We start from the raw sequence: 57,671 nt of genomic DNA, 5'->3' as shown, positions 1-57,671 counted from the left end.
CGTGTCTGCGCCGGAGCTCAGCCGCCTCCTCCGCCGTCACCAGGTCCAGCGCGCCCAGCCGGCTGTCCGGCCGGGTGGCGAAGGCCTCCAGGGTCCGCAGGTAGACGGAGAGCAGGAGGTGGGCGGTCCCGGCATCGAACAAGTCCTCGGCGTAGGTGAGATGGACTGCCAGGCCGTCGGCGGTGGGGGCGCAGTGGAAGGAGAGGTCGAACTTGGCGGCGGCCAGATCGGTGGAGGAGGCGGTGGCGGAGAGCGGCCCGAGGCGGACGGGGCCCGGGTCCGATGCGCCGCCCACGGTCAGCATGGTCTGGAAGAAGGGGTGCTCGCCGAGGCTTCTGGTGTCGTCCGGGCCGCCCAGCTGCTCCACCAGGGTGGCGAAGGGCAGGTCCTGGTGGTCGAAGGCGGCAAGGTCGGCGTCCCGCACCCGTTCCACCAGCTCGGCGGCGGTCGGGTCGCCGGAGAGGTCGGTGCGCAGGGCGAGGGAGTTGACGAAGCAGCCGACCAGTTCGTGCAGGGCCTGGTCGGGGCGGCCGGCGACCGGGGTGCCGAGGGCGAGGTCGGTTCCGGCACCGGTGGCGGAGAGGGCCGCGGCGAGTGCGGCGTGGGCCACTATGAAGAGGGTGGCGCGGTGTTCGCGGGCCAGCGCGGTGAGCGCTCGCCGGGTGGTGGCGCCGGTGGTGGCGGTGACGGTGGCTCCCCGACCGCTGGGTTCGGCCGGGCGGGGCCGGTCGTGGGGCAGCGCGGTCCGCGCGGGAAGTCCGTCGAGGGCGGTCCGCCAGTGGTCGAGCAGGGCGGTCGGGTCGGCGAGCAGTTTCCGCTGCCAGAGGGCGTAGTCGGCGTAGGAGACCGGGAGGGGTGCGACGTCGGGCGCGCGGCCGGCGAGCCGGGCGGTGTAGGCGACGCCCAGGTCCCGGAGCAGCGGGGTCAGCGACCAGCCGTCCACCGCGATGTGGTGGATCAGCAGCAGCAGGGTGGCGGTGCCGTCGCCGGTGGTGAACAGGGCAGTGCGCAGGGGTGGTTCACCGGCCAGGGGCAGCGGGCGGCGGGTATGGGCGGTCAGTTCGGCGTCCAGCCGGGCGGGGGTGGTGTGGACGGTCTCCAGGATGGGCGTGAAGGCGGGGGCGATCCGCTGGTACGGCTCGCCGTCCACCGACGCGTAGCAGGTGCGCAGCACCGGGTGGCGGGCCGTGGTGTCGGCGAGCGCGGCGGCCAGCGCGTCCCGGTCGGGTATGCCGTCCAGCCGGAGCACGATCGGCGCGTGGTAGGTGGCGGAGGGGCCGTCGATCCGGTCCTGGAGCCACAGGGCGCGCTGGGCCGCCGACAGCGGCAGCCGTTCGGGGCGCTCCGCCGGCGGTACGGGGGTCAACGGCGGCCGCCCGGGTGTGCCGGCGGCCGGCTCCCGGGTGGTGAGCCGGTGGTGCAGGGCGGCGGGGGTGGGGGCGAGGAACAGGTCGCGGATGGCCGCGTCCAGTCCGAGGGCGCCCCGAATGCGGTTGACCAGCCGCCCGGCGAGCAGCGAGTGCCCGCCGCTCTTGAAGAAGTTGCCGTCCGGGGCGAACTCCTCACGGCCCAGCACCTCGGCGAAGAGTCCGCACAGGATCTCCCGGCGCGGGTCGGCCATATCCGCGCGACCCCCGGCCCCGTCGTCCGGGGCGGGGGCGGCATGGGCTGCGGTACGTCTCGGCCGGGCGGCGGCCTCGGCCGGGGTGAGCAGTTCCAGCGAGCCGATCGGCCGCTCGGGCGCGGTGGCGAAGGCGCCCAGCGCCCGCACATACGCCGTCAGCAGCAGCTCGGCCGTCCGGGCGTCGAAGAGGTCCAGGGCGTAGCCGAGGGTGAGGTCGAGCCTGCCGGGTGCGCCGTCCTCGGTGTGGCGCTGGGCGCAGTACCAGGTCAGATCGAACTTGGCGGCCGCCAGGTCGGCGTCGGCGAGCCGGGCGGTGAGGCCCCCGCCGAGGGCGATCGGGTACGCCGGGGTCCCGGCGTCCACGGTCAGCATGGTCTGGAAGAAGGGGTGGTGGCCGAGGGCGCGGTCCGGGGCCAGTCGCTCCACCAGCAGGTCGAAGGGGAGGTCCTGGTGCTCCAGGGCGGTGAGGTCGGCGTCGCGGACCCGTTCCAGCAGGGTGGCGGCGGTCGGGTCGCCGGAGGTGTCGGTGCGCAGGGGCAGGGAGTTGACGAAGAAGCCGACCAGGTCGTGCAGTTCGTCCTCGGGGCGGCCGGCGACCGGGGTGCCGATCACCAGGTCGGTGCCCGCGCCGAGGGCGGTCAGCGTGGCGGCGAGCGCGGCGCGGGCGGCCATCGGCAGGGTGGCACGGTGGGCGCGGGCCAGGGCGAGCAGTCCCCGGTGCTCCTCGGCGCCGAGGCGGGCGGTGACGGTGCCGCCCCGGCCGGTGGGTTCGGTGGGGCGGGGCCGGTCGGTGGGCAGCGGCAGCAGCTCCGGGGCACCGGCCAGCAGCCCGCGCCAGTAGCCGAGTTGTTCGGCGGCCAGGCTCTCCGGGTCGTCGGGGTCGCCGAGCAGTTCCCGTTGCCAGAGCGCGTAGTCGGCGTAGGAGACCGGCAGTGGCGCGAACGCGGGCGCCCGGCCGCCCAGCCGGGCCCGGTAGGCCTGGCCGAGGTCGGCGAGCAGCGGCCGGAGCGACCCGCCGTCGGTGGCCGCGTGGTGGATCAGCAGCACCAGGGTGGCGGTGGCCCCGCCTTCGGTGAACAGGGCGGCGCGAAAGGGCGGTTCGATGGTGAGGTCGATCGGCCGGCGGGCCAGCTCGGTGACCCGCCGGTCGCGTTCGGCAGCGTCGGCGCACTCGACCACGTCCAGAGCGGGCAGGGCGCCGGCCGGCAGCACCCGGCGCAGTGGTTCGGCGTCCGGGCCGGCCGGCAGCACGGTGCGCAGCACCTCGTGCCGTTCGGCCAGGTCGGTGAGGGCCGCCGCGAGCGCCGCGCGGTCCGGCACCCCGTCGAGGTGCAGCACCAGGGGCACGTTGTAGGTGGCGGAGGGCCCGTGCAGGCGGCCCAGGAACCACAGGCGCCGCTGGGCGTACGACAACGGGGTGGTGGATGCCATGGGGTTCTCGTCCTCAGCGGTCCTGGGCCGCGATGAGCCCGTCGATGTGGATGGCGAGGTCGCGCAGCCGGGGGTGGGCGTAGACGGCCTTGACCGGCAGGGCGACGCCCAGTTCGGCGCGGACCCGGGAGACCAGCTTGATCGCCAGCAGTGAGTGGCCGCCCAGCTTGAAGAAGTTGTCCTCCGGTCCGATGCGGGGGGCGTTCAGCACGGCCGCCCAGACCCCGGCGATCAGCTGCTCGGAGCGGGTCAGCCCGCCCGCCGGGCCGTCGGCCGTCCCCGGCTCGGCCGGTGCGGGCCCGGGGGCGGGCAGCGCGGCCCGGTCCAGCTTGCCGCCGACGGTGACCGGGAAGCGGTCCAGGGCGACCAGGGCGGCCGGGACCATATACGCGGGGAGAGCGGCGGCCAGCTGGGCCCGCAGGGCCTCGGGGGTGGTGTCACCGGCGGCCCCGGCGGCGGGCCGGTAGTAGGCGACGATCCCGGGCGCGCCATGGACGTCCTCCCGGAGCACGGCGACGGCCTCGGCGACCTCGGGGCGGGCGGCCAATGCGGCTTCGATCTCCGGCAGTTCGATCCGGTGGCCGCGCAGCTTGACCTGCCCGTCGGCCCGGCCGAGGTAGGCCAGCCGGCCGTCCGGCAGGGCCCGTACCAGGTCGCCGGTGCGGTACATCCGGTCGCCGGGGGCGGCATCGGCGGCACTGTCCGCGGTGAACCGCTCGGCGGTGAGGGCGGGGCGGTTGCGGTAGCCGCGGCCCACCCGGGGGCCCGCGAGGTACAGCTCGCCGCTCTCACCGGGCGGCACCGGGTTCAGCTTCTCGTCCAGGACCCGGGTCCGCAGTCCGGGCAGCGGGGTGCCGATGTGCGGGGTGCCGGTGCCGTCGATCCAGCCTGCGGTGGCGTCGACCGTGCACTCGGTGGGCCCGTACAGATTGACCGCGCGGACCGTGCCGTCGGCGGTGCGCTCCCCGATCCGCCGCCAGAGGGCGGGGCTGATCGCCTCGCCGCCGACCAGCAGGGTCAGCGGGCGCGGCCCGGCCCCGAGCGCCCCGGGGGCGCCGAGCAGGTCCAGCAGCGGATCGGCGTGCGAGGGGGTCAGATCGAGGTCGGTGAGCCCCTGCTCGTCCACGAACCGGGCGAGCAGCGCGGGGTCGGCCCGGGTCTCCTCGTCGATCATCACCAGGGTGTCGCCACGGCAGACCCGTACCCACTGCTGTACGGAGGCGTCGAAGGAGGGCGAGGCGTTCCAGCCCACCCTGCCGCCGTCCCCTCCCCCGTCCCCCGTCACGATCCCGGTCCGCTCCAGCTCGGCCAGCAGGGCGGCGGCGGCCCCGCGGCCGATCTCCACCCCCTTGGGGCGGCCGGTGGATCCGGAGGTGTAGATGACATAGGCGAGGGTGCCGGGAGCCACCGGGGCCGGGGCGTACGTGGCCGTTTCCGCCTCGCCGGCGGTCAGTTCGGCGACGGTGACCTGGTCAGCCCCGGCGACCGGTCCGGCGGTGACCACCAGGTCGGCTCCGGCGTCCTCGACCAGATAGCGGCGGCGCTCGGCGGGCAGCCCGGGGTCGACCGGGAGGTAGGCGGCACCGGCGGTGACGGTGCCGATCAGCGCGGCCACCAGCTCGGCGCCGCGCGGCAGGCAGAGGGCCACCACACTCTCCGGCCCGATGCCGCGGGCGGTGAGCCGGGCCGCGATCCGCATGGCCTCGGCCCGTAGGGCGCCGAAGCTCAGCGTACGGTCCCGGGCGACCACGGCCCGGCGGTCGCCCGGGACGGCGGCCAGCCGCTCCAGCAGATCGGCGGCGGGGGCGGAGGGGATGACGTCGGCGGCGGCGGGGCGCTCGGGGAGGACGGCGGTCATCGGGCTCACGCTCCGAACGGGGTGGTGGACGGCCGGGTGGCGGGCGAGCAGTCGGCGAGCGCGACCGGCTCGCCCATGGCGACGAGGATCTTGCGGTCACCGCGGAAGGCCTCGCGGCCGTGTGCGCAGAGGATGTTGTCGACCAGCATCAGATCGCCCACCTGCCAGGTCTCCCGGACGGTGACCCGGTCGTAGACGGCGTTGATGGTGTCCACCTCGGCGTCGGTGAGGCGGCTGCCGTCGCCCAGATACGTGTTGAACGGCAGTCCGTCCTCGCCATAGGTGTCCACCAGCACCTCGCGGACATCCGGGTCCAGGGTGCGGCCGTTCCAGAAGGCGAAGTGGTTGAACCAGGTCCGCTCCCCGGTCACCGGGTGGGTGACGACGGCCGAGCGGCGCTGCCGGGTGACCAGGGAGTCGTCGTCCGTCCACTCGTGACCCACGGTGTTCTCGTCGCAGTACGCCTCGGCGACCGCCCGGTCCTCGGTGGCGAAGGTCTTCTGCCAGGGCAGCCCGGCCAGTTCGGAGTAGTTGCGCACCAGCAGCCAGCCGGCCCGCTCGAACCGGGCGACCAGCTCCGGCGGCAGCAGCCGCAGCGCCTCGCGCATATCGCCGGTGGTGGTGGCGCCGCCCTCCTCGGGCGCGGTCACGCAGCCGAAGAGCAGCACCCCGGGGAAGTCCAGGGTGTAGCTGTTCTCGTTGTGGAGTCTGATCGGCTGGACGGCCGGCAGGTCGGTGGAGGAGAACACCCCCTCGCCGAAGTCGGTACGCGGGGTGGCCTTCTCCTTGTAGCCGGCCCGCCGCTGGATCAGGGCGTCCCGGGCCCGGGCGAAGGCGGCGGCGTCGTGGACCGGCAGACCGCGCAGCAGCACGGCGCCGGAGCGGTGCAACTCGGCCTGGACGGCGGCCCGGTGCTCCTCCAGCCAGGCCACGGCGGTGTCCAGGTCGGCACCGGCCGGGGTGTGCACGATGACGGGCTTTCCGGGCTCGCGCACCGGGACGACACCGGTGGTGGCGGGAGAGGCGGCGAAGGTGGTCATGGTGGGTCCTCGCTTCGAGGGAAAGGGAAGAACGGGGGGTGTACGGGGAAGGTCAGGCGGAGGCGGCGGGCTGGCGGGCTGCGCCCAGGACGGGCCGCAGCAGGGCGAAGAACTCGGCCAGCCGCTGCTGGAAGTAGAAGTGGCCCCCGGGCAGTACATGGCGGGCGAAGCCGTGCTCGGTGATCTCGGCCCAGCGGGCGAGGGCGTCCACCGGCACCACCGGGTCGGCGGCGCCACCGATCACGGTGACCGGGCAGTCCACCCGGGCGGCCGCGACCGGGCAGCGGTAGACGTCGTCGATGGCGAAGTCGGCCCGGATGGACGGGATGATGATCTCCCGCAGCTCGGGCTCGTCCAGGATGCCGTCATCGGTCCCGCCGCGCTCCTTGATGGCCGCGACCAGCTGGTCGTCGTCCAGCCGCTCCGGGTACACGGCGCTGGGGTTGGGCAGGAACGGCGCCCGGCAGGCGGAGGCGACCAGGGCGCGCGGGGTACGGCCGGCCGCCTGGAGCAGGCGTACCACCTCGAAGGCGACCAGCGAGCCCATGCTGTGGCCGAGCACCACCAGGTCGTCCAGCACCCCGGCGGGCAGGGCGGCGGCGACCGGGCCGGCCAGATCGGCGATGTCCCGGGGCAGGTCCTCGGCGAACCGGGCGCCCCGGCCGGGGTACTGGCCCACCAGCAGCCGTACGTCGTCCGGCAGTTGCCCGCGCCACTCGGCGTAGGCATGGGCGTTGCCGCCCGCGTGCGGCAGCACCAGCAGCGAGGTGCGCTGCGGGCCCTGGCCGGGGAGGTCCCAGACGATGTCCTCGGGGTCGGCGGAAGGGGGTGTGGCGGTAAGGGAATTCATGAGGGGATCCGTTCGTGTTCGGGCTGCGCGGGCGGGGAGGACGGCGGAGCGGCCTCGGGAGCGGCGCGGCGGCGCAGGGCGGGCCTGACCCGTCGCGGCTTCGCGGTGGCCGAGCGGAGCCGGCCGTCGAGGAGTTGGGCGAGCGCGGCGGGTGTGGGGTGCCGGAAGACATCCCGCAGCGTGAGCGCGGCGCCCACGGCCGGGGCCAGCCGGTTCGCCAGCCGGGCGGCGAGCAGCGAGTGCCCGCCGTGCTCGAAGAAGTCGTCATCCAGGGTGAGCGGCGCGGGCGTGCCGAGGACGGTGGTGAAGTGCGCGCACACGGTCTCTTCCAGCGGGGTACGCGGCCGGCGGGCAGCGGGAGACGCAGTCGGTACGGGGGCGGGCAGGGCGCGCCGGTCGATCTTGCCGTTGGCGGTGAGCGGCAGCCGGTCCAGCACCATCAAGTAGGCCGGGACCAGATGCTCGGGCAGCCGCTCGGCCAGCCAGCCGCGTATCTCCGCCGGGAGGGTCGTGGCGGCGGCCGGGGCGAGGACGATATGGGCGGCCAGCCGGTCGCCGTGGAGGCCGACGGTGGCCTGGATGACGGCCGGATGGGTGGTGAGGGCGGTCTCGATCTCGGTGGGTTCGACCCGGAAGCCGCGCACCTTGACCTGGCCGTCGGAGCGCCCGGTGTAGTGCAGCCGGCCTTGGTGGTCCCAGTGGGCGAGATCACCGGTGCGATAGAGCCGGGCGCCGGAAGGGTCGTAGGGGTGCGGGACGAAGCGGGTGGCGGTGGTGCCGGGCTGCCCCAGATAGCCGTACGCCAGGCCGTCGCCGCTCAGATACAGCTCGCCCGTCACCCCCGGTGGCACCGGCCGCAGCCGGTCGTCCAGCAGATAGGCGTGCTTGTTGGTCAGCGGGGAGCCGATGGGGAGGGTGGTGGGCACCTGGGTGGAGCGCGGGACGGTGTAGGTGGTGGTGAAGCCCATGGACTCGGCGGGGCCGTAGCCGTTGGCCACGGTGAGGTGGGGGTGGAGCCGTTGGAGGGTGTGCACATGGGTCGGAGAGGCGGGCTCACCACCGGTGAAGACGGTCCGGACGGAGGCGAACGCTTCCGGGTGCTCGTCGGTCAGATAGTTGAAGAGGCTGGAGGAGACCTGGAGCATGGTCACCTCATGCGCCCGCGCCAACTCGGCCACCAGGGCTGGTTCCGGGCGTTGCCTCGGCTGGAGGACGGTCGCCCCGCCGTGCAGCAGCGCGCCCCAGAACTCCAGGCTGAACGCGTCCCAGGACACTGGCGAGCACTGCAGGAACACCTCGGTCGGGCCGAAGGGGGCGTAGGTCTGAGCAGTGACGGTGGAGACCAGATTGCGGTGGGAGGACAGGATCCCCTTGGGCCGCCCGGTCGAACCGGACGTGAACATCACACAGGCGGGGTCGTCAAGGCGGGGACGGACGGGGAGAGCGGTGCTCGGGTACGCGGCGATGGTGGCGGCCTCGTCGTCCACGCGCACGGTCGCCGCCCCGGGGCCACCGGGCAGTCGGTCCCCGTGGCGGGCATCGGTGACCACCAGCCGTACCGCCGCGTCCCGGACCGTCGCCGACAACCGCTCGTCGGGGAAGTCCGGGTCCAGCAGGGCATAACCCGCACCGGACTTGATGACCGCCAGCAAAGCGACGGCGAACTCCACCCCACGGTCCAGCAGCACCCCCGCGAGATCGCCCGGACCCGGCCCCCGGGCCACCAGATGGCGGGCCAGCCGGTTCGACCGCGCGTCCAACTCCTCGTACGAGACGGTCTCCTGCCCGCTGATCAGCGCGGGCGCGTCGGGTGCGAACCGCGCCTGCCGCTCGAACCGCTCCACCAGCGAACCGGTCCCGATCTCCGCCCGGCGCCCGGCCCACTCCCCCAGTACCCGGCGCCGCTCCCCCGCGTCCAGCAACTCCAGTGCGGAGATCCGGGTTTCGGGCGCGGCGGCGGCCTGTTCCAGGGTGCGGCGCAGGGCGGTGGCCAGCCGTTCGGCGGTGTGCCGCTCGTAGAGGTCCGCGCTGTAGAGCAGATGGCCGGTGAGGCCACGGTCCTGGTCGGCGCTGAGCAGGAACTCCAGGTCGAACTTGACCGCCCCGGTGGCCACCGGTTCGACGGCGCCGACCCGTACCCCGGACAGTTCAGGCCGGTCGGCCGGTCCGCTCTCCAAGGCCAGGCACACCTGGAACAGCGGGTGTCTGGCGAGTGAGCGGACCGGGTTGACGGCCTCCAGCACCCGGTCGAAGGGGATGTCCTGGTGAGCGAAGGCATCGAGGTCGGCGGTGCGTACACGCTTCAGCAGGGTGCGGAAGGCGGGGTCGGCCGAGGTGTCGGTGCGGAGTACCAGGGTGTTGACGAAGAACCCGACCAGCCCGTCCAGGGTCTCGTCCGGCCGGCCGGCCACCGGGGAGCCGAGGGGGATGTCCGTGCCCGCGCCGAGCCGGGTGAGGGTGGCCGCCAGCGCCGCTTGGAGCACCATGAACGGGGTGCAGCGCTCGGCCCGTGCCAGCGCGGTGACCCGCTGGTACAGCTCGGGCCCGAAGTCCAACTCCACGGCCCCGCCCCGGTGTCCCGCCACCGGTGGGCGCGGCCGGTCCGGGACGAGACCCAGTTCCTCGGGCAGGTCGGCGAGTGCGGTACGCCAATAGGCAAGTTGGTCGGGGCCTGCGGGGGTGGTGTGCTGCCAGCGGGCGTAGTCGGCATAGGTGATCGGGAGGGCGGCCCAGTCGGGTGCGCGGCCGGAGCGGCGGGCGGTGTAGGCGCAGGACAGATCGGCGAGCAGCGGTGTCAGCGAGCGGCCGTCGGTGGCGATGTGGTGGAGCAGGATCAGCAGGGTGGAGGACTGGGGGGCGGTCTGGAACAGGGTGATCCGCAGGGGGTGTTCGGCGGTCAGGTCGAAGGGGTGGCTTGCGGCGGTGCGCAGCGCCTCATCCAGCTCGTCGGTGGACGTATGCCGGTGCTCGAAGCGGAGGGCGGGCGGGTCGATCAGCTGGTAGGGCTCGCCGTCCGGTCCGGTGCCGATCCTGGTCCGCAGCGGGGCGTGCCGGTCGGTGAGGTCAGTGAAGGCGGCGCGTAGCGCATCGATGTCCAGCTCGCCGTCGAGAGTGACGGCCAGCGGCACGTTGTACGCGGTGCCGCCGGTGCCCTCCAGCCCGGCCACCAGCCACAGCCGGGCCTGGGCGGCGGAGAGCGGGGGCGGCGGCCCGGTCCGGCCGCCGGTGGGGACGAGCGGGGGCAGTGCGGGGCGTCGGTCGTCCACGGTGGCGAGGTGTGCGGCGAGGGCGGCGGGCGTGGGGTGGGCGAAGACGTCCCGGAGGGTGAGCGAGGTGCCGAGGGTGGCGGCGATGCGGTTGGTCAGCCGGGCGGCGCGCAGGGAGTGTCCGCCGTGCTGGAAGAAGTCGTCATCGATGCTGAGCGGGGTGGGCGCCTCCAGTACCTCGCTCACCAGGGTGCGGACGATCTCCTCCAGCTCGGTGCGCGGGGCCCGGCCGGCGGCGGCCCGTGGGGCTTCGATCGGCGGCAGGGCGCGCCGGTCGATCTTGCCGTTGGGGGTGAGCGGCAGCCGGTCCAGCACCATCAGGTGGGCCGGGACCAGGTGCTCGGGCAGCCGCTCGGCCAGCCAGGCGCGTATCTCCGGTGGCGCGGTCATGGCGGCGGCCGGGGCGAGGACGATATGGGCGGCCAGCCGGTCGCCGTACACCCCTACCGTGGCTTGGATGACGGCCGGATGGGTGGTGAGGACGGTCTCGATCTCGGTGGGCTCGACCCGGAAGCCGCGCACCTTGACCTGGTTGTCAGAGCGCCCGGTGTAGTGCAGCCGGCCCTCACGGTCCCAGTGGGCCAGGTCGCCGGTGCGGTACAGCCGAGCGCCAGGCGGGCCGAAGGGGTGCGGGACGAAGCGGGTCGCGGTGGTGGCGGGCTGCCCCAGATAGCCGTACGCCAGGCCGTCGCCGCTCAGATACAGCTCGCCCGTCACCCCTGGCGGCACCGGTCGCAGTCCGGCGTCGAGGACATAGGTCTGCTTGTTGGTCAGCGGGGAGCCAATGGGGAGGGTGGTGGGCACCTGGGTGGAGCGCGGGACGGTGTAGGTGGTGGTGAAGCCCATGGACTCGGCCGGGCCGTAGCCGTTGGCCACAGTGAGGTGGGGATGGAGCCGCTGAAGGGTGTGCACATGGGTCGGGGAGGCGGGCTCGCCACCGGTGAAGACGGTCCGGACGGAGGCGAACGCCTCCGGGTGCTCATCGGTCAGATAGTTGAAGAGGCTGGAGGAGACCTGGAGCATGGTCACCCCATGCGTCCGCGCCAACTCCGCCACCAGCGCTGGATCCGGGCGCTGACCCGGCTGGAGGACGGTCGCCCCGCCGTGCAGCAGCGCACCCCAGAACTCCAGGCTGAACGCGTCCCAGGACACCGGCGAGCATTGAAGGAACACCTCACCGGGGCCGAAGGAAGCGTAGGACTGGGCGGTGAGGGTGGACACCAGGTTGCGGTGGGAGGACAGGATCCCCTTGGGCCGCCCGGTCGAACCGGACGTGAACATCACACAGGCGGGGTGCTCCGGGGTGAGCGGTACGCCGAGGGGGTTGTCGGGGTACGCGGCGATGGCGGCGGCCTCGTCGTCCACACGTACGGTCATCGAGGGGCCAACGGCCAGTCGGTCACCGTGGCAGGTGTCGGTGACCAGCAGCCGTACGGCCGCGTCCCGGGCCGTCGCCGCCAACCGCTCGTCGGGGAAGTCCGGGTCCAGCAGGGCGTATCCCGCGCCGCACTTGATGACCGCCAGCACCGCGACGGCGAACTCCACCCCACGGTCCAGCAGCACCCCCGCCAGATCGCCCGGGCCCAGGCCCCGGGCCACCAGGTGACGGGCCAGCCGGTTCGACTTCGCGTCCAACTCCGCGTAGAAGGTGACGCTTTCGCCCGCGATCAGCGCGGGTGCATCCGGTGCCCGTCGCGCCTGCCGCTCGAACCGCTCCACCAGCGAACCGAGTTCGCATTCTGTGCGCCGCCCGGTCCACTCCCCCAGCACCCAGTTCCGCTCCTCCGCCTCCAGCAACTCGACAGAGCGCAGAGCGGCTTGGGTGTCGTCCAGGGCGCTGGTCACAAAGCGGCGGAAGCGGTCCTGGTGGTCGGCGACCGCGGCGAGGTCGCAGACGTCCGGCGCGGCGTCGAAGTCGATGCGGAGGCCACCGGCCGGTCCGAGGTCGTAGACGCCCACGGCGAGGTCGTCCACCGGGCCGTTGGACAGATTGTGCTGGACGGTGGGCTGGCCGCAGAAGCTCATCCCGGGGGTGAAGGCCATGATGTTGACCAGAGGTGAGGCGATACGGTTCTCGCCCCCTGCGGGCCCCAGCTCGCGCCGGAGGTCCTCGTAGCGGGTGCGCTGGTGGCGCAGGGCCCGCTTGGTCTCGCGCACCACGCCCGCCAGCAGTTCGGCGAGGCTTTCGCCGCCGCGTACCGCGATCCGCAGGGGCACGATGTTGGACGCCATGCCGGGTGTGGAGCGTGCCAGCTCCGTGGTGCGGCCCGTCACCGGAAGTCCGAGGACCAGTTCGCGGCTTCCGCTGATCCGGTGCAGATAGGCGGCTACCAGGGTGATCACCAGCATCGACCAGGTGGAGCGATGGGCACGGGCGGTGTCGCGGAGCCGGTCCGCCTCGGCGGGCGGCAGCAGCACGGTGCGCCGGACGAAGGGCGGAGCGCTGTCCTGGCCGAGGGCGCTACGGCGCTCGGCCAGGCGCGGGGTGTCGGGCAGCCCGGCGAGGTGGGTGAGCCAGTGGGCGCGCTCCTCGTCGGCCGCCGGGGAGTGGCGGTACGCGGCGTCCTCGGCCAGCAGATCGGGCAGGGTGCCGAAGGGGCTGGGTCCCCAGGGCCCGCCGGCGGCCGCCTGGTCGTACAGCTCGACCAGCCGGCGGTCCAGCAGGGCGACGCCCATGCCGTCGACGGCGAGGTGGTGGAAGGTGTGCAGATAGAACCAGTGGTCCGGGGCGGCCTTGAGCAGCACATGCCGGGTGAGCCAGTCCTGGGCCAGGTCGAAGGGGCGCGCCATCTCCTCGGCCATCCAGCTCCGCGCGGCCGCCGCCGGGTCGGGCTCGTCGCTCAGGTCCACCAGCCGTACGGCTCGGTCACCGGGTGCGGGGTGCAGCAGCTGCCAGGGCCCGTGTTCGTCGGTCCCGATGCCTCGGATGCGCAGGACGTCCGCCTCGCGGGCGAGTTGGTACCAGCAGCGGGCGAAGAGCTCCGGGTCCAGGGGGCCCTGGATCTCCCGGTACTCGCCGATGCCGTAGCGGCGGCCGGAGGGGTCGAGGCCGTGGGCCAGCCAGATGTCGCGCTGGGCCGCGGACAGGGGCAGCCGCCGGGCCACGGACGCGGAGCCGGGATCGGTGCCGGTCACCGTGGAGGGCACGGGGCCGGACGACGCGAGACCGGGCGCGGAGGCGTTCGGGGGCATGCGGGGGCTCCTCCTGCTGGTGGGCGGCTGTCGGGTGGCCGGGGGGCGGTGGCCGGGGGGGGCGGACCCCTGCCGGACCCCTGCCGGGGCGCTGTCCGGGGGGGTGGTGCGGCCGGGTGCGGACCGTGCCGGCGTCGCCATCCAAGCCCGGGGGCGGGGGCGCGGGCGGCAGTTGCCTGCGGCACTCGGGCAGCAGTTCAGCGGGCAGTGGCGGCCCGCCGCGCCCGGCGGTGCGCGCGGACGATGCCCAGGACCCGGAAGCGGGAGCCGTCGTCCTCGTGGGCGGCCCGGACGACCCCGCTGAGCAGCAGTTCGCGCAGCAGCCGGCCGCTGTCCGGCAGGCCGCGTCCGGTCAGCGGCAGCAGGTCGGCCAGGGCGAAGGACTCCGCGGGCTGGTCGCAGAGCAGGTCCAGCAGCTCGCGCGGCCCGGCGGGCAGCCGGTCGAGCCGGGCGTTCAGGGCGTCCCGGATCCGGCCCGAGCCCCGGCCGCCGAGGTGGTCCAGAAAGGCCGAGGGGTCGGCGCCGAGGGTGCCGCACAGCGCGGCCAGGTCGCAGACCACCAGCCAGGACGCGGCGGCGGCCAGCGCGGCCGGGTGGCCGTCCAGGCCGCGGCAGACGGCGGCGGCCCGGGTCAGGTCGGCGGGGTCCGGGGTGAACTCGGGGCGCACTCGGCGGACCTGGTGCAGGAACATCCGTACCGCGGCCTGCTGGGGGTCCCCGGTCTCCGTCGCTGCGGGCACCTCCAGCGGGCCGAGCAGGAAGACGCGCTCGCCGGGCACCTCCCAGGGGTCCTCACCGGTGGCCAGGACACGCAGTCCGGGGCAGTCGCGCAGCAGCCGGGCCAGCCGGTCGAGGCGGCCGGGGGCGGCGGGCACCCCGTCGAGGACCAGCAGGGCGGGGCCGTCGCCGATGAGCGCCGCGAGGTCCTCCGCCGGGGCGCATCCGTCGGCGGGTGCGGCGACCTCCGGGTGGCCGGGGTGGTCGGGGTGGTCGGGGTGGTCGGGGTAGAGCCCGGCGGCGAGTGCGGAGAGCCGTCGGAGTATCGGCTCCGGTGCCGTCGCCAGATGCTCGCGCGGCGCTCCCGGGTAGTCCCACCACAGCACCGGCATCCCCGCCGTGTGCAGCCGCGCCGCGACCTCCAGGGCGAGTCGGGTCTTGCCGACTCCGGTCAGTCCCACCACCGTGACCAGGCGTTCCGCTCTCGGGGATGACAACTCCTCTACCAGGAGGTCCACTTCGGCGTCCCGGCCGAGGGCCGGGTGGAGCGCGGTGGGCGGGGCCGGCAGCTCGGCCGGGGCCGGTCCGAGTCCGGTGCCGCGGCTGCGGCGGCCGGCCTCCTCCAGTACGGCTCGGGCCCGTGGCCCGAGCCGCAGCGCCTCGGCCATCAGCCGCACGGTGTCCGTGCGGGGCCGTCTCGCCCGGCCCTGCTCCAGGTCGCGGATGGCCCGGACGCTGATCGTGGAGAGGTCCGCCAACTGCCGCTGGGTCATGCCGATCCGTAGCCGGTGGGCACGTATGAGGGCTCCCACCTCGGGGGTCTCGGACGACGAGCTGACAGCGACGGCCGTGTTCATACGGGCTCCCGACGACGTTGGGGGGACGCGGTGTGCGGTACGTCTCCCATCGTCGGCAGCGGGCTATCGCCGGAGCATCCCCCGACCGCCCCGCCCACCGGGCCCCTCCGGCCCGCGCTATCACGCCTCTCAGGCTCTGCTATCCCCCTTCCCGACGCGCGCTATCCCCCTCCGGCCCGGGGGCGTCCGGGCCGTGATAGCGCGGGGATAGAGGCGGGAACGGCGCGGCGATTCCGGCGGCCAGCACTGTGGTGACCACGAAGAACGCGGCGCTCCGGACCTCCGGGGCGCGGCCCGCCGAACTCCTCGGAAGGAAGCCCGACATGGCCGTCACCCCCGCCCTGCGCGCCGCCGTCGTCACCGTCGCCCTCGCCGGAGTCACCCTGTTCGGCGCCCCGGCCGCCCTCGCCGACGACGCCGCCCCGGGAACCGGCACCGGGACCGGCAGCAGCCAGACGGGCACCCCCACCCCGGGGACCACCACCCCCGCCCCGGGCACGACCGACGGCAACAACCCCTGGGACTGACCCCCGCGCGGCCGCGCAGCCCGCCGCCTACCGGCCGGCGAGTCCCGGCACCGCCGCGTCCGCGCCGCCCTCCCCCTCCGCGCCCACCACCACAGGCTCCGCGCTCACGGCCTCCGTCCCGGCTCCGGCCTGGGCGAGCAGGCGCTCCGCCTCCGCGAGTTCCGGCTCCATCCGCCGGTCCCGGAAGGCCCGGACCGCGCCCCGCAGCAGCTTCCGGGCCCGTGATCGCTCCGCCGCCCCGCCGTCGCGGGTCAGCAGCCGCGCCAGGTCCAGGCGCACCAGCGCGGCCCCGCCGTGGTCCATGATCTGCTCGCGGACCGTCAGCGCCTGGTCGTAGCAGCCGCGGGCCTGCTCCCCCGCTCCCATCACGGCGTGGGCGTTGCCCAGGTCGCGCAGCAGATGGCCCTCGCCGATCACATCGCCGCCGTCCCGGCACAGCTCCAGCACCTCCGTGAAGGTGCGCACCGCCCGCTCGTGCTCGCCCTGCTGCTGGAGCAGTTGGCCGGCCCGGCGCAGGGTGCGGGCCTGGCCGCCGACGTAGCCGACCGAGCGGTAGATGCCCAGGGCCTCGTCCAGTCGGCTCTGCGCCGCCGCGCTCTGTCCGCGGGCCATCCAGATCTGGGCGCTCTGGGTGAGCACGATGGCCCGGCCCACCACATCGCCCGCCAGGTCGAAGTCGCGCAGCGCCCGCTCGTACAGTGCCAGCGCGCGGTCCTCCTGTCCGCGGAAACGTTTCAGCAGGGCGAGATCGCGGTGGCAGAGGGCCAGGCCCTGCCGGTCGTCCAGCTCCTCGAACTGCCCGAGCGCCGTGGTCAGCGCCGCCCTGGACTCCTCGTGCTGGCCGCGGGTGAGATAGAGCGAGCCCAGTGAGCTGAGCACGGCGGCGCTGCCCCGCCGGTTGCCCGCCGAGCGGGCGGCGTCCAGGGCGAGCCGGTGGGTGCGCTCCCAGTCGTCCAGATAGCCGCGCACCTCGAACAGGGTGACCAGGGTGGTGGCCAGGTCCCAGCAGAGCTCGTCCAGCTGCTCGGCGGCGGCGTGCTCGACCGCCTGGACCAGGTTGGCGTGCTCGCTGTCCAGCCATTCCAGCGGCTGGACCAGCAGCTCGTCCCGGTAGGCGGCGGGTGGCGTCCAGCGCGGGGCGGAGCCGTGCAGCACGGTGAAGTCGCCCCCGTAGACCCGCCGGTGGGCCTCCTCGGCGAGCGCCATCCAGCCGCCCATCATCCGGCGCAGCGCCGCCGACTGGACGGCCGGCTCGTCATGGGCGGCGAGCTGCTCACGGGCGAAGACCCGGATGATCTCGTGGAAGCGGTAGCGGAAGCCCCCGGTGGACTCCACCCCCACCACATCCAGCATCTGCACATCGACCAGCGGTTCCAGCAGGTCGGAGGGGAAGGGCCGGTCGTCGTCCAGCAGCGCCCCGGCCAGCCAGCCGGGCAGCGAGGGCCCCTGCGCCAGGCTGAGCAGGCGCAGCAGCCGCCGGTCGTCCGGACGCAGCCCGTCGTGGGTGAGCGAGAGGCTGGCCCGCATGGTCATCTCGCCGTGGGTCAGCTCGTCCAGTCGATGCCGCTCGTTGGCGAGCCGGTGCACCATCGACGCGAGCGTCCAGTGCGGGCGGGCGGCCAGCCGGGCGGCCACGATCCGCAGCGCCAGCGGCAGCCCGCCGACGGTGCCGACCAGGGCCTCGGCGGCGACCGCCTCACGCTCCACCCGGTCGGCGCCGATGACCCGGCCCAGCAGTTCCAGGGCGTGCCCGGTGCCCAGGACGTCGAGCTCCACGCGGTGCGCGCCGGGCAGTCCGGTGAGCCGGACCCGGCTGGTGACCAGCACCGCGCAGCGGCTGCCGCCGGGCAGCAGCGGCCGGACCTGGCTCTCCGAGGCGGCGTCGTCCAGGACCACCAGGACCCGGCGGGCGGCGAGCAGGGTGCGGTACATCTCGGCCCGCTCGTCCAGCGATTCAGGGATCACCGGGCCGGGGATGCCGAGGGCCCGCAGAAAGCGCCCGAGCACCTCGGAGGCGGTGGCGGGGGTGCCGGTGCCGCGCAGATCGCAGTAGAGCTGGCCGTCGGGGAAGCGGGCGTCGGCCAGGCGGTGGGCGATATGGGTGGCGAGGGTGGACTTGCCGGTGCCGGGCTTTCCGACGATCACGGCGAGCCCGACGGCGCGGCGCTCCCCGGCGCCGAGCAGGATCTGCTCGATGGATTCGATGCGCTGCTCGTCTCCGACGAAGTCCGCGGTATCGGCAGGGAGTTGCCGGGGCACCTCGGGCGTGGTGGCCGGAGGCGGCGCTTCGGCGCCCGTGCGGGCGGTGGGTCCCTCGATGGGCCGACCGGCGACGTCCTGCTCACCGAGGGGCCGGGAGGCTTCCCCTCGACTGGTGGCCCCGGTCGATCGGTCCTCGCGGCTCGCCGTGGTCCCCGGGCCCGGCTCGTCGGCGCGGACGGGTGGGTCCGGGACGTCGTCGGCCGCGGGGGCCGGTGGCTCGTGGGTGGCGCCGCGCCGGTCCGGCGGCGCGGGGATGACGACGGGGTCCGGGGCACCCACCGGGGGCCCGGGGGCGGCGGGAGCGCCGGCGTCATCCATGGAAGCGTCGGAACCAGTGGCGCCCGGCCCGCTCCCGGCCGGGGGCGGCACCTCGCCGGCCAGGATCGCGGACTCCAGCCGCCGCAGCTCGGTGCCGGGCTCCAGTCCCAGCTCCTCCACCAGCAGTTCGCGGCCCACCCGGTAGGCCTCCAGCGCCTCGGCCTGGCGGCCCGAGCGGTACAGGGCCAGCATCAACTGGCCGCGCAGCCGCTCCCGTAGCGGATGCTGGTGCACCAGGAGCTGGATGGCGCCGACCAGATGGTGGTGGCGTCCCAGGTCGAGTTCCAGCCCGATCCGGGTCTCGGTCGCGGTCAGCCGCTCCTCGTCCAGCTGGCGCGCCTTGCTGCGCAGGGTGTGGCCGGATATCCCGCCCAGGCAGTCACCGAGCCACAACTGCTCGGCCGAGCGCAGCAGTTCGACGGCTTCGGCGACCGCTCCCCGGCGCTCCGACGCCCGGGCGCCGGCGACCCGGCGGCCGAACACGGCGGCGTCCACCGCGTCCTCGTCGGTCTTCAGCACATAGCCGGGCGGCCGGGTGGTGATGGCGGCGTCGATCCGTACGGCGGTGAGGAGCTTGCGCAGCCGGGAGACGCAGATCTGCACCTGGGTGCGGGCGGTGTCCGGGGGGTCGTCGTCCCAGATCAGGTCCACCAGGTGGTCGGTGCTGACGACCCGGTTCGCCTCCAGCAGCAGGGCCGCGAGGATGGCCTCCTGGCGCCCGGGCGGCACGCGCACGGGGCCGCCGGGCCCGATGACCTGTAACGGTCCGAGAACACGGAAGACGACGGTGTCCTCGGTCTCGGATGCCCCGCCGGGCGAACCAGTCAATGAGTCTCCCAGCCGGGGGCGCACGGGAACAGGGGTGAGAAGCGGTGCGGCCGAGCAGCGGAGCGGTGAGCGTGCGCTGGCTCATTTTCACGGAGGATTCCGCACTTGTCCATGGTGTGTGGATTCGGTGATGGTGAACGGTTTCGGCCTGCTCGCACGAGCGCGGCCGCCGGGGATAGGGCGGGGATAGCGGGGGGTTGCGGCTCCGGCGCACCGTGGAGGTGCCTCCGCCTGGCCGGGCGGGGGGGCGTACGGAAAGGACTGCCCCATGCAGAGCCGGCAAGCCGGGCCCCTGCCGCCCAGCCGTGTCGTCACGGACTCCGGTGTCGACCATGTGCGACTGGCGTACCACTACCTGGACAGCGGCGATCTGGACGGCCTCGGCTCGCTGCTGCACGAGGGGGCGCCGGGCGCCGTCCCGGACCCCGCCCCGTACGGCGGGCGGCACCATATCCAGCGGATCGTCGCCGAGGGTGACTGCGTGGTGGTGATGGGCCGACTGGTGCCGGGGCTGGGCGAGTTCGTGGATGTGTTCACCCTGTCGGCGGAGGGCATGCTGCGAGGCTGCCGCCGCTATCACGCAGGACGGCGATAGGAGCAGGCCGGGCGGGATTCCCCCTGGTCAGCCGGTTCACCCACCCGGTGGAGTGGTCCAGCTCACTTTCCGAATCGTGGACGCGGTCGGACGGACGGTCGACCGGACCCGTAGGGTGGCCGGTGCAGCTGGTTCGCCCCGTCCGCCAGACGGGAGGCGTCGTAAGAGGGAACCCGGTGGGAATCCGGGACTGCCCCGCAGCGGTGAGCGGGAACGACCGCCGTCATACGCACTGGGCCCGCCGGGCCTGGGAAGCGACGGCCAGTAGGTGTCCTCCTTCGGGGAGGGCGGGCCCGCGAGTCCGAAGACCTGCCCGTTGCCCGTGCGCGAAACGACCGCGTACGGCTGTCCCGGTGACCCCGAGGGAGGGTCGGCCCCCATACCAGGCGGAAGACCGCGCTTGCCGCGCGTACCGGTCCCCGCCCGGTCGGTCGAACCTTCGCCGTCCTCGTCCCCGTCTCCGGGACCTCAGGGATCCATCTCGCGAAGGAGATCTCCGTGACCACGAAGTCCGCAGCCGCGGCAGCACGGGCCACCGTGTACGGCTACCCCCGCCAGGGGCGGAACCGTGAACTCAAGAAGGCGATCGAGGGGTACTGGAAGGGCCGGGTCACCGCCGACGCCCTCCGGGCCACCGCCGCCGAGCTGCGCGCCGGGAACTGGCGGCAGCTCGCCGAGGCCGGCGTGCACGAGGTGCCCACCGGCGACTTCTCGTACTACGACCAGGTGCTCGACACCACGGTGATGGTCGGCGCCGTGCCCGCCCGCCACCGGGAGGCCGTCGCCGCCGACGCCCTGGACGGCTACTTCGCCATGGCCCGGGGCACCCAGGAGGTCGCGCCCCTGGAGATGACCAAGTGGTTCGACACCAACTACCACTATCTGGTGCCCGAACTGGGCCCGGACACCGTCTTCACCGCCGACTCCACCAAGCAGGTCGCGGAGCTGACGGAGGCGCTGACGCTGGGGCTGACCGCCCGTCCGGTGCTGGTCGGCCCGGTCACCTATCTGCTGCTGGCCAAGCCCGCCCCCGGGGTGGCCGCCGACTTCGACCCGCTCACCCTGCTGGACCGGCTGCTGCCGGTGTACGCGGAGGTGCTGGCCGATCTGCGGGCCGCGGGCGCCGAGTGGGTGCAGCTGGACGAGCCCGCCCTGGTGCAGGACCGCAGCCCGGCCGAGCTGAACGCGGCCGAGCGCGCCTACCGCGACCTCGGCGCCCTCACCGACCGCCCGCAGCTGCTGGTCGCCTCCTACTTCGACCGCCTGGGCACGGCGCTGCCGGTGCTCGCCAAGGCGCCGGTGGAGGGCCTGGCCCTGGACTTCACGGAGGCCGCCGCCGCCAACCTGGAGGCCCTGGCCGCGGTCGGCGGACTGCCCGGCAAGCGGCTGGTCGCCGGTGTGGTCAACGGCCGCAACATCTGGGTCAACGACCTGGAGAAGTCCCTCGCCGTCCTCGGCACCCTGCTGGGCCTGGCCGAGCGGGTGGACGTCTCCGCCTCCTGCTCGCTGCTCCATGTGCCGATCGACGCGGCGGCCGAGCGGGACATCGACCCGCAGATCCTGCGCTGGCTGGCCTTCGCCCGGCAGAAGACCGCCGAGATCGCCACTCTCGCCAAGGGCCTGGCCCAGGGCACCGACACCATCGCGGGCGAACTGGCCGCCAACCGCGCCGCTCTCGCCTCCCGGGCCGGCTCCCCGATCACCCGGGATCCGGCGGTACGGGCCCGGGCGGCCGCGGTCACCGACGCCGACGCGCGGCGCTCCCAGCCGTACGCCGAGCGGACCGCCGCCCAGCGCGCCCACCTCGGTCTGCCGCAGCTGCCGACCACCACCATCGGCTCCTTCCCGCAGACCGATGAGCTGCGCACGGCCCGCGCCGACCTGCGGGCCGGGCGGATCGACGCCGCCGGCTACGAGGAGCGGATCAGGGCCGAGATCCAGGAGGTGCTGTCCTTCCAGGAGAAGGCCGGGCTGGACGTCCTGGTGCACGGCGAGCCCGAACGCAACGACATGGTGCAGTACTTCGCCGAGCAGCTGACCGGCTATCTGGCGACCCAGCACGGCTGGGTGCAGTCGTACGGCACCCGCTATGTCCGGCCGCCGATCCTGGCCGGTGACATCTCCCGCCCCGAGCCGATGACGGTGCGCTGGACCTCGTACGCCCAGTCGCTCACCGCCCGCCCGGTCAAGGGCATGCTGACCGGCCCGGTCACCATGCTGGCCTGGTCCTTCGTCCGCGACGACCAGCCGCTCGGGGACACCGCCCGGCAGGTGGCGCTCGCCCTGCGCGACGAGGTCGCCGATCTGGAGGCCGCCGGCACCTCGGTGATCCAGGTGGACGAGCCGGCGCTGCGGGAGACCCTGCCGCTGCGGGCTGCCGACCACGCGGCCTACCTGGCCTGGGCGACGGAGGCGTTCCGGCTGACCACCGCCGGAGTGCGGCCGGACACCCAGATCCACACCCATATGTGCTACGCCGAGTTCGGCGACATCGTGCAGGCCATCGACGACCTGGACGCCGATGTGATCAGCCTGGAGGCCGCCCGCTCGCATATGCAGGTGGCCCGGGAGCTGGCCGCGCACGGCTATCCGCGCGAGGCCGGGCCCGGGGTGTACGACATCCACTCCCCGCGGGTGCCGAGCACCGAGGAGGCGGCGGCCCTGCTCCGTACGGGTCTGGAGGCGATCCCGGCCGAGCGGCTCTGGGTCAACCCGGACTGCGGGCTGAAGACCCGCGGCTGGCCGGAGACGCGCGCCTCCCTGGAGAACCTGGTGGCGGCGGCCCGTACGGTCCGCGAGGAGCTGGCCGGCTCCTGACACCCGCGATCGTGGGGGCGGGACCGGGAGAGCCGTACCGCGGCTCTCCCGGCCTCCGCCACCCGGTCCGCTCAGAGCGGGTCGGTCGCCTTGGCGGTGGCGAAGCCGTACGCCCGCTCGCACTCCTCGAACCGCTCGATCAGCAGCGGGTCCATCAGCGCGGTACCGGGCCCGTAGAACTTGCCGAACTTCTCCCGGTACTTGGCGAACCAGTGCGGGTGCTCGGCCAGGAAGAAGACATCGTGCAGGGCGATGGAGCGGATCGCGAGCACCGGGACCGGGGCGCGGCTGACGGCGAAGGCGGGGTTGCGGGCCGCCGTGACCTCGCAGTCCGGATGGAACTGGCCGATCATCAGGCCCTGCGCCACATACTCGTCCTTCACCCGCTCCTGGGCCCGGTCGAGCAGCGGGGTGTCCTCGGGGCTCAGATCGGGCAGCACCACCACCATGGCCTGGAGCATCGGGTTGCGGCCCTGCCAGCTGGTCAGCGTGTACTCGCGCAGACTGCTGCGGGCGATCTCCTCGACCAGCTCGGGGGTCGGCGCATGGCCCACCAGCCGGATGCGGACCTCCATGGTCCGGTTCTTCCGGGAGGGGGTGACGAACGGGCAGATCGGGCCGGTGCGGCCGATCTCCGGATGGCTCTGCGCGATATAGCCGGTCAGCCAGGAGTCGACCGCCGCCAGGGTGGACGCGTAGTCGACGTCGACCGCGGTGGGGCTCACGGCGCACCCGTCAGATCGGCGACCCGGCCGACCGCGACGGCGGCGAGCCGGTGCACCTCGGCCGGGTCGGGGATACGGGCGTTGACGAAGGTCAGCACGGAGTCCTTGGCCACCACCACCCAGGCGGTCTCGATCCGGAAGTGGTCGACGGTGGACACCCAGCGCACCGCGAATCCCCCGTCGCCCAGGTCGACCGGCTCCAACGCCGTCCGGGTGATATCCAGTTGGACTCCGTCGTTGAGTTCCATCCGGTAGTGCCCGCAGCGGCTCGCCGCGTCGTGGAACTGCTCGTACACCTCCCGGCAGGCCCCCTGGCCGAACTGCGCGACATGGTGGAACACCACCGAGCCGACGATGTTGGTGAACAGCGCGGAGGCATGGTGGGTGGTGTCGGGGTGCGAGCCGTGGGTGAGCATGTTGGTGAGGTCCACCAGGGTCCGCCCCGACTCGTCGCCGGAGACGAACACCGGGTCGTAGGCGGCGCTCGGTTCCTCGCCGAAGAACGACTCGTCAAGGTCCTCCTCGTCCAGCAGCAGCTGCCGGAACGCGGCGTCGTCCATCGCGGTCTCCTATCGGCGTACGAGGCTGAGCGGGCGGATGTCGGTCCAGTTCTCCTCGACGTAGGCGACGCAGGAGGCCCGGTCGGTCTCGGCGAGCACCACCGTCCAGCCCGCCGGCACCTCGGCGAAGGCGGGCCACAGCGAGTGCTGGCCCTCGTCGTTGACGAGCACCAGGAAGGTGCCCTCGGGGTTGTCGAAGGGGTTGCCGCTCATGGTGTCTCCCTGTGCGGGGCGGAAGGGACGGGGCTCAGCACGCTGGTCAGATAGCGGTGCACCCCGCTGATCGAGGTGAACAGCGCCATGTCCTCGAACTGCGGGTCGATGACCACTCCGTGCCGCTCCTCCAGCCCGTGCTGGAGGACGAGCAGGGTGAAGGAGTCGACGACCAGCTCGGCGTCGTCCGGGAACTCCTCCGGTGGTCCCAGCCCCGCCTCCTCGGTGAGGATCGCCCGGATGTCGTCCTTGGTGACCACGAGTCCCCCTGTCGGTTCGATCTGCCGGTTCGATCTGTTGGTTCGGTTCTTCGTCGGATGTACGGGTCAGCGGTGCCGTTCGGGCGGCGCGGCCGGCCCGCCGAGCGCCCCGGGGTCGCGCAGCAGCTTGCCCATGGAGTTCCTCGGCAGCCGGTCGGTGAGGTGGAAGCGCCGGGGGATCTTGACCGGGCTGAGCCGCCGGCGGCACCAGGCGGTGAGCTCGTCCGCGGTGAGGCCGGCGCCGCCGTCGCCCACCAGCGCCTCCACCGCCCCGGTGTGCACCACCACCGCCTCGGCGACCGAGGGATGGGCCAGCAGGGCGGCCTCCACCTCGGCCAGGTCGATCTTCAGCCCGCCGACCACGACCAGCGAGTCGGCCCGCCCGAGCAGGCTCAGTGCCCCGGTGGCCGGGTCCTGGGCGATCCGGTCGTAGGTGCGCAGCCAGCCGTCGGTGAAGCGGTCGGCGTGTTCCCCGTACAGATACGGCGAGCGGTCCAGCCGGAGGTACAGCTCCTCGCCGACCACCTTGACCTCGGCCCCCGGCACCGGGGGCCCGACACACGGCGGCGGTGGGGCACCGACGAGGTCACCGGCGATCAGGCCGAACTCGGTGAGCCCGTACACCGGGCTGACCGGCAGCCCGAACCCGGCGCGGAACTGCTCGCTGGTGTCCTGCGGCACCCGTTCGCCGCCGGACACCGCCAGCCGCAGCGCCGGGAGTTCCGGCCGGTCGCCGACCCGGGACAGCAGTGCGTAGTGGACGGGGGTGCCGAACACGGCGGCCACCTCGGTGCGGGCCATCAGCCGCACCACCTCGGCCGGGCGGAGGGTCGGCGGGATGACCAGCGGGGCCCCCGCGGCGAGCGCGTGCAGGACCCCGGTGACCAGGCCCATGTTGTGCATGACCGAGTTGAGCAGCATCACCGGTTCGTCCCGGCCGGGCATACCGGGGAGGGCGATGTGCCGTTCGAGTTCGGCCAGTACGGAGTCGGGCGGCCGGCCGATCACCTTGGGGCGCCCGGTCGAGCCGGAGCTGAACTGCACCAGCCGTACCCCGTCGGCGGCGGGCCGGCCGTCCGGCAGCGCCTCGACGGAGAAAGCGGACTCCTGGCGGAAGCCGGTCACCGGCCCGTCCGTGCCGGCCGCCGCGACCAGGTACTGCGGGCGCACCAGCCGTACCAGGGGCTCGTACTCGGCCGGTTGCAGCCGGAAGTCGACCAGGACCACCTGCGCCCCACGGCTCCACAGAGCCAGCAGCACCTGGATGTAGGTGAAGCTCGGTTTCATCCGCAGGGCGACGGAGGTGCCCTCCGCTATCCCCTGCCGCCGAAACCGCTCGGCGATACCGGCGACCGCGTCGCGCAATGCGCCCCGGGTGACGAGCGCGCTGGAGAAGGCCCATGGCTCGTCATCGCCGCCATGCTCCAGAAGATGACTCCCCCACCAGGTGTTCGCCATACGCGCTTCCTTCGGGAACAGGTTCACGGATGAGACTGATCAAAAAGGACGGGCCGAATAGGGCGAGTCGAATAAGACCCAGGGGACGGGCTATACGAGCCATAAGACGAGGGGATCCCGCCGGGCATTCGGCGACTGCGAAGCTAACACTGGCGTGAAACGGCGGGCAAGCGCACCGGAGATCACCGGGGCGGTGCCGGCGGTGCGGGTGGGGAGCGCGGCCGGGCGGTCGGCGGCGGGGGCGGGGTGGCACGACAGCGGGCGACCCGCGAGGTCTTCCCGCAGGTCGGTGGCGTTTTGCCGGCGGTCCATCACGAGAGGCGTGTCCCGCCGGCGGGACACCGGGGTACCCGGTGAATCCGGGGGAAGTGGGCGGGAAGTGCGCGGGGCATAGCCGGTCGGGCATAGACCGGTGGGCATGGACGTTTGATCTCCTTGACCCTCCGAGAAGGGCCGGGATACGTTGCCGAAGGCTTTGACGCGGTCCGGTGTTCCGAAATCCGAATACGCTCGGCGACCTCTCGTTCGGCTGCCCGAAGGTCGCCCCTCCCTCGCCACCCCGGAGAAGTCCCTCTTCCTTCTCCGCTCTTTTCCGGGCGTTTCCCGGACGGTGGCGATCCGTTCATTCTTGCCTCTCTCCGGGCCCTGCGCACGGAGAACTCCCCGGAGGTGGAATACGTGTCCGTCAGTGTCGGCACCGAGCTGCCCGTCACCGCCGCGCAACGCGAGATCTGGATGGCCGAGCAGCGGTTGCCGGCGCGGAACCGGGTATTCCGGGTGGGTGAGTACCTGGAGATCCACGGGCGGCTGGACCCGGTGCTCTGCGAGCGGGCGCTGCGGTTGGTGGTGGCCGAGGCGGAGGCCCTGCATGTGCGGTTCGCCGAGCGCGGCGGCGAGGTGCGGCAGACCGTCCGGGAGCCCGGCGACTGGCCGCTGCCGGTGGTGGACCTCTCCGGGCACCCCGACCCCGAACGGGCGGCCCGGGAGTGGCTGGACGGAGCGGTCACCCGGCCGATGGACCCGGCCGGGGACCGGCTCTTCGCCTATGCGCTGCTCCGGTTGGCCGCCGACCGCTGGTACTGGTACCAGGGCTACCACCACGCGGTGATGGACGCCTTCGGGTCACTGCTGGTCAACCGCCGGGTGGCCGAGGTGTACGGCGCCCTGGTGGCCGGCCGGCCGGTGGGCCCGAGCCCGTTCGGGCCGCTCTCCGCCCTGGTGGAGGCCGACCGGGCCTACCGTGCGTCCGACCGGCTGGACGCGGATCGGGCGTACTGGCTGGCGCGGCTCGCCGACCGGCCCGAGCCCGTGGGGATCGTCGGCCACCCCGCGACCGTCCCGGACCACTACCTCCGGCGGACCGGCCGACTGAGCGCCGAGGACCTGGCGGAGCTGCGCGCGCTGGCCGCCCGCTGCCGGGCCCCCTGGTCGCATCTGGTCATCGCGGCCACCGCGCTCCGGCTGCACCGGACCACCGGCAACCCGACGGTGGTGCTGGGCCTGCCGGTGACGGCCCGGCTGGACCAGGTCCAGCGCCGGACCCCCGGCACGGCGTCCAATGTGCTGCCGCTGCGGCTCACCCTCCGGCCGGCGCTGACGCTCGGTGAGCTGACCGCCCAGGTGGGCCGGGCGGTGCTCGAACTCGGCCGCCACCAGCGCTACCGGGCCGAGGACCTCCAGCGGGAGCTGGGGCTGCCCGGTGGGATCGGCGGCGGGTACGCCCCGGTGGTCAATGTGATGTCCTTTGACCACGCCCTCTCCTTCGGCGGCCTGCCCACCACCGCGCACCCCCTCTCCTCGGGCCTGGTCGGCGATCTGGCGCTCGCGGTGTGGGACCGGCGGGACGGCGCCGGACCGGTGGTCGACCTCAACGCCCACCCCGAGCTCTGCTCCGAGCGTGAACTGGGCTTCCACCATGCGGGGTTGCTGACCGCGCTGCGGGCCGTGGCGAGGAGTGCGCCCAGCGAGCCGATCGGCCGGATCGACCTGGTCACCGGCGCCGAGCGGGCCGCGCTGCTCGCCGTACCGGACGGTGCCGAGCCGGGCTCGGAGGCGACCCTGACGGAGTTGTTCGAGGCCCGGGTCGCGGCGACCCCGGACGCGGTGGCCGTGGTCGGCGGCGGGACCTCACGCACATGCCAGGAGCTGACGCACCAGGAGCTGACCTACCGGGAGCTGAACGCCCGCGCCGACCGGCTCGCCCGGCGGCTGGCCGCACTCGGCGCGGGACCCGAGCGGATCGTGGCGCTCGCCCTGCCCCGCTCGGTGGAGCTGGTGGTGGCCGTGGTGGCGGTCCTCAAGGCGGGCGCCGCCTATCTGCCGCTCGACCCGGCCTATCCGGCCGCCCGGCTGGCCCATATGGTCACCGACGCCCGGCCGGCGCTGCTGGTCACCACCGGCGAAGCCGCCACCCGGCTGCCGCCCACCCCCGACCTGCCCGTCCTGCTGCTGGACGCCCCCGACATCGACACCGACACCGACCCGGGCGACACACCCCTGGCCACTCCGCTCAGCCCGGACCACCCGGCGTATGTCATCTACACCTCCGGCTCCACCGGGCTGCCGAAGGGCGTGGTCAACACCCACCGCAATGTGGTGCGGCTCTTCGAGGCGACCCGCAAGCAGTTCGGCTTCGGCGCGGACGACGTCTGGACGCTGTTCCACTCCTATGCCTTCGACTTCTCGGTCTGGGAGCTGTGGGGTGCCCTGCTGCACGGCGGGCGGCTGGTGGTGGTCGACCATGAGACCAGCCGGACACCCGGCGCCTTCCTCAAGCTGCTGGCCGACCAGCGGGTCACCGTCCTCAACCAGACGCCGTCCGCCTTCCACCAGCTGGCCCAGGCCGAGGCGGAGGCGCCGGACCCGGCGCGGCGGCTCGCGCTGCGCACCGTGGTCTTCGGTGGCGAGGCGCTGCGGCCCGCCCTGCTCGCCGACTGGTACCGCCGCCATCTCGACGATGCCCCGGCGCTGGTGAACATGTACGGCATCACCGAGACCACGGTCCATGTCACCCACCACCCGCTCACCCAGGAGCGGGCGGAGTCCGGGACGGCGAGCGTGATCGGCACCGGGCTGCCGGACCTGCGCACCCATGTGCTGGACTCCGCCCTGCGGTTGCTTCCACCGGGCGCGGTGGGCGAGCTCTATGTCGCGGGGCCCGGGCTGGCGCGCGGCTATCTGGGACGCCCCGGGCTGACCTCCGAGCGGTTCGTGGCCGACCCGTACGCGGTTGAGCCGGGGGCCCGGATGTACCGCACCGGGGACCTGGTGCGGTGGAACGAGGACGGCGAGCTGGAGTATCTGGGCCGCGCCGACCAGCAGGTGAAGGTGCGCGGCTTCCGGATCGAGCCGGGCGAGGTCGAGGCCGCGCTGACCGCCCACCCGGAGGTGGCCGAGGCGGCGGCGATGGTGGTGGCCCGGGGCGAGGGGCCCGGTGACGTACGGCTCGTGGCCTACGCGGTGCCGAGGGCCGGGGAGTTGCGGGCGGGAGAGCTACGCGCGTTCCTCCGGGAGCGGCTGCCCGAGCATATGGTGCCGGCCGCCGTGGTGCTGCTGGAGCGGCTGCCGCTGACGGCCAACGGCAAGGTGGACCGGGGCGCGCTTCCGGAGCCCGATTTCGCGGCCGCGGCGGGCGGCGGCCGGACGGCGCACGGTGAGCGGGAGCGGCGGATGTGCGCGCTGTTCGCCGAGGTGCTGGGGCTGGAGCGGGTGGGGGTGGAGGACGGCTTCTTCGACCTGGGCGGCCACTCGCTGCTGGCCACCCGGCTGATCGCCCGGATCCGGGCCGCCTTCGGGGTGGAGCTGGAGCTGCGGACGCTCTTCGACGGTCCCACCCCGGCGGCGGTGGCGGCCCGGTTGGACGGCGCGGCCTCCGGGCGGCCCGCGCTGACCGTACGGCCGCGGCCCGCGGTGCTCCCGCTCTCCTCGGCGCAGCGGCGGTTGTGGTTCCTGCACCGGATGGAGGGGCCGAGCGCCACCTACAACATCCCGCTGGTGGTCCGGCTGGGCGGTGCGCTGGACCGGGAGGCGCTGCGGGGCGCGCTGGCGGATGTGGTGGCGCGGCACGAGAGCCTGCGGACGGTGTACCCGGAGGACGGCGGTACGCCGTACCAGCGGGTGCTACCGCCCGAGGAGGCCGTACCGCGTCTGGTGGTCACCCCGAGCACGGCGGCCGAGCTGCCGGCCGCGCTGGAGGCGGGCGCCCGGTACCCCTTCGACCTGGCCGACCGACCGCCCCTGCGGGCCGAGCTGTTCGCCCTGTCCGAGACGGAACACGCCCTGTTGGTGGTGGTGCACCACATCGCGGCGGACGGCTGGTCGATGGGCCCGCTCTCCGCGGAGCTGACGGAGGCGTACACCGCCCGTACGGAGGGCCGGGCGCCGCGGTGGGACCCGCTGCCGGTGCAGTACGCCGACTACACCCTCTGGCAGCACGAGCTGCTGGGCGCCGACCAGAGCGACCCGGAGACGCCCTACGGCGGGCAGATCACCTACTGGCGGGGGCGGTTGGCCGGGCTGCCCGATCAGCTGCCCCTCCCCACCGACCGGCCGCGCCCGGCGGTCTCCACCTACCGGGGCGACTACCTCACCGTCGAGATCGCCCCCGAACTCCACCGACGGCTGGACGCCTTGGCCCGCGCCCATGGCGCCAGCCTCTTCATGGTGCTGCAAGCCGGACTGGCCGCCCTCCACACCCGGCTGGGCGCGGGCACCGACATCCCGCTGGGCAGCCCCATCGCCGGACGGACCGACCAGCATCTCGACCAGCTCATCGGCTTCTTCGTCAACACGCTCGTCCTGCGCACCGACACCGCCGGGGATCCGTCCTTCGGCGAACTCCTGAGCCGGGTAAGGGAATCGTCCCTCGCCGCCTACGCTCACCAGGATGTCCCCTTCGAGCACCTGGTGGATGTGCTCAACCCCGTCCGCACCCTCGCCCACCACCCTCTCTTCCAGACCATGCTGGCCCTCCAGAACGCCCCGGAGAGCACCTTCGACCTGCCGGGGGTGCGGGCCACCGTCGAGCTGGGCCGGACGGGTACGGCCAAGTTCGACCTGTTCTTCAGCCTCAGCGAGCGGCGCGGCGCGGACGGTGGGCTCCAGGGTCTGACGGGCCAGGTCGAGTACGCGAGCGACCTCTACGACGGTCCCACCGTTCGTACGCTCTTCGAGCGCTGGGTACGGCTGCTGGAGGCCGCGACCGCCGACCCGGGCCGCCCGCTCAGCCGGATCGACGTCCTCTCGGCCGAGGAGCGGCGCTCGCTGCTGGTCGAGTCGAACGACACGGAACTGGCTCTGCCGGACACGTCCTTGGGGCAGCTCTTCGCCCGGCAGGCCGCCCGGACGCCCGAGGCGGTGGCCGTACTCGACGGGGGCACCGGCTGGACCTACGCCGAGCTGGACGCCCGCGCCGACCGGATCGCCCGGGGGCTGGCGGACCGGCGCGTCCGCCCGGGTGACGCGGTGGCCGTGCTGCTGCGGCGGTCGGCCGAGGCGGTCGCCACCGTACTGGCGCTGGCGAAGGCCGGGGCGGTGTACGTACCGCTGGACGAGCGCTACCCGGCCGAGCGCATGCACCATGTGCTCGCGGAGACGGGCGCCCGACTGGTGGTCACCGACGGGGCCGATCCCGGGACCGTGGAGGCGGTACGGGTGGCTGACCTGGACGCGGGCGACTCCGCCGCACCGCCGGTCTCCGTCCCACCCGAGGCGCCGGCCTATGTGATGTACACCTCCGGCTCGACCGGCACCCCCAAGGGCGTGCTGGTCAGCCACCGCAATATCACCGCCCTCGCCCTCGACCCCCGCTTCGACCCCCACGCCCACAACCGCGTACTCCTCCACTCCCCCGCCGCCTTCGACGCCGCCACCTACGAACTCTGGGTACCCCTCCTCAACGGCGGAACCGTCGTCATCGCACCCCCAGGCGACCTCGATGTGGCGGTCCTTCAGCGGGTGATCGCCGAACAGCGGGTGACCGCGCTCTGGCTGACCAGCTCCCTCTTCAATGTCATCGCCGAACACGCCCCCGAGGCGCTGACGGCCGTCCGGCAGGTGTGGACCGGCGGCGAGGCCGTCTCCGCCACCGCCGTCACCCGCGTCCACGCCACCTGCCCGGACACCCTCCTGGTCGACGGCTACGGACCCACCGAGACCACCACCTTTGCCGCCCACCACCCCATCCCCCGCCCCTACACCGGACCCCCGACCGTCCCCATCGGCCGCCCCATGGCCACCATGCGCACCTACGTCCTCGACGACCACCTCCAACCCGTACCCCCCGGGGTGACGGGTGAGTTGTACCTCGGCGGCCAGGGGCTCGCCCACGGCTATCTGCGGCAGTCCGCGCGCACCGCCGAGCGGTTCACCGCCGACCCCCACGCCACCACCCCCGGCGCCCGGATGTACCGCACCGGCGACCTGGTCCGGTGGAACCCCGACGGCGACCTGGAATACCAGGGCCGCGCCGACCAACAGGTCAAGATCCGCGGCTTCCGCATCGAGCCCGGCGAGATCGAGAACGTGCTGACCGGCCATCCCGGCGTCGCCCAGGCGGCCGTCACCGTTCACCAGGACCCGGCGACCAGGGCAGCCGGCCGCCTGGTGGCCTATGTGGTCGGCGAGGTCTCCAGCGGCGAGCTGGGGGCCTGGGTGCGCGGGCGGTTGCCGGAGTACATGGTGCCGTCGGTGTTCCTGGCGCTGGAGCGGTTGCCGCTGACGGCCAACGGGAAGCTGGACCGGTCGGCGCTGCCCCAGCCCGCTACCAAGGCGGATGAGCCGGGCGGCCGGGCGCCGCGTTCGGAGCGCGAGCGGCTGCTCGCCGAGCTGCTGGCACAGGCGCTGGGCCTGGAACGGGCCGGTGTGGAGGATGACTTCTTCGCGCTGGGCGGGGACAGTATCGGCTCGATCCGGCTGGTGAGCCTGGCTCGTGCGGCGGGGCTCGGCTTCACCGTACGGGAGGTGTTCGAGCAGCGGACGGCGGCCGGACTGGCGGCGGTGGCCGAGGAGTTGGCGGACTCCGGGTCGGTGCGGCAGGAGGGCGGCTCGGGGATCGGCCGGGTGGAGCCCACGCCGATCATGCGCTGGTATCAGGCCCGTGGCGGCGATCTCGACCGCTTCCACCAGGGGATGCTGCTGCGGGTGCCGGCCGGGCTGGGACGGGAACGGCTCACCTCCTCCGTCCAGGCGCTGCTGGACCACCATGACGCCCTTCGGCTGGCCCGCACCCAGGAGCAGGGCGCGCTGGAGGTGCTGCCGGTGGGTGCCGTCGCGGCGGCCGGGCTGGTGCGCCGGGTGGAGGCGGACGGCGCCGGGGTGGACGAGGCGCTGCTGCGGGCCGAAGTGGCAGCGGCGACCGGGCGGTTGTCGGCCGCGCGGGGCGCGCTGCTCCAGGCGGTGTGGTTCGACGCCGGGGCGGACCGCCCGGGCCGGCTGCTGCTTCTGGTCAACCATCTGGTGGTGGACGGGGTGTCCTGGCGGATCCTGCTGCCGGACCTGGTGGCCGCCTGGCAGGCGGTGGCGGAGGACCGGCCGCCCCGGCTGGAGCCGGTGGGCACCTCGCTGCGGCGCTGGTCGGAGCTGCTGGCGGCGGAGGCCCGACGCCCGGCCCGGGTGGCGGAGGCCGCGCTGTGGAACGGGGTGCTGGGCGCGGAGGATCCGCCGCTGACCGCCGACCGGCTCGACCCGGGGCGGGACACCGTCGGCGGGTCCCGCTCGCTCACCGTATCGCTGCCGCCGGAGGTGACCGAGCCGCTGCTGACCTCGGTACCGGCCGCCTTCCACGCCGGGGTGGACGATGTGCTGCTGACCGCGCTGGCGCTGGCGGTCGCCCGGTGGCGCCGGGGCCACGGCCGGGGCCCGCACACCGCGCTGCTGGTCGATGTGGAGGGGCACGGCCGGGAGGAGATCGCCGAGGGGGTGGAACTGACCCGCACGGTAGGCTGGTTCACCTCGCTCTACCCCGTACGGATCGATCCGGGGCCGCTGGCCTGGGACGAGGTGACCGACGGCGGCCGGGAGTTGGGGCAGGCCCTGAAGCGGGTCAAGGAGCAGGTGCGCGCGCTGCCGGACCGGGGCATCGGATTCGGGCTGCTGCGCCATCTCCACCCGGAGCGCCCGGTGGACGGCGGGGCGGTGCCGCAGCTGGGCTTCAACTATCTGGGCCGCTTCCCGGCCGCCGGGACACCCGTGGCGCCCGGCTCCGAGGCGTCCGGGTGGACGGTGGCGCCGGAGGCCGGGCTGCTGAGCGGGGCCGATCCGGCGACGACCCTGGCGCACGGCCTGGAGGTGAACTCCATGGTCCGCGACACCCCGGGCGGGCCGTCGCTGGAGGCCGTCTGGAGCTGGGCGCCCCGGCTGTGGGGTGAGGAGCCGGTACGGGCGCTGGCCGAGCAGTGGTTCCAGGCGGTCCGCGGCCTGGTCCGGCACGGTGAGCGGTCCGGCACCGGCGGCCACACCCCGTCCGACTTCCCCCTGACCGAACTGAGCCAGCACGACATCGAGCAGCTTGAAGCCGCCTGGAGGATCAAGTGACGACCGCGTCCGGTCTGGAAGACATCCTGCCGCTCTCCCCGATGCAGGAGGGCCTGCTGTTCCACTCCCGCTATGAGCAGGACGGCGCGGACGTCTACGCGGTGCAGCATGTGTTCGAGGTGCGGGGCGCCCTGGACGGGGCGCGGCTACGGGCGGCGGTGGAGGCGCTGGTGCGCCGCCACCCGAATCTGCGGGCCGCGTTCCGGCAGGTGGACTCCGGGCAGACCGTGCAGCTGGTGGCCCGTGAGGTGGAGCTGCCCTGGGAGGAGTACGACCTGTCCGCGCTGCCGGGCGGCGCGGCGGAGGCCGAGGCGGAGCGGATCGCCACCAAGGAGCACGGCCGCCGGTTCGACCTGGCCGAGCCGCCGCTGCTGCGGTTCTCGCTGCTGCGGCTGGCCGGGGAGCACCACCGGCTGGTGCTGACCACCCACCATGTGCTGCTGGACGGCTGGTCCACGCCGATCCTGGTACGGGAGCTTCAGACGCTGTACGCCAGTGGCGGCGACCCGTCGGCGCTGCCCCGCCCCACCCCGTACCGCGGCTATCTGCGCTGGCTGGCCGAGCAGGACCGGCCGGGCGCGGAGGCGGCCTGGCGGGAGGCGCTGTCCGGGCTGGAGCAGCCCACCCTGCTGGCCCCGGTGGACCCGGCGCGCCCCGGGCTGATGCCGGAGCGGATCACCCGGGAGCTGGACGAGGACCGCACGGCGGCGCTCACCACCTGGGCGCGGCGGGAGGGGGTCACCCTCAACACGGTGCTCCAGGCGGCCTGGGGGCTGGTGCTCAGTCGACGTACCGGGCAGGACGATGTGGTGTTCGGGGCGGTGGTGTCGGGGCGTGACCCGCGGCTGCCGGGGGTCGAGTCGATGGTGGGGCTGCTGATCGGCATGGTGCCGGTACGGGTCAGGCTGGACCCGGCCACGCCGCTGCGGGAGGCGGTGGCCCGGCTCCAGCGGGAGCAGTCGGCGCTGACCGGCCACCAGCACCTCGGGCTGGCCCGTATCCAGCAACTGGCCGGGCAGGGGGATCTGTTCGACACCTCGCTGGTGTTCGAGAACTACCCATGGGACGGCTCGGCGGCGGAGCCGGGCGCCGGTCCGCGGATCACTCCGGAGCTGGCCAGGGGCCGGGACGCCACCCACTATCCGCTCACCCTGATCGCCGCTCCGGGGCGCCGGCTGTATCTGCGGCTGGACTACCGGGGCGACCTGTTCGACCGGGCAGAGGCGCAGGGGTTGGTGGACCGGCTGGTGCGGGCCCTGGACACGGTGGTCGGCGATGCGGAGCAGCCGGTCGGCCGGATCGATCTGCTCGGTGAGGAGGAGCGGCGGGCGCTCCCGGCCGCGGGTGAGGTGACCGCGCTGCCGCCCGGCTCCTCCCTGCCCGGTCTGTTCGAGGCGCGGGCGGCCGGGGCACCGGAGGCGCCGGCCGTGGTGTGCGGCGGGGTGACGGTGGCGTACGGGGAGCTGAACGCCCGGGCCAACCGGCTGGTGCGGCTGCTGGCGGCGCGCGGGATCGGCCCCGAGGACGTGGTGGCGCTGGCCCTGCCCCGGTCGGTGGAGCTGGTGGTGGCCCTGCTGGCGGTGCTCAAGTCGGGCGCGGCCTATCTGCCGCTGGACCCGGCCTATCCGGCGGCCCGGCTGGCCCGGATGGCGGGTGACGCCCGGCCCGCGCTGCTGCTGACCCGTACGGCGGACGTGGTGGAGGCGCCGCCCGGGGTGCCGGTACTGCTCCTTGACGGTGCGGAGACCGCCGCCGAGCTGGCCGCCCGGCCCGTAGACGACCTCACCGACGCGGACCGCACCGCGCCGCTGGACCCGCGCCACCCGGCGTATGTCATCTACACCTCCGGTTCGACCGGCCTGCCCAAGGGCGTGGTGATGCCCGCCGGGGCGCTGCTCAATCTGCTGCGCTGGCATCAGGCGTCGGTGGGGGGTGAACGGGGCGAGCGGGTGGCGCAGTTCACCGCGGTCGGCTTCGATGTCTCGGCGCAGGAGGTGCTGTCGGCGCTGACCTCGGGCAAGACCCTGGTGGTGCCGGAGGAGGAGGTACGGCGGGACGCGGCGCGACTGGCCAATTGGCTGGGTGAGGAGCGGGTGGCGGAGCTGTTCGCGCCCAATCTGGTGCTGGAGGCGCTGGCCGAGGCGGCCGGTGAGCAGGGTGTGGCGCTGCCGGAGCTGCGTACGGTCGCACAGGCGGGCGAGGCGCTGACCCTGGGCGGCCCGGTCCGGGCCTTCGCCCGCTCGGCCCCGGGGCGGAGGCTGCACAACCACTACGGCCCGACGGAAACCCATGTGGTGACCGCGCACACCCTCGGCGGCGACCCGGACGGCTGGCGGCTGCCCGCGCCGATCGGGCGGCCCATCGCGGGTGTCCGCGCCTATGTGCTGGGCAGCGGGCTGCGGTTGGCCGCCCCCGGCGTGGTGGGCGAGCTGTATATCGCGGGCGCCGGGCTGGCTCGCGGCTATCTGGGGCGGCCGGGGCTGACCGCCGAGCGGTTCATCGCCGACCCGTACGCGGTGGAGCCGGGCGGCCGGATGTACCGCACCGGGGATCTGGTGCGGTGGAACGCGGACGGCGAGCTGGAGTATGTGGGCCGCGCCGACCAGCAGGTCAAGATCCGAGGTTTCCGGATCGAGCCCGGCGAAGTGGAGAAGGTCCTCACCGACCACCCCGGGGTCGCCGGAGCGGCGGTACTGCCCCGGACGGACCAGCCCGGCCGGACCCGGCTGGTGGCGTACGCGGTGGCCAGGGACTCCGGACTGCGGGCCGAGGAGCTGACCGCGTACGCCCGGGGGCAGTTGCCCGAGCATATGGTCCCGGCCGCCGTGGTGCTGCTGGAGCGGCTGCCGCTGACCGCCAACGGCAAGCTGGACCGGGCCGCGCTGCCCGCACCCGAGTTGACCTCGCCCGGCTTCGGCCGGGAGGCCCGTACCCCGCAGGAGCAGATCGTCTCCGATCTCTTCGCCCAGGTGCTGGCGCTGCCCCGGGTCGGGGTGGAGGACGACTTCTTCGAGCTGGGCGGACACTCGCTGCTGGCCACCCGGCTGATCGCCCGGATTCGCGCCGCGCTGGGTGTGGAGGTCGGGCTGCGGACGCTGTTCGAGGCGAGGACGGCCGCCGCGGTGGCGGCCCGGCTGGACACCGCGGGCCCGGCCCGGCCCGCGCTGACCCGGCAGCGGCTGCCGGAGCGGGTGCCGCTCTCCTTCGCCCAGCGCCGGCTGTGGTTCCTGCACCGGATGGAGGGCCCCAGCGCCACCTACAACATCCCGCTCGCCCTGCGGTTGACCGGCACGCTGGACCGGGAGGCGCTGCGGGGCGCGCTGGCCGATGTGACGGACCGGCACGAGAGCCTGCGGACGGTGTTCCCGGAGGTGGAGGACACCCCGTATCAGCGGGTGCTGGGGCAGGTAGGGCTGGTGCTTCCGGCCCGGGAGACCGGGGAGGAGCAGCTGGAGGAGGTGCTGAGGGCGGCGGCCCGCTACCCCTTCGACCTGGCGACCGAGCCCCCGCTGCGGGCCGAGCTGTTCCGGCTGGCGCCGGACCGGCATGTGCTGCTGCTCGTACTGCACCACATCGCGGGAGACGGCTGGTCGCTGGGCCCACTCGCCGCCGACCTGGCCACCGCCTACACCGCCCGCGCCGAGGGCCGGTCGCCCGAGTGGGCTCCGCTGCCGGTGCAGTACGCGGACTACACCCTCTGGCAGAACGAACTCCTGGGCGACCAGGACGACCCCGACAGCCTCTTCACCACCCAGGTCGACTACTGGTCCCGGCAACTGGCCGGACTGCCGGACCAGTTGATCCTGCCCGCCGACCGACCGCGTCCGGCGGTGACCAGCTACCGCGGTGACTACCTCACCGTGGACATCGACCGCGATCTCCACCAGCGGCTCGCCGATCTGGCCCGTGCCCATGGTGCCAGCCTCTTCATGGTGCTCCAGGCCGGGCTGGCCGCCCTCTACACCCGGCTCGGCGCGGGCACCGACATCCCCCTCGGCAGCCCGATCGCCGGACGCACCGACCACCATCTCGACCACCTGATCGGCTTCTTCGTCAACACCCTCGTCCTCCGCACCGACACCACCGGGGATCCGTCCTTCGGTGAACTCCTGGGCCGGGTAAGGGAAACGAGCCTCGCCGCCTACGCCCATCAGGATGTCCCCTTCGAGCATCTGGTGGATGTGCTCAACCCCACCCGCACCCTCGCCCACCACCCGCTCTTCCAGACCATGCTGGCCCTGCAGAACGCCCCCGAGGGCGTCTTCCGGCTGCCCGGTCTGCGGGTGGACATCGAACCCGGCCGCACCGGCACCGCCAAGTTCGACCTGTTCTTCAGCCTGGTCGAGCAGCGCGGGACAACGGGCCGGGCCGAGGGCATCACCGGCGCCGTCGAGTACTCCAGCGACCTCTACGACCCGGGCACCGTCCGTACCCTTTTCGATCGCTGGGTACGGCTGCTGGACGCGGCCACCGCCCACCCCGACCAGCCGCTCAGCCGGATCAGCCTGCTGACCCCGGCCGAGTACGGGCAGGTGCTCGGCGACTGGCAGCGGACCGAGACCGCACTCGGGGCCGGGCTGCTGCCGGACCGGTTCGCGGCGCGGGCGGCCGCGGCCCCGGAGGCGGTAGCACTGATCGCCGGTGAGCGGGAGTGGTCGTACGCGGAGCTGAACGGCCGCGCCAACCGGCTGGCGCACGCCCTGCTGCGGCGGGGCGCCGGACCGGGCCAGGTGATCGCCCTGGCCCTGCCCCGCTCGGCCGAACTGGTGGTCGCCCTGCTGGCGGTGCTGAAGACCGGGGCCGCCTATCTGCCGCTGGACCCGGACCATCCGGCCGGGCGGCTGGCGTATGTCCTGGCGGACGCCCGCCCCGCGCTGCTGCTCACCACCACCGGCACCGACTCGCGGATCCCGGACCGGGGCGGCGTACCGCCCCGGCTGGTGCTGGATACCCCGGAGGCGGAGGCGCTGCTCGACCAGGGCCCCGACACCGACCCGTCCGAGGCCGACCGGGCCGCGCCGCTGCGGGCCGAGGACGCCGCCTATGTCATCTACACCTCCGGGTCCACCGGCCGCCCCAAGGGGGTGGTGGTGCCGCACGGGGCGCTGGTCAACTTCCTGGTGGGCATGGGCCGTCTGGTGCCGCTGCGGCCGGACGAGCGGCTGCTCGCGGTGACCACCGTCGCCTTTGACATCGCCGCGCTGGAGCTCTACCACCCGCTGCTGTCCGGGGCCGCCGTGGTGCTCGCCCCCAAGGAGGCGGTGCCGCAGCCCTCGGCCGTGCTCGATCTGATCGCCCGGCACGGTGTCACCGCCGTGCAGGGCACCCCCTCGCTCTGGCAGCTGCTGGTCGGGCATGAGCCGGAGGCGCTGCGGGGCCTGCGGATCCTGGTCGGCGGTGAGGCCTGCCCGCCGGTGCTCGCCGAGTCGCTGCGCGCGCTCACCAACGACCTGACCAATCTCTACGGGCCGACGGAGACGACCATCTGGTCCACCGCCGCCCGGCTCTCCGAGGGCGGGGCCGGGGCTCCGCCGATCGGGCGGCCGATCGCCAACACCCGGGTGTACGTCCTGGACGAGGGGCTCGCGCCGGTGGCGCCCGGGGTGGTGGGCGAGCTGTATATCGCGGGCGCCGGGCTGGCGCGCGGCTATCTGGGGCGGCCGGGGCTGACCGCCGAGCGGTTCACGGCCGACCCGTTCGGGACGGAGCCCGGCGCCCGGATGTACCGGACCGGGGACCTGGTGCGGTGGAAGGCCGACGGTGAGCTGGAGTATCTCGGCCGGGTGGACCACCAGGTGAAGGTGCGGGGCTTCCGGATCGAGCCCGGCGAGATCGAGAGCGTCCTCACCGACCACCCGGGCATCGCCCAGGCCGCCGTCACCGTCCGCGAGGACCAGCCCGGTGACGCCCGGCTGGTCGCCTATGTGGTGGCCGACACCTCGGCGGGGGCCCAGGAGGAGCAGGGGGCAGAGCAGGAGCAGCTGAGCGAGTGGCTCGACCTGTACGACTCGGTCTACACCTCGGCGCCGGCCACCGGCTTCGGTGAGAACTTCGCCAGCTGGAACAGCAGTTACGACGGACAGCCGATCCCGCTGACCGAGATGCGGGAGTGGCGGGACCGGACGGTCGGGCGGATCCGGGAGCTGGACCCGCGCCGGGTGTTGGAGATCGGTGTCGGCACCGGACTGCTTCTCGCCGGACTGGCGCCGCACTGCGAGGAGTACACCGGCACCGACTTCTCCCCCACCGTCATCGCCGAGCTCGGACGCCATGTGGCCGCCGACCCCCAACTCGCCGCCCGAGTCACCCTGCACACCCGGCCCGCGCATGACTTCGACGCCCTGCCGGCCGGCCACTACGACACCGTGGTGATCAACTCGGTGGCGCAGTACTTCCCCAGCGCCGGCTATCTGGAGCAGGTCCTCCACAACGCCCTGCGGGTGCTGGCGCCGGGTGGATCGGTCTTCGTCGGCGATCTACGGAATCCCCGGCTGCTGCGCACCTTCACCAGCGCCGTCCAGACCGCCCGCGCCACCGACCCCGACGACACCCCCGCCATCCGCCGAGCCGTCGAACAGAGCCTGGTCCTGGAGAAGGAACTCCTGGTCGACCCCGAGTACTTCACCGCCCTCACCCACCACCTCCCCGACCTGGCCGGCACCGACATCCGCCTCAAGGACGGCACCGCGCGGAACGAACTCACCCGCTACCGCTACGACGCCGTCCTGCACAAGAGCGGACCCGGCACTCTCCTCCACCCGCTCACCAACGCGCCTGTGGAGGCCTGGACCGGGGATGTGTCCGCCCTGGCCCACCGGCTGCGCACCGAGCGGCCCACCGAGCTGCGGATCACCGGGGTGCCCAACCCCCGTATCGCGGCTGAACTGGCCCTCCAGCAGGCGTTGGAGGCCGATGCCACCACCCCGCCGCCCCCCTCCGAGGCCGGTACCGATCTCGCGGAGTTCGCCGCTCTGGGCGTGGAGCACGGCTACTGGACGGCCGCCACCTGGAACACCCATGAGGCCGGGGCGGTCGATGTGGTCCTGGTCGCCCGGGACCGGCTCGGCGACCGGGTCCCGGTCGGCGTCTACGCACCCCTCGCCACCGGCGGCTCCGCCACGCCGCTCGCCACCTGGACCACCCATCCGGCGGCCCGGCGCGGCACCGGGGCGCTGGTCGCCGCGGTGCGCGAGCACGCCCGCCACCATCTGCCGGAGTACATGCGGCCCTCGGCCGTCGTCCCGCTCGACCGGCTGCCGCTGACCGCCAACGGCAAGCTGGACCGGGCGGCGCTGCCCGCGCCCGAGTTCACCTCCACCGGGCTCGGCCGGGAGCCGCGTACCCCGCAAGAGCAGATCGTCCGCGATCTCTTCGCCCAGGTGCTGGGGCTGCCCCGGGTCGGGGTGGAGGACGACTTCTTCGAGCTGGGCGGACACTCGCTGCTGGCCACCCGGCTGATCGCCCGGATCCGCGCCGCCTTCGGGGTGGAGCTGGAGCTGCGCGCGCTGTTCGAGGGGCCGACACCCGCCGCGGTGGCCGCGCTGCTGGACACCGCGGGGCCCGGGCGGCTGGCGCTCACCGTCCGGGAGCGGCCCGAGGTACTGCCGCTCTCCTTCGCGCAGCGTCGTTTGTGGTTCATCCACCAGATGGAGGGCCCCAGCGCCACGTACAACATCCCGCTCGCCCTGCGGCTGACCGGTGCGCTGGACCGGGATGCGCTACGGGCCGCCCTGGGCGACCTGGTGGCGCGGCACGAGAGCCTGCGGACGGTGTTCCCGGAGGCCGACGGCACCCCCTGGCAGCGGGTGCTGACACCGGAGGCGGCGGCGCCCCGGGTGTCGCTCACCCCGACGGACGAGGCCGGGCTGCCGGAGCTGCTGCGGTCGGCCGCCTGCCACCCCTTCGACCTGGCCGGTGAACCGCCGCTGCGGGCCGAGCTGTTCGAGCTGTCGGCGGAGGAGCATGTGCTGCTCCTGGTGGTGCACCACATCGCGGGGGACGGCTGGTCGCTGGGCCCGCTCGCCGCCGACCTGGCCACCGCCTACACCGCCCGCACCGAGGGCCAGGCACCGGAGTGGGCGCCGCTGCCCGTGCAGTACGCCGATTACACCCTCTGGCAGAACGAACTCCTCGGCGACCACGACGACCCCGACAGCCTCTTCACCACCCAGGTCGACTACTGGACCAGGCAACTTGCCGGTCTGCCCGATCAGTTGATCCTGCCCGCCGACCGACCGCGCCCGGCGGTGACCAGCTACCAAGGCGACTACCTCACCGTCGACATCGACCCCGAGCTTCACCAGCGGCTGGCGGACACCGCCCGTGCGCACGGTGCCAGCCTCTTCATGGTCCTCCAGGCCGGACTGGCCGCCCTCTACACCCGCCTGGGCGCCGGCCATGACATCCCCCTCGGCAGCCCGATCGCCGGACGCACCGACCACCATCTCGACCAGCTCATCGGCTTCTTCGTCAACACGCTCGTACTCCGCACCGACACCAGCGGAGACCCCAGCTTCACCGAACTCCTGGGCCGGGTACGGGAGACCAGCCTCGCCGCGTACGCCCACCAGGACGTCCCCTTCGAGTATCTGGTCGAGCATCTCAACCCCACCCGGACCCTCGCCCACCATCCCCTCTTCCAGACCATGCTGGCGCTCCAGAACGCCCCCGAAGGGGTCTTCCACCTCCCGGGCGTCCGGGTGGACATCGCCCCCGGCCGCACCGGCACCGCCAAGTTCGACCTCTTCTTCAGCCTCGCCGAGCAGCGCGGCCCCGACGGCCGGCCCCAGGGCATCGCCGGTGCCGTCGAGTACTCCAGCGATGTCTATGACCCGCCCTCGGTCCGTGCCCTTTTTGATCGCTGGGTACGGCTGCTGGACGCGGCCACCACCCACCCCGACCGCCCGCTCAGCGGTATCGAGCTGCTGACCGCCGAGGAACACCATCGGGCGCTCGCCGAGCGGAACGCCACCGCGCTCGATCTGCCCGAGGCTTCCCTCGGGGAGCTGTTCGGGCGCCAGGCGGCCAGGACCCCCGAGGCTCCGGCGGTCGTGGACGGCGGCACCGAGTGGACCTACGCCGAGTTGGCGACCCGGGTGGGCGCTCTGGCACACCGGTTGGTGGAGCGGGGCGTGCGTCCCGGTGACGCGGTGGCCGTGCTGCTCCAGCGGTCGGCCGAGTCGGTCGCCGCGGTGCTGGCCCTGGCGACGGCGGGAGCGGTGTATGTACCGCTGGACACCCGCTATCCGGCCGAGCGCATCCGCCATGTACTGGCCGAGACCGGGGCCGGACTGATCGTCACCGACGAGCTGTCACGGGCCGAACTGCCCCCGTGCGAGGCGGAGGTGCTGCTGGTGTCGACCGAGGGGACGGTGGAGTTCTCCGCCGTGGAGGTGGCGGTGGAGGCGCCGGCCTATGTGATGTACACCTCCGGCTCGACCGGCACCCCCAAGGGCGTGCTGGTCAGCCACCGCAACGTCACCGCCCTCGCCCTCGACCCCCGCTTCGACCCCCACGCCCACACCCGCGTACTCCTCCACTCCCCCGCCGCCTTCGACGCCGCCACCTACGAACTCTGGGTACCCCTCCTCAACGGCGGAACCGTCGTCATCGCACCCCCAGGCGACCTCGATGTGCTCGACTACCAGCGGGTGATCGCCGAACAGCGGGTCACCGCCCTCTGGCTGACCAGCTCCCTCTTCAATGTCATCGCCGAACACGCCCCCGAAGCCCTGGCCACCGTCCGGCAGGTCTGGACCGGCGGTGAAGCCGTCTCCGCCACCTCCGTCACCCGCGTCCACGCCACCTGCCCCGACACCCTCCTCGTGGACGGCTACGGACCCACCGAGACCACCACCTTTGCCGCCCACCACCCCATCCCCCGCCCCTACACCGGACCCCCCACCGTCCCCATCGGCCGCCCCATGGCCACCATGCGCACCTACGTCCTCGACGACCACCTCCAACCCGTACCCCCCGGGGTCATCGGTGAGCTCTATCTGGCCGGCCACGGTCTCGCCCACGGCTACCTCAACCAACCGGGGCTGACCGCCGAGCGGTTCACCGCCGACCCCCACGCCACCACCCCCGGCGCCCGGATGTACCGCACCGGAGACCTGGTCCGGTGGAACCCCGACGGCGACCTGGAATACCAGGGCCGCATCGACCAGCAGGTCAAGATCCGCGGCTTCCGCATCGAACCCGGCGAGATCGAGAAGGTCCTCACCGGCCATCCCGGTATCGCCCAGGCGGCCGTCACCGTCCGCGAGGACCAACCGGGGGACGCGCGCCTGGTCGCCTATGTGGTCGCCGACGGCTCGGTTCCGTCGAGCGAGGAGGAGGAGCAGGACCAGATCGCCGAGTGGCAGGACCTCTACGACTCCCTCTACGCCACGCCGGAGGCCGAGTTCGGTGAGGACTTCTCCGGCTGGAACAGCAGCTACGACGGACAGCCGATCCCGCTGTCGGAGATGCGGGAGTGGCGCGAGGCGACCGTGCGGCGGATCCGGGAGCTGTCTCCCCGCCGGGTGCTGGAGATCGGTGTCGGCACCGGGCTGCTCCTCGCCCATCTGGCGCCGCACTGCGAGGAGTACACCGGCACCGACTTCTCCCCCACCGTCATCGCCGCGTTGCAACGGCATGTGACCGCCGACCCCGATCTCGCCGCCCGGGTCACCCTGCGCACCCAGGCGGCCCACGAACACGGCGGGCTGCCGGCCGGCCACTTCGACACGGTCGTGATCAACTCGGTGGTGCAGTACTTCCCCGACGCGGGCTATCTGGCCCAGGTCATCGAGCATGCCTTTGATCTGCTCGCGCCCGGTGGCGCGGTGTTCCTCGGCGATCTGCGCCACCCCCGGCTGCTGCGCACCTTCACCAGCGCCGTCCAGACCGCCCGCGCCACCGATCCCGCCGACACCCCCGCCATCCGCCGCGCCGTCGAACAGAGCCTGGTCCTGGAGAAGGAACTCCTGGTCGACCCCGAGTACTTCACCGCCCTCACCCACCACCTCCCCGACCTGGCCGGCACCGACATCCGCCTCAAGGACGGCACCGCGCAGAACGAACTCACCCGCTACCGCTACGACGCCGTCCTCCACAAGACCGGCCCCGGCACTCTCCTCCACCCGCTCACCGACGCACCCACCCTGGTGTGGGACCGGGACCTCGGGGCCCTGGACCGGCAGCTGGGCAGCGAGCGGCCGGAGGCCCTGCGGGTGGTCCGGGTGCCCAACGCCAGGATTGCAGGGGACCTGGCGGCCCAGCGGGCCCTGGAGTCCGCCGCCGCGCCGTCTACCGCCCACCCGGGCCCGGACTTCGCGGAGTTCACCGCCCTTGGTGCGGAGCACGGCTACCGTACGGCGATCAGCTGGAACGCCCAGGACCCGGCGGCCGTGGATGTGGTCTATGTGCGGCGGGAGCTGCTGGACGGGGCGGCGCCCACCGGGACGTACGCCTCCGGCGGGGCGGGGAGCGCCGGTGCCCCGCCGGCGGCGTGGACCAGCAGCCCGGCCACCGCCCGGGGCACGGCCGCGCTGCTCGGCTCGGTGCGGGACCACGCCCGCAGCCACCTGCCGGAGTACATGCGGCCGTCGGCGGTCGTGCCGCTGGTCCGGCTGCCGCTGACCGCCAACGGCAAGCTCGACCGGGCGGCGCTGCCCGCGCTGGACGGGGAGCGCGCCGATATCGGCCGGGCGCCGGCCACCCCGCAGGAGCAGGTGGTGTGCGAGCTGTTCGCCGAGGTGCTGGGCCGGCCGGTGGTCGGCGTGGACCAGGACTTCTTCGAGCTCGGCGGCCACTCGCTGCTGGCCACCCGGCTGATCGCCCGCCTCCGCGCCGCGTTCGGGGCCGAGCTGGGGCTGCGCAGCCTGTTCGAGGCGCCGACGCCCGGGGGGATCGCCGCCCGGCTGGACATGGACGACCCGGACGGTTCGTACGAGGTGCTGCTGCCGCTGCGGACCGGGGGCAGCCGGCCGCCGCTGTTCTGCGTCCACCCGGGCGGCGGTATCAGCTGGTCGTACAGCGCGCTGATCAAGCACCTCGGGCCGGAGTACCCGCTCTACGGCATCCAGGCCCGCAGCCTGGCCCGGCCGGAGCCGCGGCCGGGCAGTGTGGAGGAGATGGCGGTGGACTACGCCGACCAGATCCAGACGGTGCAGCCGCACGGCCCGTACCACCTGGCGGGCTGGTCCTTCGGCGGGCTCTGCGCGCACGCGCTGGCCGCGGAGTTCCAGCGGCGCGGCGAACCGGTCGGGCTGGTCGCGGTGCTGGATGTGATCCCGGACTGGCAGGGCCTGACCCATGCCGATGTGCCTGCCCCGGACGACCGGGTGATGCTGCTCTACCACGTGGGCCTGGTGGACGACGGCAGCCACCGCCACGAGGACGGGCCGATGACCTTCGCCAAGGCGCGGGACATCCTGCGGCGGCAGGGCAGTGTGCTCGCCAATCTGGACGAGGACCGGCTCGGCACCATCACCGAGATCTCGGCGAACAACACCCATCTGACCGTGGACTACCGGCCCGGGCCGATCGACGGCGACCTGCTGCTGATCGCCTGCGAGGAGCAGCAGGACCCGCCGGTCACCGCCAAGGCCTGGGCGCCGTATGTACGCGGCTCCGTCGAGGCCCATGTGGTGCCCGGGGAGCACGGCACCATGCTCAACCGTCCGGCCACCCTGACCGAACTCGGCCGGATCCTCTCCACCAAGCTCCACGAAGTCCACGAGCAGCGCGTACTCAACGAATCGCAGGAACCGACATCCGAGGACCGGGACCGATGCTGACCGATGTGTTCTCCGTCGACCTGGCCAAGTCCCTCCAGGCCGTCGACGGCTGGCTGAGCGACTACATCCGCCGCCCGCACCCCGAGTTGGGCCGCTCGGGCCCGGTGTGCCCGTTCGTCGCGCCCGCCCAGAAGGCCGAGGCGCTGGAGATCCGGGTGCGGCTGGTGGGCCCGACCCCGAGCCTGACCCTGGTGGAGGAGATCATCCGGTGCGCCCTGGACGAGTTCGGCGAGCTGGCTGGAATGTCGGGCAACCCCAACCTGCGTTCACTGCTGCTGGTACTGCCGGACCTGCCGTACGCCCAGCTCGGGCTGCTGGACGCGGCACATGCCGCGCTGAAGCCGGAGAGTGTGCGGCGCGGGCTGATGATCGGCCAGTTCCACGAGCGGTGCACGGAACGGGCGGCGCACAACCCGGAGTTCGAGGTGAGCTGGGCTCCGGTGCCGATGGTGGCGGTGCGGTCGATGGCCATCCACGATGTGCTGTTCCTGGCGGACCGGCGGGAGTGGTTCGAGGAGTACGCGAGCCGCTTCGGGGTCCGCTACCGGGACTCGGGGCACGGGGTGGACCCGGTGCTGACCCGGGTGTACGAGCGGGCCCGCGCCGCCTACGGGACGGAGGGCACCCCGTGACCCGGGAGGCCGTGTCCACGGAGACCGTGTCGGCGGGGGCTGTATACCGGGGGATGGACCAGGCGACGCTGGATCGGCAGTACTCGCCCAGCTCGCGGGTGCCCAGTCTGGCGGCGTATCTCGCCCTGTACGAGCGGCGCAGCGCGGCCGCCCGGCGGGACCATCCGGTACGGGCCGGGCTGCGGTACGGGCCGCACCCCGCCGAGCTGCTCGACTACTTCCCCGGCCGCCCGGGCCCCGGGCCGGGTCGGCCGCCGCTGCTGGTCTTCGTCCACGGCGGCAACTGGCAGGCGCTGGGCCGGGCCGAGTCGGCGTTCCCGGCGCCGCCGCTGCTGCGGGCGGGGGCGGCGGTCGCGGTGGTCGGGTACGGGCTGGCGCCGGGCACCGGTCTGGACGCGATGGCGGGCATGGTGCGGCGGGCGGTGGGCCGGCTGCTGGACCGGGCGGAGGAGCTGGGGTTCGCCTCGGACCGGCTGTATCTCTGCGGCACCTCGGCCGGGGCGCACTTGGCGGCGATGGCGCTGCTGCCCGGCCCGTACGCCGAGCCCGCCGGCGGCCCGGATGTGTCCGGGCGGATCGCCGGGGCGGTGCTGCTGAGCGGGATGTACGACCTGGAGCCGGTGCGGCTGAGCTATGTCAACGAGGCCCTGCGGCTGGACGAGCCGGCTGCTCTGCGCAACAGCCCGCTGCACCGCCTGCCGGAACGGCTGCCACCGGTGGTGATGGCACGTGGCGGCAACGAGACCGAGGAGTACGTCCGCCAGCACGAGCGGATGGTGGCCGCGCTGCGCGGCCGGACGGAGGTGGCGGAGGTCGTCGCCGAGCGGCACGACCACTTCGACCTCCCCGGTGACCTGGGCGTCCGGGGCACCGAGCTGGGTGACACCGTCCTCGGCCTGCTGGGGCTGGGACCGGAGCGGGGAGGGACGACCGGATGACCGTGGATGGCAGTGCGGGCGAGGCGGGCGGCGGGCAGCCGACCGGAGGGTGCCCGTTCGGGGGCGGCTCCGCGGCGGGGACCACCCCGTACGCCTCCTACGCCCGGATGGACGAGTTGCTGGCGCTCCAGCACCCGCTGAGCACGGCCGACACCGAGCCGGGCTTCATCATCATGAGCCAGGTCAAGGAGTTGCTGTTCAAGCTGCTGCATACGGAACTGACGTCGGCTCGGGACCAGTTGGCCAAGGATCTGGTGGACGAGGCGCTGTGGACGCTGCGCCGCTCGGCCCGGGTGCAGCAGGTGCTGCTGGTCTCCTGGGACACCTTCTCGGTGCTGTCGCCGGTGGAGTTCGCCGAGTTCCGGGATGTGCTGGGCTCGGCCTCCGGGTTCCAGTCGGTGGGCTACCGGCGGCTGGAGTTCCTGCTGGGCAACAAGAACCCGGCGATGGCCGGACCGCATCGGGGCACCGCCGGATACGACTCGGTGGTGGGGCAGTTGGCCGAGCCGAGCCTGTATGACGCGGCGCTGGAGCTGCTGGTGCGGCGCGGTCTGCTGGCGGCGCCCGAGGACAGCCAGAGCGAGGAGGGTGCCGCCGCGCCGTACCGGGTGGGGGCGGAGGTGGAGGAGGCCTGGCTGGCGGTGTACCGGGATCCGGTGCGCCACCGGGATCTGCAGTTGCTCGCCGAGGCGCTGATGGACACCGCCGAGCAGTTCGCCCGCTGGCGCTACACCCATCTGCTGACCGTGCAGCGGGTCCTCGGTGCCAAGCCCGGCACCGGCGGCACCGAGGGGGTGGCCTGGCTGGCCGGGATCAGCGGGCACCGCTTCTTCCCGGAGCTGTGGTCGGCGCGCGCCGCGCTCTGACGAGGGGGACACCAGGAAGGGGAGGACCATGAAGGGCGGGATCTCGCGCACGGTGGCCGAGGAGCTGGACGCGGCCGATCCGCTGGCGGCGTTCCGGGAGCGGTTCGTCATCACCGACCCGGAAACGATCTATCTGGACGGAAACTCACTGGGCCGGCTGCCGGCCGCCACCCCGGAGCTGCTGCGCCGGGTGGTGGAGGAGGGCTGGGGCGGCGGGCTGGTGCGGTCCTGGGGCGACTGGATCGACTGGGGCGCGCGGCTCGGTGACCGCCTCGCCGAGCGGGTGCTGGGCGCCCGCCCCGGTGAGGTGGTGGTGTCCGACTCGACCTCGGTGAACCTCTACAAGCTGGCCGCCGCCGCGCTGGACGCGGCCCCGGGGCGTACCACGGTGCTGATGGACGCCGAGGACTTCCCGACCAACCGCTATGTGCTCCAGGGGCTGGCCGAGCAGCGCGGGCTGCGGTTGCGCCGGCTCGCCTCGGACCTGGACGGCGGCCTGGACCTGGAGGTGCTGCGGGCGGCGCTGGACGGGGACACGGCACTGGTGGTGCTGTCCCTGGTGTCGTACCGCAGCGGGGCGCTGGCGGACATGGCGGCGGTGAACGGGCTGGCCCGCGCGGCCGGGGCGCGGGTGCTGTGGGACCTGTCGCACGCGGCCGGAGCGGTGCCGGTGGAGCTGACCGCGTCGGGCGCGGAGCTGGCGGTCGGCTGCACCTACAAGTATCTGAACGGCGGCCCGGGTTCGCCCGCGTTCCTCTATGTGCGGCGGGAGCTGCACGAGGTGCTGCGGCAGCCGGTGTGGGGGTGGTTCGGGCAGCGGGAGCAGTTCGCGATGGGGCCGGAGTACGACCCGGTGGCGTCGATCGGGCGGTTCCTGGTGAGCACCCCGCCGCTGCTGTCGCTGGCGGCGATCGATCCGGCGCTGACGGTGGTGGAGGAGGCCGGGGTGGCGCGCATCCGGGCCAAGGGGCTGCTGCTGGGCCGGCTGGCGGACGCCCTGGCGGACGACTGGCTCGCCCCGCTGGGGTTCCGGCCGGCCTCGCCGCGCCCGCCGGAGCTGCGGGGGTCGCATCTGTCGCTGCACCATCCGGAGGCCTGGCGGATCTGCCAGACGCTCGCCGCGGAGGCGAAGGTGGTGTGCGACTACCGGACCCCGGACCGGCTGCGGATCGGCCCCTCCCCGCTGTACACCCGGTTCACCGAGGTGTGGGACGCGCTGGACCGGCTGCGCGAGGTCGCCGCCCGGGGCGCCTACCTCGCCCGCCCGGCCGGACTGGCCCGGGTGACCTGATCGCGGCCCCTCACCCCCGTACCTCTCCTCGTCCGTTCGTCGTCTCGCCTGTCTCGTCTGTATCGCTTGTCTCGTCTATCTCGCTTGTCTCGTCTATCGCTTGTCTCGCTTGGGAGCCCTGATGGCAGACGTGTCCCCGCTCACCACCGACGGCCTGGTCCGGATCCTGTTCGGTTCCTCGGCCTTCCAGATGCTCAACGCGGGCCGGAACCTCGGCCTGTTCCGGCTGCTGCGGAGCAGTCCCGGGCTGACCGCGCGGGAGGTCGAACGGGAACTCGGCCTGGCGGAGCGGCCGGTGCAGATCCTGCTGCTGGGCACCACCGCGCTGGGCCTGACGGTCCGGGAGGGCGAGGGCTACCGCAACGCCGGTCTGCTGGACGGGCTGTTCGCGGACGGCACCTGGGAGATCATCGACGATCTGATCGACTACGAGGAGCGGATCGTCCGCCCCGCCGAGGTGGACTTCACCGAGTCGCTGCGCGCCGACACCAATGTGGGTCTGCGGCGGATCAAGGGCAGCGGACCGGATCTGTACCACCGGCTGTCCGCCGACCCGGAGCTTGAGCAGTTGTTCTACCGCTGTATGCGGTCCTGGTCGCGGCTGTCCAACCCGGTGCTGGTGGAGAAGGCGGATCTGACCGGGGTGCGCCGGGTGCTGGACGTCGGCGGCGGCGACGGGGTGAACGCCATCGCGCTGGCCGAGGCGAACCCGGGGGTCTCCTTCACCGTGCTGGACCTGCCGGGGACGGTGGAGATCGCCCGGCGCAGGATCGCCGAACGCGGCCTCGCCGACCGGATCGAGGTGCGGGCCGCGGACATCTTCGCCGACGACTACCCGCCGGGCCATGACTGCGTGCTCTTCGCCAACCAGCTGGTGATCTGGTCGCCGGAGGAGAACACCCGGCTGCTGGGCAAGGCGTACGCGGCCCTGCCGGAGGGCGGCCGGGTGCTGGTGTTCAGCGCGATGTCCGACGACAGCGGCGACGGCCCGCTGTACGCGGCGCTGGACAACGTCTACTTCGCGACCCTGCCCGCCGGGAGCAGCACCATCTACCGGTGGGGCCAGTACGAGGAGTGGTTCGCCGCCGCCGGCTTCGTCAAGCCGGAGCGGCTGCCGGGCGGCCGGTGGACGCCGCACGGTGTGATCAGCGCGGTCAAGTGATTGCCGAATGACTGGAAGTGACCGCTCCGCGCCGTGGTGGTGCGGTTGAGTGACGCCCCCGCGGTCTTCCCGTGGGGCACCTGCGAGCCAACCGGAGCCCGAACCATGTCCCTGACTGCCCCCGGCGCCGCCGAGACCGGCCCGGGCACCTGCCCCCACATGATGGACCCGCCGCTGCTGGCGGACCCGTTCGGCGGATACGGCCGGCTGCGCGAGCAGGCGCCGGTGGTCCGCGGCCGGTTCGTCGACGGCACCCCGGTGTGGTTCGTCACCCGCTACGAGGACGTCCGGCGGGTGCTGCGCGACCCCCGGTTCGTCAACACGCCCTCGCACGTCCCCGGCCAGCAGGGCGCGGATCCGCGCGAGTCCATGATGGACCTGCTCAACGTCCCCCACCAGCTGCGGGTGTATCTGCTCGGCTCGATCCTGGACAGCGACCCGCCGGACCATCCTCGGCTGCGACGGCTGGTGACCCGGGCGTTCGCCGCCCGCCGGATCCTGGATCTGCGGCCGGACATCGAGCGGATCGCCGAGGAGTTGCTCGCCGGGCTGCCGGAGCGGGCGGAGCCGGACGGCGCGGTCGATCTGCTGGAGCACTTCGCCTATCCGCTCTCCATCCGGGTGATCTGCGAGCTGGTCGGCATCCCGGCGGCCGATCTGGACTCCTGGCGGGAGTGGGGCGGCGATCTGGTCTCGATGCGGCCCGAGCGGCTGGAGCAGTCCTTCCCGGTGATGATCCGCTACTGCCATGAGCTGATCGGCGAACGGCGGGCCGCGCTCCGCGAAGACCTGCTGAGCGCGCTGATCCGGGCGCAGGACGACGACGGCAGCCGGCTCAGCGACACCGAGATGGTCACCATGATCCTGACCCTGGTGCTGGCCGGGCATGAGACGAGCGCCCATCTGATCGGCAACGGCACCGCCGCACTGCTCACCCATCCCGAGCAGTTGGCGCTGCTGCGCAAGGACCCCGCGCTGCTGCCGCGCACGGTCCATGAGCTGATGCGCTGGTGCGGCTCGGTGCAGGTGGCCAGGTTGCGGTACGCGACCGAGGACCTGGAGCTGGCCGGGGTGCCCGTCGCCCGGGGTGACGCGGTCCAACTGGTGCTGGTGTCGGCCAACTTCGACCCGCGCCACTACGCCGAGCCGGACCGGCTGGACATCCTGCGCCACCAGGAGGGGCAGGCGGAGAACCATGTCGGTTTCGGCCATGGCATCCACTACTGCCTGGGCGCGACGCTGGCCCGGCAGGAGGGCGAGGTGGCGTTCGGCACGCTGCTGGAGCACTACCCGGACCTGGCGCTGGCCGATCCGGACGGCGAGCTGGACCGGGCCCATCTGCCCGGGAGCTGGCGGCTGAACTCGCTGCGGCTGCGGCTGACACCCTGAGCGGCCGGGTCGGGGCGTGCCGGCCCGCGGCATGGGTGAGGGGCCGCCCGTGATGGGCGGCCCCTCGGGGAAGTGGCCGGTGAGGCCGGCAGCGGGGTACGCGGTCGGTCGGTGGGGCCGGCACGTGGGGTACGCGGCCGGTGGGGCCGGCACGTGGGGTATGCGGCCGGCCGGGGGCGGCCGCTCAGGGGCGCGGCCCAGCGGCGCGGGTCAGGGGCCGATCTCGTGGGCGGCGGCCCGGTCGAGAGCGACCAGTATCCACTCCTCGAAGTCCCGCTCCATCCGGGAGGCCGCCTCCCGCCAGCGCTCCACCCGGTCCGAGGGGGCGGAGATACGGGGCAGGCTGGCGCGTTCGGGTGCGCTGACCGCCCGGTTGCCCTGGCGGCTCTGGCGCAGTTGGGCGCGGAGCTGGTTCCTGGACCAGCCGTGCTGCTCCGCGCGGTCGAGCCAGGCGTCGGCCTCGGCGGGCGGCAGCGAGGTGACCTCGGCATGGTGGCCGAAGCTCAGCTCCTCGCGGCGCCGCCAGAGCTCGAAGTGGCGTGCCACCCAGGCGTAGTTGCGCAGGGTCTGGTAGTCGAGCCCGGCGGCCTGCACCCCGGTCTGGTAGCGGTCGGCGTAACGTTCCTGCCCGTAGACCATCCAGTCGCCCAGGCACCAGGCCGAGGAGTCGGCGATCTGGAAGATGTGCGCTCCCGCCTTCTGCCACCGGTCGTACGGCAGGCCGACCGGGATCTTCAGGCCGACCCGGGTGGTCAGGATGCGCTCCTGGCCGGGATCCCTGCGGGGCGCGGACCTGGCGGCCCCCCGCCGGCTGACGGGTAGCCGCCGGTCGTCCTGGTCGTCTCTGGCGATTTGCTGCACGCATCCCCCTGCCATCGAGGCACCGACACATCTCGCACCAGCCGTTTTCGGCCCACGGCTTGCCCAGTTAAGGCCGTAAGCCCGAAAAACCGTAGAACAGCTTTCGAGATCGAGTCAATGTGCACTTCCGGTCAGTACGCGGAAGTTCAGCGGGAGGTCCGGAAATCGCACTTCCGAATAGGTAACGTCATTGTGTGGTAATGGGTTCGCGGGCGGCCACGGGGGCGGGGCGCCGGGGCCTCAGCCCTCCTCGCCCGCGGCCCGTACGGCCGTGTCGACGCCGTCGAGGATGACCTGGAGTCCGGCCAGGAAGGCCTGACGGGCCTCGCGTTCGGCGGGCGACCCCTCGGCCTCCTCGGGCTGCCCGGACCCGGCGGGCAGCTCGGCGGCGGGGGTGGCGCGTGCCTCCAGGGCCGCCAGGGCCGGGAAGCGCTCGGCGAAGTCGGGGGCGACCTCGGCCAGCAGCGCCGAGCGGACCGACCACCACTCGTCATCGGACACCCCGGTGGCCGCCGCCGCCTGCCGCTGCTCGGACGCCACCCGGGCCATCCCCCGGACGAACTGGAACAGCAGGGCAATCACCCGGCGGACCCGCAGCGGCTCCAGGCCGATGCCGCCGAGGATCCGGACCACCGTCTCCAGCTGCGCGTACTCGCCGGGGCCGAGCACCGGCCTGGCCTGGGAGACCGAGAGCACCCACGGGTGGCGCAGATAGAAGTCCCAGGTGTCGTCCGCCCAGCCGGTGATCGCCGGGCGCCAGCCCGCAGCGGTGTCGTAGGCGGTCGGCAGCTCGGCCAGCGCCCGGTCGTGCATGAGGTCGACCAGCTCGCTCTTGCTGGGCACATAGGTGTAGAGCGCCATGGCGGTGCGCCCCAGCCGACTGCCCACCGCGCGCATCGAGAGGGCGTCCATGCCCTGCTCGTCGGCGAGTGCGATACCCGCGGCCACGATCGTGTCGACATCCAGCCCCGGTTTGGGTCCGGGCACCGACCGGGTGGCCGCGGAATCGGCCGAGCGCCAGAGCAGAGCCATCGAGCGACGGGCGTCGCCCTGTCCGGCAAAAAAGACCACCTTGCAACTCCTTACCGCATAAAGTAACCTCCACCGAGGCAACTCTTTACGGTGTAAGCATATCAGGTGAGCGGGTGTACGCGCCCCTCGCCCGAGCCGGGACGGCCCGCCGGCGTCGAACCGCCCGTTGCCTGGTGGACACGGCGGGCACCGCGGGCAAGAGAGAAGGACTCATGATCACAGTGCGAGGTCTGGCCCGGCAGTTCGCCGTGCGCGGGCGGACCGTCGACGCGGTGAAGGGCATCGACTTCGACGTGTCGGCCGGCGAGCTCGTCGGCTTCCTCGGCCCGAACGGGGCCGGCAAGACCACCACCCTGCGGATGCTGACCACCCTGCTGCGCCCCACCGGCGGCACCGGCACCGTGGCCGGCTGCGACCTGCTGGCGGACCCGCAGGGCGTCCGGCGCCGGATCGGCTATGTGGCCCAGGGCGGGTCCTCCTGGCCGGAGGCCCGGGTGGCGGAGGAGATCGAGACCCAGGCGCGGCTGTACGGGCTGTCCCGGGCGGAGGCCAGGCGGCGCGGGGCGCTGCTGGCCGACGAACTGGACCTGGCCGACCTGGGCCAGCGCCCCACCAAGACGCTCTCCGGCGGTCAGCGCCGTCGGCTGGACATCGCCCTGGGGCTGGTGCACGGACCGGAGTTGGTCTTCCTGGACGAGCCCACCACCGGGCTGGACCCGCAGAGCCGGGCCAACCTCTGGGACCATGTGCGGCGGATGCGGGCGGAGCAGGGCATGACCGTCTTCCTCACCACCCACTACCTGGACGAGGCCGACGCCCTGTGCGACCGGATCCTGGTGACCGACCACGGCACGATCGTCGCCGAGGGCACCCCCGACGAGCTGAAGTCACGGGTGGCCGGCGACGCCGTCACCGTGGAGGTCGCCGACCGGGCCGAGGAGGCCGCCGAGGTGGCCCACCGGCTGCCCGGGGCGCACGAGGTCACCGTCAACGAGACGACCGTGCGCTTCCGGGTGCCCCGAGGTGACGCGGCCCTGCCGGAGCTGCTGCGCGCCCTGGACGCCCAGGACATCACCATGACCTCGGTGAAGGTCAACCGGCCCACCCTGGACGATGTGTTCCTCAGTCTGACCGGCCGTTCGCTGCGCGACGGCGAGAGCCCGAACCCGGCCGTGGAGGCCACCCATGCTGCGTGACACCTGGCTGATCTTCACCCGCGATATGACGCTGTCCCTGCGCAGCCCCACCTGGCTGCTGATCGGCATCATGCAGCCGCTGCTGTATCTGTTCCTGTTCGGCCCGCTGATGGTGACGGTGGCCGAGCACACCCCCGGCTTCCCCTCGGGCGACGCCTGGAAGGTGCTGACCCCGGCCCTCATCGTGCAGACGGCGCTGTTCAGCGGGGCGTTCGCCGGGGTCGGGCTGCTCACCGAGTACCGGGTCGGCGTGGTCGACCGCTTCCGCACCACCGCCGCCAGCCGGTCCGCCCTGCTCTTCGGCAAGGTGCTGGCCCAGGCCGTGCAGGCCGCCGCGCAGTCGGTGCTGATCGTGCTGGTGACCCTGCTGGTCTTCGATCTGGACGCGCCGCTGTCCGGGATGCTGCTCAGCCTGGCGATCGCCGCGGTGCTGGCCATCGCGCTGTCCTCGGGGTCGTACGCGCTGGCGCTGATACTCAAGAGCGAGGCGGCCTTCCCGTCCCTGATGAACGCGGTGCTGCTGCCGCTGCTGCTGCTCTCCGGCGTGCTGCTGCCGGTCACCGAGGAGATGGCCCCGAGCTGGCTGTACAACCTGGCCCGGATCAACCCGCTGACCCATGTGGTGGACGCCGAGCGGGCCGCGTTCCGCGGCGACTGGGACTCGTCCACCCTGCTGACCGGTTCGGTGGTGCTGCTCCTGCTGGCCGCCCTGGCGCTGCTGTGGGGCACCCGGACCTTCCGCAAGGAGAACGCCTGAGAACGCCTGAGGGAGTCTGGGAAGGACGGGGACGCCGGAGGCCCCGGACCGGCGGCGTTGTGGGAATCTACGAACTCCCGGCCCCGGCCCCGGGACGCTTTCATGGCTTCCTTTCCTGGCTGAATACCCTCGGTTGGCTGTGTACTCCTTAGCGGTGGAGCACCCGCGCGTGCCCCCCGCACCGTTACCGACAAGGAGTCACCGTGACCGCACCCATCCAGGAAGCCGGCGTCCAGGACCTTGAGCACGCCTGGCTGAACGAGGCGATCACGCTCGCCACCACCAGTGTGGCAGGCGGCGGCGGTCCGTTCGGCGCGCTGGTCGTCAAGGACGGCGTGGTGGTGGCCAGCGGGAACAACCAGGTCACCGCGACCCTGGACCCCACGGCGCACGCCGAGGTGAGCGTGATGCGGGCCGCCTGCCGGCGGCTGGGTGACTTCTCGCTGGAGGGCTGCGTCCTGGTCACCTCCTGCGAGCCCTGTCCGATGTGCCTCTCCTCCGCGCTGTGGGCGCGCATCGACCGGATCGTCTACGCCGCCGACCGGCACGACGCCGCGGTGGCCGGTTTCGACGACCGCCGGTTCTACGAGCTGTTCGACAAGAAGCCCGCCTCGCTGTGGCCGATGCCGGTGGAGCGGCTGGACCTGCCGAACCGCACCGCGCCGTTCGACGCCTGGCTGGCCAAGGCCGACCGCGTCGACTACTGACGGTCCCCGGGCGGCGGTGGCCCGGGACGACGACGGCACTCTGCACCGCCGCTTCCGTGCGGAGCTCGGCACCACCCCGCTGGCCTGGCTGACCACCCAGCGGCTCGCCCTGGCCTGCCGGCTGA

Annotated in this window: 28 protein-coding genes and 1 riboswitch (1 of these 29 running past the window's edge); of the genes, 14 read left to right on the top strand and 14 right to left on the bottom strand. The window is 73.5% G+C overall.

Annotated features, from left to right (window positions below):
- The 6 genes from ABZ945_RS17155 to ABZ945_RS17130 form a co-directional block, all read right to left on the bottom strand.
- Window positions 1–3,055, bottom strand: the 5' portion of a protein-coding gene (locus ABZ945_RS17155; protein ID WP_361269702.1) for a condensation domain-containing protein. The gene continues 2,258 nt to the left of window position 1, outside the view; only the first 3,055 of its 5,313 coding nucleotides appear in the window; the start codon lies at window positions 3,053–3,055; its stop codon lies beyond the left edge, outside the window.
- Between the two features lie 13 nt (window positions 3,056–3,068).
- On the bottom strand, window positions 3,069–4,913 hold the full coding sequence (locus tag ABZ945_RS17150; RefSeq protein WP_361269699.1) for a non-ribosomal peptide synthetase: 1,845 nt from the start codon (window positions 4,911–4,913) through the stop codon (window positions 3,069–3,071).
- 5 nt (window positions 4,914–4,918) lie between these two features.
- Entirely contained in the window at window positions 4,919–5,953 is a 1,035-nt protein-coding gene (locus tag ABZ945_RS17145) for a TauD/TfdA family dioxygenase (protein ID WP_361269698.1), read from the bottom strand.
- Window positions 5,954–6,005: 52 nt separating this feature from the next.
- Complete coding sequence (locus ABZ945_RS17140) at window positions 6,006–6,803, bottom strand: alpha/beta fold hydrolase (protein ID WP_361269695.1); 798 nt, start codon at window positions 6,801–6,803, stop codon at window positions 6,006–6,008.
- A complete protein-coding gene (locus tag ABZ945_RS17135; RefSeq protein WP_361269692.1) occupies window positions 6,800–13,261 on the bottom strand; it encodes an amino acid adenylation domain-containing protein in 6,462 nt (2,153 codons plus the stop codon). The genes ABZ945_RS17140 and ABZ945_RS17135 overlap by 4 nt, the downstream gene beginning before the upstream one ends.
- Before the next feature lie 197 nt (window positions 13,262–13,458).
- Window positions 13,459–14,835, bottom strand: a complete 1,377-nt coding sequence (locus ABZ945_RS17130) for an AAA family ATPase (RefSeq protein ID WP_361269690.1) — start codon at window positions 14,833–14,835, stop codon at window positions 13,459–13,461.
- A 323-nt stretch (window positions 14,836–15,158) separates the two neighbouring features.
- Here ABZ945_RS17130 and ABZ945_RS17125 point away from each other — a divergent pair, with 323 nt between their 5' ends.
- The gene (locus tag ABZ945_RS17125) at window positions 15,159–15,362 is read left to right on the top strand and encodes a hypothetical protein (RefSeq protein WP_361269688.1); all 204 of its coding nucleotides are present in this window, start codon (window positions 15,159–15,161) and stop codon (window positions 15,360–15,362) included.
- A gap of 27 nt (window positions 15,363–15,389) precedes the next feature.
- Here ABZ945_RS17125 and ABZ945_RS17120 read toward each other — a convergent pair whose 3' ends face one another.
- Window positions 15,390–18,677 (bottom strand): BTAD domain-containing putative transcriptional regulator, encoded by a 3,288-nt coding sequence (locus ABZ945_RS17120; RefSeq protein ID WP_361269685.1) that lies wholly within the window; start codon window positions 18,675–18,677, stop codon window positions 15,390–15,392.
- Window positions 18,678–19,038: 361 nt separating this feature from the next.
- Between ABZ945_RS17120 and ABZ945_RS17115 the strand changes: the two genes are divergently transcribed.
- Window positions 19,039–19,365, top strand: a complete 327-nt coding sequence (locus ABZ945_RS17115) for a nuclear transport factor 2 family protein (RefSeq protein ID WP_361269683.1) — start codon at window positions 19,039–19,041, stop codon at window positions 19,363–19,365.
- Window positions 19,366–19,527: 162 nt separating this feature from the next.
- A riboswitch (cobalamin riboswitch) is annotated at window positions 19,528–19,676 on the top strand.
- A 187-nt stretch (window positions 19,677–19,863) separates the two neighbouring features.
- Window positions 19,864–22,182 (top strand): 5-methyltetrahydropteroyltriglutamate--homocysteine S-methyltransferase, encoded by a 2,319-nt coding sequence (gene metE / locus ABZ945_RS17110; protein WP_361269681.1) that lies wholly within the window; start codon window positions 19,864–19,866, stop codon window positions 22,180–22,182.
- 71 nt (window positions 22,183–22,253) lie between these two features.
- On the opposite strand, the gene ABZ945_RS17105 is transcribed toward metE, so the two are convergent.
- From ABZ945_RS17105 to ABZ945_RS17085, 5 genes are all read right to left on the bottom strand, one after another.
- Window positions 22,254–22,907, bottom strand: a complete 654-nt coding sequence (locus ABZ945_RS17105) for a DUF6875 domain-containing protein (RefSeq protein WP_361269679.1) — start codon at window positions 22,905–22,907, stop codon at window positions 22,254–22,256.
- Window positions 22,904–23,467, bottom strand: a complete 564-nt coding sequence (locus ABZ945_RS17100) for a hypothetical protein (protein WP_361269677.1) — start codon at window positions 23,465–23,467, stop codon at window positions 22,904–22,906. The genes ABZ945_RS17105 and ABZ945_RS17100 overlap by 4 nt, the downstream gene beginning before the upstream one ends.
- A gap of 9 nt (window positions 23,468–23,476) precedes the next feature.
- Entirely contained in the window at window positions 23,477–23,680 is a 204-nt protein-coding gene (locus ABZ945_RS17095; protein WP_361269674.1) for an MbtH family protein, read from the bottom strand.
- Complete coding sequence (locus ABZ945_RS17090) at window positions 23,677–23,940, bottom strand: acyl carrier protein (protein ID WP_248634507.1); 264 nt, start codon at window positions 23,938–23,940, stop codon at window positions 23,677–23,679. Before ABZ945_RS17090 ends, ABZ945_RS17095 begins: the two co-directional genes overlap by 4 nt.
- A gap of 66 nt (window positions 23,941–24,006) precedes the next feature.
- The gene (locus tag ABZ945_RS17085) at window positions 24,007–25,398 is read right to left on the bottom strand and encodes a class I adenylate-forming enzyme family protein (RefSeq protein WP_361269672.1); all 1,392 of its coding nucleotides are present in this window, start codon (window positions 25,396–25,398) and stop codon (window positions 24,007–24,009) included.
- A 678-nt stretch (window positions 25,399–26,076) separates the two neighbouring features.
- Between ABZ945_RS17085 and ABZ945_RS17080 the strand changes: the two genes are divergently transcribed.
- From ABZ945_RS17080 to ABZ945_RS17045, 8 genes are all read left to right on the top strand, one after another.
- Window positions 26,077–33,930 (top strand): amino acid adenylation domain-containing protein, encoded by a 7,854-nt coding sequence (locus tag ABZ945_RS17080; RefSeq protein ID WP_361269669.1) that lies wholly within the window; start codon window positions 26,077–26,079, stop codon window positions 33,928–33,930.
- A complete protein-coding gene (locus tag ABZ945_RS17075; RefSeq protein ID WP_361269667.1) occupies window positions 33,927–46,715 on the top strand; it encodes an amino acid adenylation domain-containing protein in 12,789 nt (4,262 codons plus the stop codon). Before ABZ945_RS17080 ends, ABZ945_RS17075 begins: the two co-directional genes overlap by 4 nt.
- Entirely contained in the window at window positions 46,709–47,347 is a 639-nt protein-coding gene (locus ABZ945_RS17070; RefSeq protein WP_361269664.1) for a DUF6875 domain-containing protein, read from the top strand. The genes ABZ945_RS17075 and ABZ945_RS17070 overlap by 7 nt, the downstream gene beginning before the upstream one ends.
- Window positions 47,344–48,285, top strand: coding sequence for an alpha/beta hydrolase (locus tag ABZ945_RS17065; protein ID WP_361269662.1), 942 nt, complete (start codon window positions 47,344–47,346; stop codon window positions 48,283–48,285). Before ABZ945_RS17070 ends, ABZ945_RS17065 begins: the two co-directional genes overlap by 4 nt.
- Window positions 48,282–49,151: a tryptophan 2,3-dioxygenase family protein gene (locus ABZ945_RS17060; protein ID WP_361269660.1), complete on the top strand. Its 870-nt coding sequence runs from the start codon at window positions 48,282–48,284 to the stop codon at window positions 49,149–49,151. Before ABZ945_RS17065 ends, ABZ945_RS17060 begins: the two co-directional genes overlap by 4 nt.
- Before the next feature lie 28 nt (window positions 49,152–49,179).
- Window positions 49,180–50,442, top strand: coding sequence for a kynureninase (gene kynU, locus ABZ945_RS17055; protein ID WP_361269658.1), 1,263 nt, complete (start codon window positions 49,180–49,182; stop codon window positions 50,440–50,442).
- 121 nt (window positions 50,443–50,563) lie between these two features.
- Window positions 50,564–51,604 carry a methyltransferase gene (locus ABZ945_RS17050; protein ID WP_361269655.1) on the top strand — a complete coding sequence of 347 codons (1,041 nt, stop codon included), beginning with the start codon at window positions 50,564–50,566 and terminating at the stop codon, window positions 51,602–51,604.
- 105 nt (window positions 51,605–51,709) lie between these two features.
- Window positions 51,710–52,993, top strand: a complete 1,284-nt coding sequence (locus tag ABZ945_RS17045) for a cytochrome P450 (RefSeq protein ID WP_361269652.1) — start codon at window positions 51,710–51,712, stop codon at window positions 52,991–52,993.
- Window positions 52,994–53,203: 210 nt separating this feature from the next.
- On the opposite strand, the gene ABZ945_RS17040 is transcribed toward ABZ945_RS17045, so the two are convergent.
- Window positions 53,204–53,854, bottom strand: a complete 651-nt coding sequence (locus ABZ945_RS17040; protein ID WP_308282351.1) for an LmbU family transcriptional regulator — start codon at window positions 53,852–53,854, stop codon at window positions 53,204–53,206.
- 240 nt (window positions 53,855–54,094) lie between these two features.
- Entirely contained in the window at window positions 54,095–54,925 is an 831-nt protein-coding gene (locus ABZ945_RS17035) for a TetR/AcrR family transcriptional regulator (protein WP_361269649.1), read from the bottom strand.
- A gap of 173 nt (window positions 54,926–55,098) precedes the next feature.
- Here ABZ945_RS17035 and ABZ945_RS17030 point away from each other — a divergent pair, with 173 nt between their 5' ends.
- The 3 genes from ABZ945_RS17030 (at window position 55,099) to ABZ945_RS17020 (ending at window position 57,546) form a co-directional block, all read left to right on the top strand.
- Entirely contained in the window at window positions 55,099–56,082 is a 984-nt protein-coding gene (locus tag ABZ945_RS17030) for an ATP-binding cassette domain-containing protein (RefSeq protein WP_361269646.1), read from the top strand.
- A complete protein-coding gene (locus tag ABZ945_RS17025) occupies window positions 56,072–56,839 on the top strand; it encodes an ABC transporter permease (RefSeq protein ID WP_248634517.1) in 768 nt (255 codons plus the stop codon). The genes ABZ945_RS17030 and ABZ945_RS17025 overlap by 11 nt, the downstream gene beginning before the upstream one ends.
- A gap of 203 nt (window positions 56,840–57,042) precedes the next feature.
- Window positions 57,043–57,546 (top strand): nucleoside deaminase, encoded by a 504-nt coding sequence (locus tag ABZ945_RS17020; RefSeq protein WP_361269643.1) that lies wholly within the window; start codon window positions 57,043–57,045, stop codon window positions 57,544–57,546.
- Window positions 57,547–57,671: the final 125 nt, after the last annotated feature.

Source organism: Streptomyces sp. NPDC046887 (genome assembly GCF_040644755.1).
Classification (GTDB): Bacteria; Actinomycetota; Actinomycetes; order Streptomycetales; family Streptomycetaceae; genus Streptomyces; species Streptomyces lichenis.
Note: the sequence above shows the minus strand (reverse complement) of the source record. Positions and strands in the feature narration are given on the sequence as shown.

Coding starts and splice junctions, on each gene's coding strand:
- ABZ945_RS17115 (WP_361269683.1), top strand. CDS start 19,039: ATGCAGAGCCGGCAAGCCGGGCCCCTGCCGCCCAGCCGTGTCGTCACG.
- ABZ945_RS17050 (WP_361269655.1), top strand. CDS start 50,564: ATGGCAGACGTGTCCCCGCTCACCACCGACGGCCTGGTCCGGATCCTG.
- ABZ945_RS17095 (WP_361269674.1), bottom strand. CDS start 23,680: ATGAGCGGCAACCCCTTCGACAACCCCGAGGGCACCTTCCTGGTGCTC.
- ABZ945_RS17070 (WP_361269664.1), top strand. CDS start 46,709: ATGCTGACCGATGTGTTCTCCGTCGACCTGGCCAAGTCCCTCCAGGCC.
- ABZ945_RS17030 (WP_361269646.1), top strand. CDS start 55,099: ATGATCACAGTGCGAGGTCTGGCCCGGCAGTTCGCCGTGCGCGGGCGG.
- ABZ945_RS17145 (WP_361269698.1), bottom strand. CDS start 5,953: ATGACCACCTTCGCCGCCTCTCCCGCCACCACCGGTGTCGTCCCGGTG.
- ABZ945_RS17025 (WP_248634517.1), top strand. CDS start 56,072: ATGCTGCGTGACACCTGGCTGATCTTCACCCGCGATATGACGCTGTCC.
- ABZ945_RS17085 (WP_361269672.1), bottom strand. CDS start 25,398: ATGGCGAACACCTGGTGGGGGAGTCATCTTCTGGAGCATGGCGGCGAT.
- ABZ945_RS17060 (WP_361269660.1), top strand. CDS start 48,282: ATGACCGTGGATGGCAGTGCGGGCGAGGCGGGCGGCGGGCAGCCGACC.
- ABZ945_RS17130 (WP_361269690.1), bottom strand. CDS start 14,835: ATGAACACGGCCGTCGCTGTCAGCTCGTCGTCCGAGACCCCCGAGGTG.
- ABZ945_RS17140 (WP_361269695.1), bottom strand. CDS start 6,803: ATGAATTCCCTTACCGCCACACCCCCTTCCGCCGACCCCGAGGACATC.
- ABZ945_RS17135 (WP_361269692.1), bottom strand. CDS start 13,261: ATGCCCCCGAACGCCTCCGCGCCCGGTCTCGCGTCGTCCGGCCCCGTG.
- ABZ945_RS17150 (WP_361269699.1), bottom strand. CDS start 4,913: ATGACCGCCGTCCTCCCCGAGCGCCCCGCCGCCGCCGACGTCATCCCC.
- kynU (WP_361269658.1), top strand. CDS start 49,180: ATGAAGGGCGGGATCTCGCGCACGGTGGCCGAGGAGCTGGACGCGGCC.
- ABZ945_RS17045 (WP_361269652.1), top strand. CDS start 51,710: ATGTCCCTGACTGCCCCCGGCGCCGCCGAGACCGGCCCGGGCACCTGC.
- ABZ945_RS17125 (WP_361269688.1), top strand. CDS start 15,159: ATGGCCGTCACCCCCGCCCTGCGCGCCGCCGTCGTCACCGTCGCCCTC.
- ABZ945_RS17100 (WP_361269677.1), bottom strand. CDS start 23,467: ATGGACGACGCCGCGTTCCGGCAGCTGCTGCTGGACGAGGAGGACCTT.